This window comes from Streptomyces sp. NPDC057424, assembly GCF_042803315.1.
GTDB lineage: Bacteria > Actinomycetota > Actinomycetes > Streptomycetales > Streptomycetaceae > Streptomyces.
On sequence record NZ_JBHVCP010000021.1, the window covers coordinates 1 to 54,756 of the forward strand.

Annotated in this window: 53 protein-coding genes and 2 riboswitches; of the genes, 18 read left to right on the forward strand and 35 right to left on the reverse strand. The window is 71.9% G+C overall.

All coding sequences use genetic code 11. The annotated features are described in order from the left end of the window. Positions 1 to 216: 216 nt before the first annotated feature. The 3 genes from ACFU3E_RS18560 to ACFU3E_RS18570 all read right to left on the reverse strand — a co-directional run bounded on the left by ACFU3E_RS18560 (position 217) and on the right by ACFU3E_RS18570 (position 2,473). Positions 217 to 618: a DUF3040 domain-containing protein gene (locus ACFU3E_RS18560; RefSeq protein ID WP_384158855.1), complete on the reverse strand. Its 402-nt coding sequence runs from the start codon at positions 616 to 618 to the stop codon at positions 217 to 219. Between the two features lie 322 nt (positions 619 to 940). Continuing rightward, on the reverse strand, positions 941 to 1,705 hold the full coding sequence (locus ACFU3E_RS18565; protein ID WP_384158857.1) for a methyltransferase: 765 nt from the start codon (positions 1,703 to 1,705) through the stop codon (positions 941 to 943). Positions 1,706 to 1,909: 204 nt separating this feature from the next. Continuing rightward, a complete protein-coding gene (locus tag ACFU3E_RS18570) occupies positions 1,910 to 2,473 on the reverse strand; it encodes an SAV_6107 family HEPN domain-containing protein (RefSeq protein ID WP_384158860.1) in 564 nt (187 codons plus the stop codon). 168 nt (positions 2,474 to 2,641) lie between these two features. On the opposite strand from ACFU3E_RS18570, the gene ACFU3E_RS18575 reads away from it, so the two are divergent. The 4 genes from ACFU3E_RS18575 to ACFU3E_RS18590 all read left to right on the forward strand — a co-directional run bounded on the left by ACFU3E_RS18575 (position 2,642) and on the right by ACFU3E_RS18590 (position 8,179). Beyond that, positions 2,642 to 3,424 carry an ATP-binding cassette domain-containing protein gene (locus ACFU3E_RS18575; protein WP_384158863.1) on the forward strand — a complete coding sequence of 261 codons (783 nt, stop codon included), beginning with the start codon at positions 2,642 to 2,644 and terminating at the stop codon, positions 3,422 to 3,424. Continuing rightward, positions 3,396 to 5,480 (forward strand): YhgE/Pip family protein, encoded by a 2,085-nt coding sequence (locus ACFU3E_RS18580; RefSeq protein ID WP_384158866.1) that lies wholly within the window; start codon positions 3,396 to 3,398, stop codon positions 5,478 to 5,480. The genes ACFU3E_RS18575 and ACFU3E_RS18580 overlap by 29 nt, the downstream gene beginning before the upstream one ends. Before the next feature lie 47 nt (positions 5,481 to 5,527). After that, positions 5,528 to 6,157, forward strand: coding sequence for a TetR/AcrR family transcriptional regulator (locus tag ACFU3E_RS18585; RefSeq protein ID WP_384158869.1), 630 nt, complete (start codon positions 5,528 to 5,530; stop codon positions 6,155 to 6,157). 531 nt (positions 6,158 to 6,688) lie between these two features. Then, complete coding sequence (locus ACFU3E_RS18590) at positions 6,689 to 8,179, forward strand: phytoene desaturase family protein (RefSeq protein ID WP_384158872.1); 1,491 nt, start codon at positions 6,689 to 6,691, stop codon at positions 8,177 to 8,179. Positions 8,180 to 8,212: 33 nt separating this feature from the next. On the opposite strand, the gene ACFU3E_RS18595 is transcribed toward ACFU3E_RS18590, so the two are convergent. From ACFU3E_RS18595 to ACFU3E_RS18620, 6 genes are all read right to left on the reverse strand, one after another. Then, complete coding sequence (locus ACFU3E_RS18595) at positions 8,213 to 9,148, reverse strand: hypothetical protein (RefSeq protein WP_384158875.1); 936 nt, start codon at positions 9,146 to 9,148, stop codon at positions 8,213 to 8,215. 56 nt (positions 9,149 to 9,204) lie between these two features. Next, positions 9,205 to 10,128 carry a methylenetetrahydrofolate reductase [NAD(P)H] gene (gene metF / locus ACFU3E_RS18600; RefSeq protein ID WP_384158878.1) on the reverse strand — a complete coding sequence of 308 codons (924 nt, stop codon included), beginning with the start codon at positions 10,126 to 10,128 and terminating at the stop codon, positions 9,205 to 9,207. A 98-nt stretch (positions 10,129 to 10,226) separates the two neighbouring features. Next, positions 10,227 to 10,877: a thiamine phosphate synthase gene (gene thiE, locus ACFU3E_RS18605; protein ID WP_384158881.1), complete on the reverse strand. Its 651-nt coding sequence runs from the start codon at positions 10,875 to 10,877 to the stop codon at positions 10,227 to 10,229. A 296-nt stretch (positions 10,878 to 11,173) separates the two neighbouring features. Continuing rightward, positions 11,174 to 11,539, reverse strand: a complete 366-nt coding sequence (locus tag ACFU3E_RS18610) for an Rv2175c family DNA-binding protein (RefSeq protein ID WP_031131943.1) — start codon at positions 11,537 to 11,539, stop codon at positions 11,174 to 11,176. A gap of 122 nt (positions 11,540 to 11,661) precedes the next feature. After that, the gene (locus tag ACFU3E_RS18615; protein ID WP_384158884.1) at positions 11,662 to 12,903 is read right to left on the reverse strand and encodes an NAD(P)/FAD-dependent oxidoreductase; all 1,242 of its coding nucleotides are present in this window, start codon (positions 12,901 to 12,903) and stop codon (positions 11,662 to 11,664) included. A gap of 32 nt (positions 12,904 to 12,935) precedes the next feature. Next, positions 12,936 to 13,286: a hypothetical protein gene (locus ACFU3E_RS18620; RefSeq protein ID WP_384158887.1), complete on the reverse strand. Its 351-nt coding sequence runs from the start codon at positions 13,284 to 13,286 to the stop codon at positions 12,936 to 12,938. A 52-nt stretch (positions 13,287 to 13,338) separates the two neighbouring features. Further along, a riboswitch (TPP riboswitch) is annotated at positions 13,339 to 13,450 on the forward strand. On the opposite strand from ACFU3E_RS18620, the gene thiO reads away from it, so the two are divergent. The 5 genes from thiO (at position 13,448) to ACFU3E_RS18645 (ending at position 18,585) form a co-directional block, all read left to right on the forward strand. Further along, a complete protein-coding gene (gene thiO, locus ACFU3E_RS18625) occupies positions 13,448 to 14,620 on the forward strand; it encodes a glycine oxidase ThiO (protein ID WP_384158890.1) in 1,173 nt (390 codons plus the stop codon). Its footprint overlaps the riboswitch before it by 3 nt. Further along, positions 14,617 to 14,817 (forward strand): sulfur carrier protein ThiS, encoded by a 201-nt coding sequence (gene thiS / locus ACFU3E_RS18630; protein WP_384158893.1) that lies wholly within the window; start codon positions 14,617 to 14,619, stop codon positions 14,815 to 14,817. The genes thiO and thiS overlap by 4 nt, the downstream gene beginning before the upstream one ends. Before the next feature lie 2 nt (positions 14,818 to 14,819). Next, on the forward strand, positions 14,820 to 15,617 hold the full coding sequence (locus ACFU3E_RS18635) for a thiazole synthase (protein WP_384158896.1): 798 nt from the start codon (positions 14,820 to 14,822) through the stop codon (positions 15,615 to 15,617). Positions 15,618 to 15,710: 93 nt separating this feature from the next. Further along, the gene (gene pknB, locus ACFU3E_RS18640; RefSeq protein ID WP_384158899.1) at positions 15,711 to 17,648 is read left to right on the forward strand and encodes a Stk1 family PASTA domain-containing Ser/Thr kinase; all 1,938 of its coding nucleotides are present in this window, start codon (positions 15,711 to 15,713) and stop codon (positions 17,646 to 17,648) included. A 58-nt stretch (positions 17,649 to 17,706) separates the two neighbouring features. Then, positions 17,707 to 18,585 (forward strand): deoxyribonuclease IV, encoded by an 879-nt coding sequence (locus ACFU3E_RS18645; protein WP_384158902.1) that lies wholly within the window; start codon positions 17,707 to 17,709, stop codon positions 18,583 to 18,585. Positions 18,586 to 18,590: 5 nt separating this feature from the next. Here the strand turns inward: ACFU3E_RS18645 and ACFU3E_RS18650 are convergent, their stop codons facing one another. Next, a complete protein-coding gene (locus ACFU3E_RS18650; RefSeq protein ID WP_384158905.1) occupies positions 18,591 to 19,241 on the reverse strand; it encodes a sulfite oxidase-like oxidoreductase in 651 nt (216 codons plus the stop codon). 175 nt (positions 19,242 to 19,416) lie between these two features. On the opposite strand from ACFU3E_RS18650, the gene bfr reads away from it, so the two are divergent. Then, positions 19,417 to 19,893, forward strand: a complete 477-nt coding sequence (gene bfr, locus ACFU3E_RS18655) for a bacterioferritin (RefSeq protein ID WP_384158908.1) — start codon at positions 19,417 to 19,419, stop codon at positions 19,891 to 19,893. Positions 19,894 to 19,902: 9 nt separating this feature from the next. On the opposite strand, the gene ACFU3E_RS18660 is transcribed toward bfr, so the two are convergent. Together ACFU3E_RS18660 and ACFU3E_RS18665 are read right to left on the reverse strand one after the other, a co-directional pair. Then, a complete protein-coding gene (locus ACFU3E_RS18660) occupies positions 19,903 to 20,136 on the reverse strand; it encodes a bacterioferritin-associated ferredoxin (RefSeq protein ID WP_384158911.1) in 234 nt (77 codons plus the stop codon). 148 nt (positions 20,137 to 20,284) lie between these two features. After that, a complete protein-coding gene (locus ACFU3E_RS18665; RefSeq protein ID WP_384158914.1) occupies positions 20,285 to 21,637 on the reverse strand; it encodes a class II 3-deoxy-7-phosphoheptulonate synthase in 1,353 nt (450 codons plus the stop codon). Between the two features lie 96 nt (positions 21,638 to 21,733). Here ACFU3E_RS18665 and ACFU3E_RS18670 point away from each other — a divergent pair, with 96 nt between their 5' ends. After that, the gene (locus ACFU3E_RS18670; RefSeq protein ID WP_078625594.1) at positions 21,734 to 21,790 is read left to right on the forward strand and encodes a trp operon leader peptide; all 57 of its coding nucleotides are present in this window, start codon (positions 21,734 to 21,736) and stop codon (positions 21,788 to 21,790) included. A 96-nt stretch (positions 21,791 to 21,886) separates the two neighbouring features. Then, positions 21,887 to 23,773 carry an anthranilate synthase family protein gene (locus tag ACFU3E_RS18675; RefSeq protein ID WP_384158917.1) on the forward strand — a complete coding sequence of 629 codons (1,887 nt, stop codon included), beginning with the start codon at positions 21,887 to 21,889 and terminating at the stop codon, positions 23,771 to 23,773. A 52-nt stretch (positions 23,774 to 23,825) separates the two neighbouring features. On the opposite strand, the gene ACFU3E_RS18680 is transcribed toward ACFU3E_RS18675, so the two are convergent. Genes ACFU3E_RS18680 through ACFU3E_RS18695 form a run of 4 tightly spaced genes read right to left on the reverse strand, consistent with a single transcriptional unit; the run spans position 23,826 to position 27,627 of the window. Then, on the reverse strand, positions 23,826 to 24,854 hold the full coding sequence (locus ACFU3E_RS18680; RefSeq protein ID WP_384158920.1) for a 6-phosphofructokinase: 1,029 nt from the start codon (positions 24,852 to 24,854) through the stop codon (positions 23,826 to 23,828). A 53-nt stretch (positions 24,855 to 24,907) separates the two neighbouring features. After that, positions 24,908 to 25,597, reverse strand: a complete 690-nt coding sequence (locus ACFU3E_RS18685) for a response regulator (protein ID WP_384158923.1) — start codon at positions 25,595 to 25,597, stop codon at positions 24,908 to 24,910. Beyond that, entirely contained in the window at positions 25,594 to 26,820 is a 1,227-nt protein-coding gene (gene macS / locus ACFU3E_RS18690) for a MacS family sensor histidine kinase (protein ID WP_384158926.1), read from the reverse strand. Before macS ends, ACFU3E_RS18685 begins: the two co-directional genes overlap by 4 nt. Positions 26,821 to 26,847: 27 nt before the next feature. Continuing rightward, positions 26,848 to 27,627: a lysophospholipid acyltransferase family protein gene (locus ACFU3E_RS18695; RefSeq protein ID WP_384159136.1), complete on the reverse strand. Its 780-nt coding sequence runs from the start codon at positions 27,625 to 27,627 to the stop codon at positions 26,848 to 26,850. A 202-nt stretch (positions 27,628 to 27,829) separates the two neighbouring features. On the opposite strand from ACFU3E_RS18695, the gene ACFU3E_RS18700 reads away from it, so the two are divergent. Continuing rightward, entirely contained in the window at positions 27,830 to 28,627 is a 798-nt protein-coding gene (locus ACFU3E_RS18700; protein ID WP_384158929.1) for an alpha/beta hydrolase, read from the forward strand. Continuing rightward, entirely contained in the window at positions 28,620 to 29,249 is a 630-nt protein-coding gene (locus ACFU3E_RS18705) for a hypothetical protein (RefSeq protein WP_384158932.1), read from the forward strand. Before ACFU3E_RS18700 ends, ACFU3E_RS18705 begins: the two co-directional genes overlap by 8 nt. A 52-nt stretch (positions 29,250 to 29,301) precedes the next feature. Here the strand turns inward: ACFU3E_RS18705 and ACFU3E_RS18710 are convergent, their stop codons facing one another. The 6 genes from ACFU3E_RS18710 to ACFU3E_RS18735 all read right to left on the reverse strand — a co-directional run bounded on the left by ACFU3E_RS18710 (position 29,302) and on the right by ACFU3E_RS18735 (position 34,430). Next, positions 29,302 to 30,048 carry an endonuclease/exonuclease/phosphatase family protein gene (locus ACFU3E_RS18710; RefSeq protein WP_384158935.1) on the reverse strand — a complete coding sequence of 249 codons (747 nt, stop codon included), beginning with the start codon at positions 30,046 to 30,048 and terminating at the stop codon, positions 29,302 to 29,304. A 105-nt stretch (positions 30,049 to 30,153) separates the two neighbouring features. Continuing rightward, positions 30,154 to 31,107, reverse strand: coding sequence for an ROK family glucokinase (locus tag ACFU3E_RS18715; RefSeq protein ID WP_384158938.1), 954 nt, complete (start codon positions 31,105 to 31,107; stop codon positions 30,154 to 30,156). Positions 31,108 to 31,239: 132 nt separating this feature from the next. Next, positions 31,240 to 31,740, reverse strand: a complete 501-nt coding sequence (locus ACFU3E_RS18720) for a DUF5304 domain-containing protein (RefSeq protein ID WP_384158940.1) — start codon at positions 31,738 to 31,740, stop codon at positions 31,240 to 31,242. 100 nt (positions 31,741 to 31,840) lie between these two features. Then, positions 31,841 to 33,010 carry an ArsA family ATPase gene (locus ACFU3E_RS18725; RefSeq protein ID WP_384158943.1) on the reverse strand — a complete coding sequence of 390 codons (1,170 nt, stop codon included), beginning with the start codon at positions 33,008 to 33,010 and terminating at the stop codon, positions 31,841 to 31,843. 67 nt (positions 33,011 to 33,077) lie between these two features. Beyond that, positions 33,078 to 33,524 carry an SRPBCC family protein gene (locus tag ACFU3E_RS18730; RefSeq protein ID WP_384158946.1) on the reverse strand — a complete coding sequence of 149 codons (447 nt, stop codon included), beginning with the start codon at positions 33,522 to 33,524 and terminating at the stop codon, positions 33,078 to 33,080. Positions 33,525 to 33,632: 108 nt separating this feature from the next. Beyond that, positions 33,633 to 34,430 carry a metallophosphoesterase gene (locus ACFU3E_RS18735; protein WP_384158949.1) on the reverse strand — a complete coding sequence of 266 codons (798 nt, stop codon included), beginning with the start codon at positions 34,428 to 34,430 and terminating at the stop codon, positions 33,633 to 33,635. 296 nt (positions 34,431 to 34,726) lie between these two features. Here ACFU3E_RS18735 and ACFU3E_RS18740 point away from each other — a divergent pair, with 296 nt between their 5' ends. Next, positions 34,727 to 36,523: an AMP-dependent synthetase/ligase gene (locus ACFU3E_RS18740; protein ID WP_384158952.1), complete on the forward strand. Its 1,797-nt coding sequence runs from the start codon at positions 34,727 to 34,729 to the stop codon at positions 36,521 to 36,523. Between the two features lie 16 nt (positions 36,524 to 36,539). On the opposite strand, the gene ACFU3E_RS18745 is transcribed toward ACFU3E_RS18740, so the two are convergent. Both ACFU3E_RS18745 and ACFU3E_RS18750 read right to left on the reverse strand, forming a co-directional pair. Beyond that, complete coding sequence (locus ACFU3E_RS18745; protein WP_384158955.1) at positions 36,540 to 38,177, reverse strand: GMC oxidoreductase; 1,638 nt, start codon at positions 38,175 to 38,177, stop codon at positions 36,540 to 36,542. 125 nt (positions 38,178 to 38,302) lie between these two features. Beyond that, entirely contained in the window at positions 38,303 to 39,445 is a 1,143-nt protein-coding gene (locus ACFU3E_RS18750; protein WP_384158958.1) for a glycosyltransferase family 4 protein, read from the reverse strand. A gap of 77 nt (positions 39,446 to 39,522) precedes the next feature. Between ACFU3E_RS18750 and ACFU3E_RS18755 the strand changes: the two genes are divergently transcribed. Continuing rightward, positions 39,523 to 40,803: a glycosyltransferase 87 family protein gene (locus ACFU3E_RS18755; protein ID WP_384158961.1), complete on the forward strand. Its 1,281-nt coding sequence runs from the start codon at positions 39,523 to 39,525 to the stop codon at positions 40,801 to 40,803. 213 nt (positions 40,804 to 41,016) lie between these two features. On the opposite strand, the gene ACFU3E_RS18760 is transcribed toward ACFU3E_RS18755, so the two are convergent. From ACFU3E_RS18760 to ACFU3E_RS18780, 5 genes are all read right to left on the reverse strand, one after another. Then, complete coding sequence (locus tag ACFU3E_RS18760; RefSeq protein WP_384158964.1) at positions 41,017 to 42,198, reverse strand: hypothetical protein; 1,182 nt, start codon at positions 42,196 to 42,198, stop codon at positions 41,017 to 41,019. Between the two features lie 33 nt (positions 42,199 to 42,231). Next, positions 42,232 to 43,245, reverse strand: a complete 1,014-nt coding sequence (locus ACFU3E_RS18765; RefSeq protein WP_384158967.1) for an NlpC/P60 family protein — start codon at positions 43,243 to 43,245, stop codon at positions 42,232 to 42,234. Between the two features lie 234 nt (positions 43,246 to 43,479). Further along, positions 43,480 to 44,520, reverse strand: a complete 1,041-nt coding sequence (locus ACFU3E_RS18770; protein WP_248501186.1) for a C40 family peptidase — start codon at positions 44,518 to 44,520, stop codon at positions 43,480 to 43,482. Between the two features lie 248 nt (positions 44,521 to 44,768). Next, positions 44,769 to 46,118 (reverse strand): NYN domain-containing protein, encoded by a 1,350-nt coding sequence (locus ACFU3E_RS18775; RefSeq protein WP_384158970.1) that lies wholly within the window; start codon positions 46,116 to 46,118, stop codon positions 44,769 to 44,771. 37 nt (positions 46,119 to 46,155) lie between these two features. Then, positions 46,156 to 46,395, reverse strand: coding sequence for a hypothetical protein (locus tag ACFU3E_RS18780; protein ID WP_003989675.1), 240 nt, complete (start codon positions 46,393 to 46,395; stop codon positions 46,156 to 46,158). A gap of 159 nt (positions 46,396 to 46,554) precedes the next feature. Here ACFU3E_RS18780 and ACFU3E_RS18785 point away from each other — a divergent pair, with 159 nt between their 5' ends. Together ACFU3E_RS18785 and ACFU3E_RS18790 are read left to right on the forward strand one after the other, a co-directional pair. Continuing rightward, on the forward strand, positions 46,555 to 47,307 hold the full coding sequence (locus tag ACFU3E_RS18785) for a rhomboid family intramembrane serine protease (protein WP_384158974.1): 753 nt from the start codon (positions 46,555 to 46,557) through the stop codon (positions 47,305 to 47,307). Beyond that, on the forward strand, positions 47,304 to 47,585 hold the full coding sequence (locus ACFU3E_RS18790; RefSeq protein WP_384158977.1) for an Lrp/AsnC family transcriptional regulator: 282 nt from the start codon (positions 47,304 to 47,306) through the stop codon (positions 47,583 to 47,585). Before ACFU3E_RS18785 ends, ACFU3E_RS18790 begins: the two co-directional genes overlap by 4 nt. Positions 47,586 to 47,626: 41 nt before the next feature. Here ACFU3E_RS18790 and ACFU3E_RS18795 read toward each other — a convergent pair whose 3' ends face one another. From ACFU3E_RS18795 to ACFU3E_RS18820, 6 genes are all read right to left on the reverse strand, one after another. Further along, positions 47,627 to 48,994, reverse strand: a complete 1,368-nt coding sequence (locus ACFU3E_RS18795) for an aminotransferase class V-fold PLP-dependent enzyme (RefSeq protein WP_384158980.1) — start codon at positions 48,992 to 48,994, stop codon at positions 47,627 to 47,629. 127 nt (positions 48,995 to 49,121) lie between these two features. Next, a riboswitch (SAM riboswitch) is annotated at positions 49,122 to 49,238 on the reverse strand. A 74-nt stretch (positions 49,239 to 49,312) separates the two neighbouring features. Further along, positions 49,313 to 50,377, reverse strand: coding sequence for an anthranilate phosphoribosyltransferase (gene trpD / locus ACFU3E_RS18800; protein WP_384158983.1), 1,065 nt, complete (start codon positions 50,375 to 50,377; stop codon positions 49,313 to 49,315). A gap of 168 nt (positions 50,378 to 50,545) precedes the next feature. Beyond that, positions 50,546 to 52,168, reverse strand: coding sequence for a cytochrome bc complex cytochrome b subunit (locus ACFU3E_RS18805; protein ID WP_384158986.1), 1,623 nt, complete (start codon positions 52,166 to 52,168; stop codon positions 50,546 to 50,548). Beyond that, positions 52,165 to 53,232 (reverse strand): Rieske 2Fe-2S domain-containing protein, encoded by a 1,068-nt coding sequence (locus ACFU3E_RS18810; protein WP_384158989.1) that lies wholly within the window; start codon positions 53,230 to 53,232, stop codon positions 52,165 to 52,167. The genes ACFU3E_RS18805 and ACFU3E_RS18810 overlap by 4 nt, the downstream gene beginning before the upstream one ends. Then, the gene (locus ACFU3E_RS18815; protein WP_384158992.1) at positions 53,229 to 54,041 is read right to left on the reverse strand and encodes a c-type cytochrome; all 813 of its coding nucleotides are present in this window, start codon (positions 54,039 to 54,041) and stop codon (positions 53,229 to 53,231) included. The genes ACFU3E_RS18810 and ACFU3E_RS18815 overlap by 4 nt, the downstream gene beginning before the upstream one ends. A gap of 81 nt (positions 54,042 to 54,122) precedes the next feature. After that, entirely contained in the window at positions 54,123 to 54,743 is a 621-nt protein-coding gene (locus ACFU3E_RS18820; protein ID WP_030249479.1) for a heme-copper oxidase subunit III, read from the reverse strand. Between the last annotated feature and the right edge of the window lie 13 nt (positions 54,744 to 54,756).

The window sequence follows — 54,756 nt, forward strand, 5'->3', positions numbered from 1 at the left end:
GGCCGGCGCGGGTGCGCCGGCCGGCCTTGTCGCGTCGGGGGCGGGCCGACCGTAGCGGTCGATGCGAGGGTTCGGCCCCGGCTGCCGGTGCGTGCGGAGGCTTCCGACGGCTCGCTCCGACGACCGGCACACGCATGCGTCAGGGGGTGACCACCGAGTCGGTGGTCACCCCCTGACTTACGTGTTCACGTAGTCCTGGAGAGGCTGCGCGAAGGGCTAATGGCCGCCCTGCTCGTCGCGGCGCTTCTGCCAGCGCTGCTCGATGCGGTCCATCACGGAGCGGCGCTGCCGGCCCTGTCGGCGGGCCTGGGGCCCGGTGGCACCGGCAGCCGTCTGTTCACCCGGCTTGGGAGCCTTGCGCCAGCCGGTCACGGCGAGCACCGCACAGCCCAGCATGACGAGGAAGCCCACGACGCTGAGCCAGACCTGCTTGGCGACCATTCCAGCCATGAGGAGCGCGATACCTACGAGGAAGCCCGCGACCGCCTGGTAGACCCGTCGCCGGGTGTACGTGCGCAGCCCGCTTCCCTCGAGCGCTGTCGCGAACTTGGGATCTTCGGCGTACAGCGCTCGCTCCATCTGCTCGAGCATGCGCTGCTCGTGCTCCGAGAGCGGCACGGAGTCCTCCTCATCGTGCAGTCGCCGGGGCGACCCGGGGGGTCCCTTCAGGATAGGCAGGGAATCGCCCCCGTGAAACCCGCCCCTCTGCGCCAATTGACCAACCGGAATCCGCCATGGGCGTCCCGGCTCGCTGAGGCTTCCATTCCCCGGCGGCCGATCCGTCATGCCGGAACGGTCTCCCTCGATCATACGGCGCGCCGCCCCCGTTCGGGGGGCCTGTGGCGTACTCCATGCGCAGCCAAGGCCCTGATCAGCGGCGGTACCTCAGGAAGCGGCTCAGGCCTCGACCGCCCCACCGGCCTCGCCGGACCCACCTGCCTCACCGGCCCCCGCCGGTCTCACCGAGCACATGCAGCTGTGTGGCCACCGAGTGGAAGGCGGGGAGCTCGGCCGCGGCCTCCTCCAGCTTCAGCAGCGCTTCCAGGGCTCCGGGCTCGGTGTCCACGAGGACGCCGGGCACCAGGTCGGCGAAGACCCGCACACCGTGCACGGCACCCACGCGCAGCCCCGCGGCCTCGACCAGTCCCGTGAGCTGCTCGGCGGTGAAGCGGCGCGGCACGGGGTCACCCGTGCCCCATCGTCCGTTCGGGTCGTCGAGTGCCTGCCGGGCCTCCTTGAAGTGCCCGGCGAGGGCGCGGGCCAGCACCGCACCGCCGAGCCCGGCGGCGAGCAGGCTGAGGACGCCCTCGGCGCGCAGGGCCGCCACCGCGTTGCGGACGCCCTCGGCCGGGTCGTCCACGTACTCCAGGACGCCGTGGCACAGCACGACGTCGTAGCCGCCGCGCTCGGCCACGTCGAAGAGGCCGTGGGCGTCGCCCTGAACACCCTTGACCCGGTCGGCGACATCGGCCTCGGCGGCGCGGCGCTCCAGGGCGAACAGTGCGTTGGGGCTGGGGTCGACCACGGTGACCCGGTGGCCGAGACGGGCGACGGGCACCGCGAAGTTGCCGCTGCCCCCTCCGGTGTCGAGGACGTCCAGCGACTCCCGCCCCGTGGCCTTGACCCGGCGGTCCAGGGCGTCCTGGAGGACCTCCCAGACCACGGCGGTACGGAGTGAGGCGCGGGGGCGCATCGGGTCCGACACGGCAGTTGACTCCTCGGCGCGGCACCGCCTCTTGCACGGCGGCGCGAACGGGGCGTCTTCCCGGCCCCGGCCACGGGGAGGGAAGACTTCAGGCGTCCCCCACCCTATTGCCTCGGCCGCGGCGTCCGGATGACCCGGTCCCGGGGGCCCGGGGCAGACCTTCGGGCCCGGGCCGCCGAACGGGCCTGAACCACCACTGCCGGGTCACCCCGCGTCCGGCATGTCCCTCCCCGCGCCGGGGCCCTCCGGCTGGTCCTGGTCCGGGCGGGGCTGCGGGAGGACCGGCTGGAGGACCAGCATCCGCTCGACGAGGCGCAGGAACATCGCGACGTCCCGTATCAGGTCGTCGGCGTCCCGGCCGGTGGCCGCGCCCTCGATGCCCGCCTCGGCCCGGGCCCTGCGCCGGGCACCGGCGGCGAACAGTGCGCTCCACTCGGTCAGTTCGGGCGAGATCTCGGGGAGCACTTCCCAGGCGCTCCGGATCTTGGCCCGGGCCCGGGGCGAGGTCTCCGGCCGCCCCCGGGCGGCGAGTACCGCGGCGGCGGTGCGCAGGGCGGCGAGGTGGGCCGTCGCGTAGCGCTCGTTCGGTGTTTCCAGGGCGGTGGCCTCGTCGAGGCTCGCGCGGGCCTGGGCGAGCAGGTCGAGGGCGGCGGGCGGGGCCGTGGCCCGGCGCAGCACGGGGTGCACGTCGCTCGCCGGGCCGGTCAGTGAGGGGGCAGGGCCGGTGGCGCGGCGCCGGCGGGCGGCTGCTGCGTGGTAGCTGGCCATGACGAACCTCCTGTCGTCTGGGTGACGGCGCGTCCGGTCACGGAGTGCCGTATGTGACCCATCGTGAGGTATGGCACTGACAATCCGTTCTGACCTGCTGTTTTGCTCCGGTCGCAGGTTCGGAGTAGTTTTTGCACTGACCAGTCAGTTCAAATTCAGGGGAGACTCGTGGGGGAACAGGCGGGAGGGGTGCGGATCGTCGCCGACGGCCTCGGGATCAGGGGGCCTCGGGGATGGGCAGTCCGCGGGCTCTCCGTCGACGCCGAGCCGGGTGCGCTCATCTCGGTCGAGGGCCCGTCCGGGTCCGGCCGCACGTGCCTGCTGCTCGCACTGACGGGGCGGATGAAGGTCTCGGAGGGCACGGCCGTCGTGGGTGACGCGAGGCTGCCGAAGCAGATGGCGGCGGTGCGCGGCTTCAGCGCGCTGGCGCACGTCCCGGGGGTCACCGACCTCGACCCGGCGCTGACCGCCGGCGAGCACCTGCGGGAGCGCGCGCTGCTCCAGCAGCGCTTCGGCACGTCGCTGCGCGGCCTCCTGCGGCCCCGCAGCGAGCGGGCGGCCGCGGCCGGCCGACGGGTCGACGCCGCGCTCGAAGCCGCCGGGCTCGATCTGGAGGCCCTGCCCAAGGGGCCGCGCACGGCCGTGCGGGATCTGGAGCGCCTGGAGGCGCTGCGGCTGTCGGTGGCGCTCGCCCTCGTCGGCGGGCCGCGGCTGCTCGGCGTCGACGACACCGGCCTCAAGCTCTCGGACGGGGAACGGGAGGAGGTCCGGGCGCTGCTCAGGTCCCTGGCCGACGCCGGGACGACGGTCGTGGCGGTGTGCAGCGAGACCCCCGAGGGCGCCGTCAAGGTCTCCACCGCGGAGAGCCCCGAAAAGCCGGCGGCCGAGAACGACCAGGTCGACGAGGGAGAGGAGAAGGCCGATGCGCTCGCCGAGACTGGCCGCGCTTGAGCTGCGCCGCTTCGGGCGGGGGAAGCTGCCGCGCGCCGCGCTGGTCGCGCTGCTGGTGCTGCCGTTGCTGTACGGCGCGCTGTACCTGTGGTCGTTCTGGGACCCGTACGGCCGTCTGGACCGGATCCCCGTGGCGCTCGTGAACGACGACAAGGGAGCGACCGCCGACGGGAAGAAGATCACGGCGGGCGACGACATCACGAAGGGGCTGCGCGACAGCAAGACCTTCGACTGGCGGGAGGTGAGCGCCACCGAGGCCCGCGAGGGCGTCGAGGACGGCAGCTACTACCTGTCGCTCACCATGCCCGCCGACTTCAGCGAGCGGATCGTCTCCAGCTCCGGGGACACCCCGGAGACCGGCGCCCTCCAGGTGCGCACGAACGACGCGAACAACTACATCGTCGGGCAGATCTCCCGCACGGTCTTCGGCGAGGTGCGGCAGGCGGCGTCCACGAAGACGTCCCGGTCGTTCCTGGACAAGATCTTCGTGTCGTTCTCCGACATCCACGGCAAGACCGTGAAGGCGGCGAAGGGGGCCGACCGGCTCAAGGGCGGCATCGGCAAGGCCGAGAAGGGCTCCAAGGACCTCGCCGACGGCCTGAAGGACGCCGAGGACGGCAGCGGCAAGCTCTCCACGGGCCTGAAGAAGCTCCACACGGGCGCGGGCGACCTGGAGAACGGCTCGAAGCGGGTCGCGGAGGGCACGCAGAAGCTCGCCGACCGGGTCAACGGCACCGCCGACAAGGTCGGTCCCTTCCTCAAGGGCAACGAGAAGACCATCGGTGACACCGCCCAGCTGGTCGCCGACTCCTCCGGGGTGATCCGCAAGCACCTGGACACCCTGGTGGAGACGGCCCCGACCGCCGCCAAGGGCGCCCGTGCGGCGTCCGGCACGCTGAACGACGTGTACGCCAGGCGCTGCGACGATCCCGTCCTGCCCGACGCGGCCTGCTCCGATCTGAAGAAGGCCAAGGACGCGGCCGCGGACGTGACCACCATCGCGGACGACCTGAACACCCTGATCGCGGACCATGACGGCGACCTGGACAAGCTCGACAAGAACCTCGCCACCCTGCAGAAGCAGTCCCAGGCCCTGGCGAACCGCGCACCGCACCTCTCCGAGGACCTCGCCGACGCCGTCAAGAAGATCAACAAGCTGAACGACGGGGCGGCCGAGGTCGCCGCCGGAGCGAAGAAGCTGCACAAGGGGATCGGCACGGCCAAGACCGGCGCCGTCGACCTGGACAAGGGCGTCGGCAAACTGAAGACGGGCGCGGACGACCTCAACGGCGGCATCTTCAAGCTCGTCGACGGCTCCGGGAAGCTCGCCGGCGGCCTGCACGACGGGGCGGAGAAGATCCCCGACTACGACGAGCAGGACCGCGACCGGCGCACCGAGGTCATGGCCGACCCGGTGCGGCTCGCCTCCCAGGACCTTCACAAGGCGCCCAACTACGGCACCGGGTTCGCCCCGTACTTCATCCCGCTGTCCCTGTGGGTGGGCGCGATGGTGGCGTACATGCTGATCGCGCCCATGAACCGGCGGGCGCTCGCCGCGGGCGCCCCGGCGTGGCGGATCGCGCTGGCGGGCTGGCTTCCGGTGGTGGCGATCGGGGTGCTGCAGACGGTGGCGCTGATGTCGGTGCTGCACTGGGCGGTCGGCCTGGAGATGGCGCGAGCGGCCGGGACGGTGGGCTTCCTGTTCCTGGTGACCGCGTGCTTCGCGGCGATCGTGCAGTGGCTGAACGCCCGCTTCGGGGCGGCGGGCCGGATCCTCGTCCTCGCGCTGCTGATGCTCCAGCTGACCTCGGCGGGCGGCACGTACCCCGTGCAGACCAGCCCCGGGTTCTTCAACGCGCTGCATCCGTTCCTGCCGATGAGCTACGTCGTCGAGGCCCTCCGGCGACTCATCACCGGCGGTGGACTCGAACCGGTGTGGCACGCGTGCGTGGTGCTGACGGCGTTCACCGCGGGCGCCCTCGCGCTGACCGCCGTGGCGGCCCGCCGGCGCCAGGTGTGGACGCTGGACCGGCTGCACCCGGAGCTGAGCCTGTGAGCCCCACCGGCACGTCTCCCGGAAAGGTTCCTGTGACAATCAGGGCCATGGAAAGCAGCAGTGCCGCGTCGGGCGGCAGCACGCGCCGCGAGGCCACCCGGCAGAAGCTCTATGAGGCGGCCGTCACGCTCATCGCCGAGCAGGGGTTCTCCGCCACGACCGTGGACGAGATCGCCGAGCGTGCCGGGGTCGCGAAGGGCACGGTCTACTACAACTTCGCGAGCAAGTCCGTCCTCTTCGAGGAACTGCTGCGGCACGGAGTGGGTCTGCTGACCGCCTCCCTGCGGGAAGCGGCCGAGCGGACCGCCCGGGAGGGGGGCTCCAAGGTCGACGCCCTGGACGCGATGATCCGCGCGGGGCTGGTCTTCATCGACCGCTACCCGGCGTTCACCCAGCTGTACGTGGCCGAGCTGTGGCGCACCAACCGGGCCTGGCAGTCCACGCTGATGGTGGTCCGGCAGCAGGCCGTCGCGGTCGTGGAGGACGTCCTGCGCGACGGCGTGGCGGGTGGCGAGTTCAGCGAGGAGATCGACGTCTCGCTGACGGCGTCCGCCCTGGTCGGCATGGTCCTGGTGGCGGCCCTCGACTGGCAGTCCTTCCAGCCGGAACGCTCCCTGGACGATGTCCACGCGGCACTGTCCCGCCTGCTCCAGGGCCGGGTGAGCGGCTGCCGCTGACCGCGCACGGCGAGCGGCTGCCGCCAGGCCCGCAGTGCGGACGCGGTGAGCGACGGCCGCCGCTCCGTGCGGCCGGTGCACACGCGAAAAGCGCCGGCCCGTGCGGCCGGTGCACACGCGAAGGCGCCGGTCCGGTGTGGCCGCGTCCCCCGCGGGCCACCTCGGACCGGCGCCTTCCTTGCTCCCCCGTGCGTCCCCCCGCACGACCCCCGTTCGGTCGTCCCCCGGTTCTCCCCCGTGCCTCGCTCCCGCCGGCACCGCCGGCGGAAGGAGCGGATCGTGGGCCGGCCCCGTTCCGGCGCCCCGTGTCGCCGGTGCCGGAGCCGTGCCCCTCTCCGTGCCTCCACTCTCTCGTCCGCGCAGGTCGTCCCCCATCCGCGCGCGTACTCAACTCCCCGGCTAGGTACGGATACTCAGTGCTGCGCACGGGGCCCCACGACGCTCGGCCGCGCCCTGGTCACGAGCACCTCCGTGCCCGTATCCGCAGGCCGCGGGCCGGGACTGTCAGTGGGGGCCGATAAAGTCGCCGGCATGGCACGGATTGCGGTGATCGGCGCCGGGATGGGCGCGCTGACGGCTGCCGCCCGGCTGGCCGTCGCGGGCCACCGGGTGGCGGTGTACGAGCGGACGGACACCTACGGCGGAGCGCTGCGCCGCTTCGAGCGCGACGGGTTCTCCTTCGACACGGGGCCCGCCCTGCTGCCGCTGCCCGCCGTCTACCGCGACCTGTTCGTCAAGACCGGCAAGGAGCCGCTGGAGTCCTGCGTCGAGCTGGTCCAGGTCGATCCGTCGTCGCGGCACGTGTTCGCGGACGGCACCGAGGTGGCGCTGCCGAACGCCTCGCGCGCGGGCGTCGTCGCAGCTCTGGACGAGGGGCTCGGCGCGGGCGCCGGGAAGCGCTGGGGCGACTTCCTGGTCCGCGCCCGCGAGGCCTGGGACCGGACCCGGCGGCCGCTCCTGGAGGAGCCGCTGTGGCCGAACTGGCAGGTGCTGGCCGAGCGTGAGCCCTACCCGTCGGTGCCCCACAAGCGACTGCTGCGCACCCGCCGGGCCGGCACCCTGGCCGAGGTCGGCGCGTGGGAGCTGCGCGACCCCCGGCTCACGGCACTCCTGGAGAGCCACGCCCTCAGCCACGGCCTGGATCCCCGTCTCGCCCCGGCGAGCGCGGCCGTGCTGCCGTACGTGGAGCACGCCTTCGGCACCTGGTACGTACGCGGCGGTCTGCGCGAGCTGGCGCGGGCGGTGTACGAGCGGTGTCTGGCCCGCAGGGTCGAGTTCCACTTCGGCGCCGACGTCACCGGAGTGCTGGAGAAGGCAGGCCGGGTGTCGGGGGTGGAACTCGCCGGCGGGTCGGTCGCGGAGGCGGACTTCGTGGTCGCCGGCGTCGCGCCCGGTGTCCTGGCCCGGCTGACGGCGGGCACCGTCGTACGGGGAGACGGCGAGGTGCCGCCGCAGCCGGCGGCGGCCGGCCGGCTGACCCTCCTGCTCGCCCTGCGTGGCGCCCGTCCCCAGGGGACGGCACACCGCACGGTGGTGCACACCCCGGACCGCGAGGCGGAGTTGGACGCCCTGTTCGGCACGGCGGCCGAAAATTCCCGTCCCACGGTCACGGTGCTGCGGCCCGGCGACCCGCGCCTTGCCCCGGCGGACCACGAGGCGATCACCCTCACGACGGTGGTGCCGGCGCGGCCCGGCCGGTCTCACGGCGATCTCGCCGACCGCATGATCACCGTCGCCGAACGCGCCGTGCCCGGCCTGCGCGACCGCCTTCTCTGGCACGAGGTGCGCACCCCGGCCGACATCGCGGACGCGACGGGCGCGGAGGGCGGGGCGGTGCCGGTGCCGGCCCTGGCGGCGGCCGGAGGACGGCTGCTGCATCCGTCCAACACCACGCGCGTGCCCGGTCTGTTCGCCGTGGGCGGCTGGGCCCACCCCGGCGGCGGACTGCCGCACGCGGGCATGTCGGGCGCGCTGGTCGCGGGACTGATCGTGGAGGGGCCGGAGTTCCGCGGCTCGCAGTGAGCGCGACGGCGACCCCCCGGCAGGGCTCAGGCTTCAGAAACGGTACTGCTCGTCGAAGCCGTTCCCCTGCGGCTGCTGCCCGCCACCCTGGTACGGGTACGGCTGCTCCGGCGGCAGCTCCTGCCCGTACTCGTCGGTGTCGCGCTGCTGCGGGACCCACACCCCGCCGGGCGGGGTCTCGCCGCTGTAGGTACCGGCGTACTGGTCCTGGCCGTAGCCCTGCTGACCGTAGTACTGCTGGTCGCCGTACGTGCTGTCGTACGCGGCCTGGCCGTAGTTCGAGGAGCCGATGTACGGGTCGGAGTAGGCGGCGTACTGCTGCTGACCGGTGGCGTCGTAGCCCTGCTGCTGGCCGTAGCCGGAGTAGTCGTAGGCGTAGGACTGGTCGGCGGCCTGGGCGGCGTACTGGTCCTGGGCCTGCTCCCCCCCGGCCTGGTACCCGTTGTCGTAGACACCGTAGGAGCCGGTGTCCTCGGGCACGGGCTGCGGCTCGTAGACGGCCGTGGCCTCGGCCGCCGCCGGCTGGTGGGCGGGGCGGGCCGGGGTGAACACGTCGTCGCGGTCGTAGTCGTCGTCCTGGCCGAAGGCGTCGGGGTCGTGGCGGTAGGCGCCGGCCTCGTCGTCGTAGCCGCCCTCGGCCTCCAGGCCGGAGACCTCCAGGGTCGGCTCCTGGCGGCCGCGCTCACCGCGGCGGCGCTTGCTGCCGCCCAGCATGGGCGCGTTCATCGCCCAGCCCGCCGAGAAGCCGCTACGGAACGAGAGGGTGACGTAGGTCTGTCCGACCGCGAAGGCGGCGGCACCCAGGCCGATCACGACGACCTGCGAGATCAGGACACCGATGACGACGCCGAGGAAGCCGCCGAAGGCCAGCAGCCGCCAGCGCAGCCGGGCCTTGTACTGCAGCAGCACCTCGCCCAGCAGCCACAGCGCGACGATGCCGAACGCGATGTAGAGGACCGTCCAGCCCATGTACGCCCCTCTCCCAGTGGCCGCTACGCAGTGTGTCGTATACCGGTGCGAACGGTCTAGGCCTGCGGTGAGTGGTGCAGGCCCAGGTTCTCGTAGATTTCCAGTGTCGCGGTGGAGTTGTTGAGCGTGATGAAGTGCAGGCCGGGCACACCCTCGGCGAGCAGCCGCGCACAGAACTCCGTGGCGAATTCGATCCCAATGGAGCGTACAGCGGCCGGATCGTCTTGTGCTGTGAGGATCCGCTCTTTCAGGGCAGGCGGGAACGCGGCGTTGGTGAGGGACCCGATCCGCTCCAGCGTCTTCACGCTGGCGATCGGCATGACCTCGGGAATGATCGGGGTGTCGCAGCCGGCGGCCGAGACCCGGTCGCGCAGCCGGAGGTAGTCCTCCGGCTGGAAGAACATCTGCGTGATGGCGTAGTCCGCGCCCGCCCGGCACTTGTCGACGAAGTGGCGGACGTCGGTGTCCCAGTCGGCGGAGCGCGGGTGCATCGCCGGGAAGGCGGCGACGCCCACACAGAAGTCGCCGGACGCCTTGATCAGCTCGACGAGTTCGGCGGCGTAGGCGAGGCCACGGGGGTGCGGCACCCAGTCACCCATCGGGTCGCCGGGCGGGTCGCCGCGCAGGGCCAGCATGTTGCGGATCCCGGCGTCTGCGTACTGGCCGATGATGTTGCGCAGGTCGGCCACGGAGTGGTCGACCGCGGTGAGGTGGGCGATCGGGGTGAGGGTGGTGTCGGAGGCGATCGCCTCGGTCGCCTTGACCGTGCCGGCGCGGGTGGAACCGCCCGCGCCGTAGGTCACGGAGACGAAGTCGGGCGCCACTGCCTCGACCCGGCGCAGCGCGTTCCACAGGTTCCGCTCGCCCTTCGGGGTCTTGGGGGCGTAGAACTCGAACGAGTACGTCGTCTTGCCGGCCGCGAGCATGTCGCGGACGGTGCGAGCGTGGTCCGACCTGATGGATGCGGTGCCGAGGGCCATACCGGCAGGTTAGCCAGGGGCGGTCGGTCCCCCAACCGCGGGCCGACATTTGCCCGAATTGTCCACTTGCTGTCCATCCCTTGGACAAACCGTCGCAACTACGCTTCCCGCAGCCGCTTCGCGAACTCGGCCGCCGCGGCCCCCGGGTCGCCGGCCTCGGTGATCGCCCGTACGACGACGACGCGCCGGGCGCCCGCTTGAAGGACCTGGTCGAGGTTGCCGAGGTCGATGCCGCCGATGGCGAACCAGGGGCGGTCGGTGCCGAGGGCGGCGGTGTACCGGACGAGGTCCAGGCCGGGCGCGTGGCGGCCGGGCTTGGTGGGGGTCGGCCAGCACGGGCCGGTGCAGAAGTAGTCCACGCCCTGCTGGAGGGCGGCCGCGGCGGCCTCGGACTCGGCGTGGGTGGAGCGGCCGATCAGGATGTCGTCACCGAGGAGCGCGCGGGCCGCGTGGACCGGGAGGTCGCCCTGGCCGAGGTGCAGGACGTGGGATCCGGCGGCGTGGGCGACGTCCGCGCGGTCGTTGACCGCGAGCAGCTTGCCGTGCCGGGCACAGGCGTCGGCGAAGACGGCCAGGTGCTCCAGCTCCTCCCCGGCCTCCATGCCCTTGTCCCGCAGCTGCACGATGTCGACCCCGCCGGTCAGCACGGCGTCGAGGAACTCCCCGAGGTCCCCCTGCCGCTTGCGCGCGTCGGTGCAGAGGTAGACCCGGGCGTCGGCGAGCTGGGCCCGTGCGGTGGCGGCGGTCATGCGTGTCCCCCTGGGTGTCGGTGGCTCTCGGGTGCCGGAGCACCCGACTCACGTGGCGTACGGCGCGGGAGCGCCCCTGTCCCGCCGCTGACGCCTGGGGCACCTTACGCCTGCTCCCGGTCCCGCCACGGCCTCACCGGGCTTCGCATGCCACCACCGGGGAGGACCACGGCCTCCCCGGGCAGGCGCGAGCCGTCCCCGGGCAGTGACACCCCGGGCCACGGCCCCCGCATCGGGCGGTGTTCAGGTCCGGCCCCGCTCGCACGGCACCGGACGCTTGTCCGGTCGGGGCCGGGTCAGACCGCGAGCGCCTGGGCGCGGCGCTTCACCTCCGTGCCGCGATTCTCGCTGAGCGCCTGCGCGGGGGTGCCGGGCAGGCTGGGGTCCGGGGTGAAGAGCCACTCCAGCATCTCTTCGTCCGTGAAGCCGTCGTCCCGCAGGAGCGTCAGGGTCCCGGACAGGCCCTTGACGACCTTGTCCCCGTCGATGAAGGCGGCGGGGACGTGCAGCGCGCGGTTCTCACCGCGGCGTACGGCGATGAGCTGGCCGTCCTTGACCAGCTGCCGCACACGCGTCACCTCGACACCGAACTGTTCGGCGATGTCGGGGAGGGTGAGCCAGGCGGGGACGAGAGCATCGATCTTTGCGTCAATCTCGGTCACGGGAACAAGCCTGCCATTTGCCACTGACAGCCGGAAGTCCGCCCCGTCCACCCGGGCGGCGCGCCGAGCCCGGCAGCACCGTCCCGCGGCCCCGGCGACAGCCCCCGCGGCAGCACCGGCGCCTACGCCGTCGCCGCCTTCATGGGCCTGGCCGGATCCGCCAGCAGCACCGGATTCATCGGGGTGCCGGACTCGATCAGGCGGCGGCCCTGCGCCAGATCCCGGGGCCGGCCCACCGCCAGCAGCGCGACCAGCCGCTCACCGCGCAACCAGCACACCGTCCAGGCCGGTCCGGCGGGGTCGCCCCGCCACAGGGCCGTGTCCGCGGCCGCGTGGTGCCCGGCGTACTGGACGAACCGCCCGAACTGCTCGGACCAGAAGTAGGGCACCGGGTCGTACACCGCCGGCGTGTCCCCCGTGGTCCGGCCGACGATGTTCACGGCGACCGTGCGCGGCCCCTGGAGGGCGTTGTCCCAGTGGTGGACCAGCAGGCGCTCGCCGTAGCGCCCCGAGGGGAAGGAGGCGCAGTCGCCCACCGCGTACACGTCCGGCACGGTCGTGCGCAGATGCTCGTCGGCCACGATCTCGCCGTGGGAGCCGAGCCCGATCCCGGAGCCGGCCAGCCAGGCCGTCGCGGGGCGGGCGCCGATGCCGACGACGACGGCGTCCGCGGGCAGCCGCGAGCCGTCGTCGAGCAGGACCGCGCCGGGCTCGACGCGCTCCACGCGCGCGTGCGTCCGCAGCACCGCGCCCGCGTCGGCGTACCAGCCGGCCATCGGGGCGGCGACCTCGGCGGGCAGCGCCCCCGCCAGCGGCCGTTCGGCGGCCTCCACGACGGTGACCGCGCAGCCCGCCTCGCGCGCGGCCGTGGCGAACTCCGCGCCGATCCAGCCCGCGCCGACGACCACGATGTCGTGCCGGCGGGCCAGCACCGGCCGTAGCCGTTCGGCGTCGTCCAGGGTGCGGAGCAGATGCACGCCCGGAACGCCCTCCGCGCCGGGCAGCCGGACCGGCTCGGCGCCGGTCGCCACGACCAGGACGTCGTACGGCACGGGCCCGTCCTCGGTGTCCAGTACGTGCTCGGCGGGGTGCAGGCCCAGCACCTCGCAGCCGAGCCGCAGTTCGATGCCGAGGGCTTCGAAGTCGACGTCGAAGGCGGAGCCCTCGGACTTGCCGAGCAGGACGGCCTTGGACAACGGCGGCCGGTCGTAGGGCTGGTGCGGCTCGGCACCGATCAGGATCACGTCACCGGTGAAGCCCCGCTCGCGCAGGGCGACGGCGGTCTGCACCCCGGCCATGCCCGCACCCGCCACGACGACGCGCCGCGGCGCGGACGAACCCGGTTCCTGTGTCTGCTCGCTCACCTGATCACCATAGACACCTGACACATTGTCAGTCAGTGTTCATGCGCCGTGACCTGCTCCACAACGCTCGTACCGCTGCCCCGCTGGGACTCCCACTCCCAGGTCTCCTCCAGTCGCACCCGCCCGTCGGGCAGTTCCACGACCGCCGACACGCAGTGCCCCGAGGAAGTGGTCCCGTCCCGCTTGAGCTGGACGTACCGGAAGTCCAGCCGGTCACCTTCCCGGGTACCCACGAGGTGCCCGCGTACGACGTCGCCGCCCGTGTACTCGGCCCAGATCTCTCCCTCCCGCTCGTGGTACGCGAACCGGGTGCGGGTGCCCACCTGGCCCGGTGCCTGGTCGGCGACCGGGGCGAGGACGAGACCGTCGAGGGATCGGGCCATGGACGGAGGCTCCCTTACTGCGGCATGGGGCATCGGGCTAGGGTGGCCAACGTAAAGCACTCGCGGGAGCCCGGACGCACCGGGCTGAGAGGGAGGCTGGCGGCCTCCGACCGTAAGAACCTGATCCGGGTCATGCCGGCGAAGGGAGGGGCTGGACGCCCATGTCGCCTACGTCCACATCGTCAGACGTCCTTGTCATCGGGGGCGGGATCATCGGCCTGGTCACGGCCTGGCGGGCCGCGCAACGCGGGTTCGCCACGGCCGTCGTGGACCCCGAGCCGGGCGGCGGAGCCGCGCAGGTGGCGGCCGGCATGCTGGCCGCCGTCACGGAACTGCACTACGGCGAGCAGACCCTGCTCGGCCTGAACCTCGCCTCCGCGCGGCGCTACCCGGACTTCGCCGCCGAGCTCACCGAGCTGACCGGCCAGGACCTCGGCTACCGCCGCTGCGGCACGCTCGCGGTGGCCCTGGACGCCGACGACCGGGCCCACCTGCGCGAACTGCACGCCCTCCAGCAGCAGTCGGGCCTGGAGTCGCAGTGGCTGTCGGGGCGCGAGTGCCGGCGCCTGGAGCCGATGCTCGCGCCGGGCGTGCGCGGCGGGCTGCGGGTCGACGGCGATCACCAGATCGACCCGCGTCGGCTGGCCGGCGCCCTGGTCGCCGCGTGCGAGCGGGCGGGCGTGGTCTTCCACCGGGCGTGGGCGGAGCGGCTCACCGTCGTGCGGGACCGGGCCACGGGTGTCGTCCTGGCCGACGGGAGCGAGACTTCCGCCGGGCAGGTGGTGCTCTCCGGGGGGAGCCTCAGCGGGCGGCTCGCGGGCGTCCCGGAGGACGTGCTGCCTCCCGTGCGGCCGGTGAAGGGGCAGGTCGTACGGCTGACGATGCCGCTGCGGCACGGGCCGTTCCTGAGCCGGACCGTGCGCGCGGTGGTGCGCGGCAGCCACGTCTATCTGGTGCCGCGCGCGAGCGGCGAACTCGTCATCGGGGCCACCAGCGAGGAGCTGGGCTGGGACACCACCGTGACCGCGGGCGGCGTGTACGAGCTGCTGCGGGACGCGCACGAGCTGGTCCCGGGCATCACCGAGCTGCCGCTCACCGAGACCCGGGCCGGACTGCGGCCGGGCTCTCCCGACAACGCGCCGCTGCTCGGCCCGACGGGTCTGGAGGGGCTGCTGCTGGCCACCGGGCACTACCGCAACGGCGTCCTGCTCACGCCGGTGACCGGCGACGCCCTGGCGCACGTCCTGGCGACGGGTGAACTCCCCGAGGAGGCCCGCCCCTTCAGCCCGAAGCGCTTCAGCCCCGTCACCGCACGCACGGAGCAGCCCGCATGAACATCTCCGTCAACGGCGAGCCCCGGGACGTCCGGCCCGGCACAGCCCTCGACAGCGTCGTGAAGTCGCTCACCGCCTCGCCCTCGGGCGTCGCCGCCGCCCTCAACGAAACCGTCGTCCCGCGCACGCAGTGGCCCTCCACGCCCCTCTCCGAGGGGGACCGCGTGGAAGTCCTCACCGCCGTCCAAGGAGGCTGACCATGGCCGACGATCCGTTTGTCCTCGGTGGTACGTCCTTCACGTCCCGTCTGATCATGGGCACGGGCGGGGCGCCCAGCCTCGACGTGCTGGAGCGGTCGCTGGTGGCGTCCGGGACGGAGCTGACGACGGTCGCGATGCGCCGGGTGAACGCCTCGGTGCACGGCTCGGTGCTGTCCGTCCTCGACCGGCTCGGCATCCGGGTGCTGCCCAACACGGCGGGCTGCTTCACCGCAGGAGAGGCCGTCCTCACGGCCCGCCTCGCGCGCGAGGCCCTCGGCACCGGCCTGGTCAAACTGGAGGTCATCGCCGACGAGCGCACCCTGCTGCCCGACCCGATCGAGACGCTGGAGGCGGCCGAGACGCTGGTCGACGACGGGTTCACGGTGCTGCCGTACACCAACGACGACCCGGTGCTGGCGCGGAAGCTGGAGGACGTGGGCTGCGCGGCGATCATGCCGCTGGGTTCGCCGATCGGCTCCGGTCTCGGGATCCGCAACCCGCACAACTTCCAGCTGATCGTCGAGCACGCGCGCGTGCCGGTGATCCTGGACGCCGGCGCCGGTACGGCCTCGGACGCGGCGCTGGCGATGGAGCTGGGGTGCGCGGGTGTGATGCTCGCCTCGGCGGTGACACGGGCCCAGGAACCCGTGCTGATGGCCGACGCCATGCGGCACGCGGTGGAGGCGGGGCGGCTGGCGTACCGGGCCGGGCGGATCCCACGGCGGCATTTCGCGGAGGCGTCGTCGCCGGCGGAGGGCATGGCCGCGCTGGACCCGGAACGGCCCGCCTTCCAGTAGGGCGCGGGACACACGTCACAGGTCGGCTGCAGTCCCGCCGCGAAAACAGCCGGGGGGACAGGACTGTCGGTCGTGGCTCGTACACTCGCCTGCGTGGACACGACCCTTCAGGACCCCTTGGTCGGGCAGGTGCTCGACGGCCGGTATCGCATCGACGCGCGGATCGCGGTCGGCGGCATGGCCACGGTCTACCGGGCCGTGGACACCCGGCTCGACCGGGTTCTCGCGCTCAAGGTGATGCACCCCTCGCTCGCGGTCGACGTCTCGTTCGTCGAGCGGTTCATCCGCGAGGCGAAGTCGGTGGCCCGGCTGGCCCATCCGAACGTGGTGCAGGTCTTCGACCAGGGCGCCGACGGCTCGTACGTGTACCTGGCGATGGAGTACGTCGCGGGCTGCACCCTGCGTGACGTGCTGCGCGAGCGGGGGGCCCTGCAGCCGCGTGCCGCGCTGGACATCCTGGAGCCGGTGCTGGCCGCGCTGGGCGCCGCGCACCGCGCCGGGTTCGTGCACCGCGACATGAAGCCCGAGAACGTCCTGATAGGGGACGACGGCCGGGTCAAGGTCGCCGACTTCGGGCTCGTCCGGGCCGTGGACACCGTGACGAACACCACCGGCACCGTCCTCGGCACGGTCTCGTACCTCGCCCCGGAGCAGATAGAGGACGGCACCGCCGATCCCCGCGTCGACGTGTACGCGTGCGGCGTGATGCTGTACGAGATGCTGACCGGCGACAAGCCGCACGACGGGGACTCCCCGGCCGTGATCCTCTACAAGCACCTGCACGAGGACGTGCCCCCGCCCTCGGCCGCCGTGCCCGGCCTGGCGTACGAGCTGGACGAGATGGTGGCCTCCGCGACGGCCCGCACCCCGGCCGTCCGCCCGCACGACGCGGTGGCACTGCTCGCGCAGGTCCGCGACGGGCGTGGGCGGCTGAGCGAGGACGAGCTGGACGCGGTGCCGCCGCAGGCGCTCGCGGTGGACCACGACAACCGCGACGACCGGACGACCGTGATCCCGCGCGCCCTGACCACACCGCGTCCGATGCCGGTCAACGAGGACGACGAGGTCTCCGGGGCCGCCCTCCACCGCACCAGCCGTTTCGAGTCCCCGCCGCCGCCCCCGCGGTCCCGGCGCCGCCCGGGGTTCCGGCGCGGCCCTGCGGCCATCGTCGTCGCCGTCCTGCTCGTGCTCGGTCTGGGCGCCGGCGTCTGGTACATCAACTCCGGCCAGTTCACCAAGGTCCCGCCGTTGCTGGCGAAGACCGAGGCGCAGGCCGAGGAACGGCTGGAGAAGGCAGGGCTCGAGGTGGGCAAGGTCAGCCACGCCCACAGCGACACCGTCAAGCGCGGCACGATCATCGGCACGAACCCCGAGCCGGGCGCCCGTATCCGCCTCCACGACTCCGTGTCGTTCACCGTCTCCGACGGCCCCGAGACCGTGCCCGTGCCCGCCCTGGCGGGCCAGAAGCTGGACAAGGCCCGGGACCAGCTGAGGCAGGACGGGCTGGAGCCGGGCATGGTCACCCGGGAGTTCAGCGACGACGTGCCGCGCGGCTCGGTGATCTCCGCGCGCCCGGCCGACGGCACGAAGGTGCGCGCGGGCACTGCCGTGGCGCTGGTCGTCAGCAAGGGCAGCCCCGTCGACATCCCCGACGTCACCGGCTCGGACGAGGCCGACGCGCGGTCCGAGCTGCAGGACGCCGGCCTCAAGGTGAAGATCGCCACCGAGCGGGTCAACTCCTCCGAGTACGACAGGGGCCAGGTCGTCCGGCAGACGCCGAAGTCCGGCGGCCGGGCGGCCGAGGGCGACACGGTGACGCTGACGCTGTCCAAGGGCCCGGAGATGATCGAGGTCCCGGACGTGGTCGGCGACAGCGTCGACGACGCCAGGCAGGCGCTGGAGGCCGCCGGGTTCCAGGTCGACGAGGACCGCGGGCTGCTCGGCCTGTTCGGCGACGAGGTCAAGAGCCAGTCCGTCGAGGGCGGCCGGACCGCTCCCAAGGGCTCGACGATCACCATCAAGATCAGGTGACGGCTGCGGGCGGGGAGCCCGTGGCCGGGCAGGGCCGGGCGCATGACACCCTGAACGGGTGAACAGTCAGCTGTCCGGCCCCTCCCGCAACCCCGTGGGCGGCCACGTTCCCGTGGCCGGTGGGCTCCACTCCGTAGGCCTGTCGTACGCCCGTGACCTGAAGGCGGAGTCCGTCCAGGTCTTCGTCGCCAACCCGCGCGGCTGGGCCACGCCGACCGGTAACCCGAAGCAGGACGAGGCGTTCCGCGCGGCGTGCGCGGCCGAGTCGATCCCGGCGTACGTGCACGCCCCCTACCTGATCAACTTCGGATCGCACACCGGGGCGACCGTGGAGCGGTCGGTGGAGTCCCTGCGGCACTCGCTGCGGCGAGGGCGGGAGATCGGGGCGCTGGGCGTGGTCGTGCACACGGGCAGCGCGACCGGCGGTCGGGAGCGGTCGGTGGCGCTGCGGCAGGTACGGGAGCATCTGCTGCCGCTGCTGGACGAGCTGACCCACGACGACGACCCGTTCCTGCTGCTGGAGTCGACGGCCGGCCAGGGCTCCTCCCTGTGCTCACGGACGTGGGACTTCGGCCCGTACTTCGAGGCGCTGGACGCCCACCCGATGCTCGGCGTGTGCCTGGACACCTGCCACGTCTTCGCCGCCGGGCACGACCTGACCGGCCCCGGTGGCATGCACCAGACACTGGACCTGCTGGTGGACACGGTCGGCGAGGGCCGGCTGAAGCTGATCCACGCCAATGACTCCAAGGACGTGGTGGGTGCCCACAAGGACCGGCACGAGAACATCGGCGTCGGCCACATCGGTGAGGACCCGTTCCGGGCTCTGATGACGCACCCCGCGACGGAGGGCGTGCCGCTGATCATCGAGACGCCGGGCGGCAAGCAGGGGCACGCGGCCGACGTGGAGCGGCTGAAGAAGCTGCGCGGGGGCTGAGCGCCTCAGAGGCCGGGGCCGTCCCCGGGTTCCTCCTGGTAGGAGTAGCGCTGCTCCTGCCAGGGGTCTCCGATGTTGTGGTAGCCGCGCTCCTCCCAGAAGCCGCGCCGGTCGGCGGTCATGTACTCCACGCCGCGCACCCACTTGGGGCCCTTCCAGGCGTAAAGGTGGGGCACGATCAGGCGCAGCGGGAAGCCGTGCTCGGCGGTGAGCAGCTCGCCGTCCTTGTGGGTGGCGAACAGGACCCGCTCGTCGGCGAAGTCGGACAGCCGGAGGTTGGAGCTGAAGCCGTACTCGGCCCACACCATCACATGGGTGACGTCGTCCGCGGGCGGGGCGAGGTCGAGAAGCGTGCTCGCGGGAATGCCGCCCCACTCGGCGCCCAGCATGCTGAACTTCGTGACGCAGTGCAGATCGGCCACGACGGTGGTGTGGGGCAGGGCGGTGAACTCCTCGTGGGTCCAGCAGTGCTTGCCGCCGCCGGCGGTGGCGCCGAAGACCCGGAACTCCCAGCGCTCGGGCCGGAACTTGGGGACGGGGCCGTAGTGCGTGACCGGCCAGCCGCGTTGCAGCCGCTGTCCCGGGGGCAGCTCCGGCTGCGTCGCTCCTGCTGAATCGCGCCCTTCTCCCGGTTCGTGTTCCAGCGGCTGACCCATGACTCCATCCTGACAGACCCCGGGTGATGCCCCTGACCGGGCCCACTTCGAAACCGGGCAAACTTAACTAAGCATGCCCTTACTTACTAAGTGGAGACTTACTGGACGATCTTCTTCACCAGTGGAATCATGCGGCGCATCCAGCCAGTTTCCCCGCGTGGAAGGAGCCTCTGCGATGCAGGGCGACCCCGAGGTCCTCGAATTCCTCAACGAGCAGTTGACCGGCGAGCTGACGGCGATCAACCAGTACTGGCTGCATTACCGGATCCAGGACAACAACGGCTGGACCAAGCTCGCCAAGTACACGCGTGAAGAGTCCATCGATGAGATGAAGCACGCGGACAAGATCACTGAGCGCATCCTGATGCTGGACGGCCTGCCCAACTACCAGCGGCTCTTCCACGTGCGGGTCGGCCAGACGGTCACCGAGATGTTCCAGGCCGACCGGCAGGTCGAGGTCGAGGCGATCGACCGGCTCAAGCGCGGTATCGAGGTGATGCGCGGCAAGGGTGACATCACGTCCGCGAACCTCTTCGAGTCGATCCTGGAGGACGAGGAGCACCACATCGACTATCTGGACACACAGCTGGAGCTGATCGACAAGCTCGGCGAGGCGCTGTACATCGCGCAGCAGATCGAGCAGCCGAGCTAGGGCCTGCCGTCAGGCGGCGTCTTCCAGTTCCGCGACCAGCGGCTCGTCCCGGTCGGCCGGCTCACGGCGAGGGCAGGCCCCCCTGCCCAGAATCGCCTGGATGCGGCGCACACAGGACCCGCAGTCCGTGCCCGCCTTGCAGGCGGAGGCTATCTGGCGGGGGGTGCAGGCACCGCCGTCCGCGTGCTGCTTGACCTGCCGCTCCGTGATCCCGAAGCAACTGCAGACGTACACGCGGTTCACCTCCCGACGGGGTCGTTCTCCGGCACCCTCCCCGTTGATCGGTGAGGCTAACCTAACCTTACCCGTCGGGTTCGGAGCGCGAAAGTGGAGAGGGGCGCGGATCGTGTGATCCGCGCCCCAGTCCATGCTCCGGTAACAGGCGGACCCGTTACTGGTCCCTGTACATCTCGGCCACGAGGAATGCCAGGTCGAGCGACTGGCTGCGGTTGAGCCGCGGGTCGCAGGCCGTCTCGTAGCGCTGGTGCAGATCGTCGACGAAGATCTCGTCGCCGCCGCCCACGCACTCGGTGACGTCGTCGCCGGTGAGCTCCACGTGGATGCCGCCCGGGTGGGTGCCGAGGGCCTTGTGAACCTCGAAGAAGCCCTTGACCTCGTCGAGCACGTCGTCGAAGCGGCGGGTCTTGTGCCCGGAGGCCGCCTCGAAGGTGTTGCCGTGCATCGGGTCGGTCACCCAGGCCACGGTCGCGCCCGAGGCGGTGACCTTCTCGACCAGCTCGGGGAGCTTGTCGCGGACCTTGTCGGCGCCCATGCGGACGATGAAGGTCAGCCGGCCCGGCTCACGCTCGGGGTCGAGGCGCTCGATGTACTGCAGCGCGTCCTCGGCGGTGGTGGTCGGGCCCAGCTTGATGCCGATCGGGTTGCGGATCTTCGAGGCGAACTCGATGTGCGCGTGGTCCAGCTGCCGGGTGCGCTCACCGATCCACACCATGTGCCCGGAGACGTCGTACAGCTGCCCGGTGCGCGAGTCGACCCTGGTCAGCGCGGACTCGTAGTCGAGCAGCAGCGCCTCGTGCGAGGCGTAGAACTCGACCGTCTTGAACTCCTCCGGGTCGGCCCCGCAGGCGTGCATGAAGTTCAGCGCCTGGTCGATCTCGCGGGCGAGCTGCTCGTAGCGCTGGCCGGACGGGGACGACTTCACGAAGTCCTGGTTCCAGGCATGCACCTGGCGCAGGTCGGCGTAACCGCCGGTGGTGAAGGCGCGCACCAGGTTCAGCGTGGAGGCGGACGCGTGGTACATCCGCTTCAGGCGCTCGGGGTCCGGGATGCGGGCGGCCTCGTTGAAGTCGAAGCCGTTGACCGAGTCGCCGCGGTACGTCGGCAGGGTCACGCCGTCGCGGGTCTCGGTGCCCTTGGAGCGCGGCTTGGAGTACTGGCCGGCGATCCGGCCGACCTTCACCACGGGCACGGACGCGGCGTACGTCAGCACGGCGCCCATCTGGAGCAGCGTCTTCAGCTTGTTGCGGATGTGGTCGGCGGACACCGCGTCGAAGGCCTCGGCGCAGTCGCCGCCCTGGAGGAGGAACGCCTCTCCCTTGGCGACGGCCGCCATCCGGGCGCGCAGCTGGTCGCACTCGCCCGCGAAGACGAGCGGCGGATACGACTCGAGGTCCGCGATCACTGCGCGCAGAGCCTCGGTGTCGGGGTACTCGGGCTGCTGCGCCGCGGGCAGGTTTCGCCAGGTGTTGCCAGCACTCGCGCTGGTCTTAGCGTTCACGGTCACGACCTCAACATTACGGGGTCGTGTCGGGCGTCCCGACCGATGACCAGCAATTGAGACACGGGGTACACCCCTCGGACATGGGGTAGGGTGCGTCGCATGTTCGCGCACTCGACCCAGACCTGGTGGTGGACCGCTCATCCGGCGGCCCGCTGACTGCGCGTACTCAAGACTTCGCGAAGGCCGCCCGAGGGGCGGCCTTCGGCGTTTCCCGGGGTCCGTTCCTCTCTCACCGAGATGGAGCACGGACCCATGAACCTGCTCGGCTTGCTGGACGACCCCCGTCCGTTCGCCCTGCTGCGCCGCCGCACCCCGGGCCACGACCACGACCTGGTCGAGGTCCTGATCGGCCCGGTCGCCCCGCACGACCGCCTCGCCGGTCTCCCCGAGCGGAGCCTCGCGCTGGTGCCCTTCCGGCAGATCCGCGAGCGCGGCTTCGACGTCCGCGACGACGGCACGCCCCTGCTGGCACTCACGCCCGAGGAGTCCTACGGCGTCCCGCTGGCCGACGCCCTGGAGCACCTCCCGGCGCACGACGTGCGCGTCGAGGGGGGCGGCTTCGACGTCGCCGACGAGGAGTACGCGGAGATCGTCGGACGCGTGCTGCGGGAGGAGATCGGGCGCGGCGAGGGCGCGAACTTCGTGATCCGGCGGACGTACGAGGGCGAGATCCCCGGGTTCGGGCGGGCCGACGCGCTGGCGCTGTTCCGGCGGCTGCTGGAGGGCGAGCGGGGGGCGTACTGGACGTTCGTCGTGCACACCGGGGACCGCACGCTGGTCGGGGCCAGCCCCGAGGTGCATGTGCGGATGTCCGGCGGCACGGTCGTCATGAACCCGATCAGCGGCACCTACCGCTACCCCTCCGACGGGCCCACGCCCGAGCACCTGCTCGGCTTCCTCGCCGACGGCAAGGAGATCGAGGAGCTGTCGATGGTCGTCGACGAGGAGCTCAAGATGATGTGCACCGTCGGCGACATGGGCGGGGTCGTGATCGGGCCCCGGCTGAAGGAGATGGCGCATCTCGCGCACACCGAGTACGAGCTGCGCGGCAGGTCGTCGCTGGACGTGCGGGAGGTGCTGAGGGAGACCATGTTCGCGGCGACCGTCACCGGCTCGCCGGTGCAGAACGCCTGCCGGGTGATCGAGCGGCACGAGAGCGGCGGGCGCGGGTACTACGCGGGCGCCCTGGCCCTGATCGGCCGGGACTCGGGTGGTGGGCGGGAAGGGGCTGCCGGGGCCCAGACCCTCGACTCCCCCATCCTGATCCGCACCGCCGACATCGACGCGGCCGGGCGACTGCGGGTGCCCGTCGGCGCGACCCTGGTGCGCGGCTCGGACCCGGCGGGCGAGGTGGCCGAGACCCACGCCAAGGCGGCGGGCGTACTGGCGGCGCTGGGAGTGCGGCCGTCACGGCCGCGCGCGGAACACACCCGCGCCCGCCTCGCCGACGACCCCCGCGTGCGTGCCGCGCTGGACGGACGCCGGGCTTCGCTGGCCCCCTTCTGGCTGCGCATGCAGGAGCCCGCGGCGGAACTGGCCGGACACGCCCTGGTCGTGGACGGCGAGGACACCTTCACGGCGATGCTCGCGCACGTCCTGCGCTCCAGCGGCCTGGAGGTGAGCGTGCGGCGGTACGACGAGCCGGGGCTGCGGGAGGCGGTGCTCGCGCACGAGGGACCCGTCGTGCTCGGGCCCGGCCCGGGCGACCCGTCCGACCTCGCCGATCCCAAGATGCGCTTCCTGCGCGACCTCACGGCCGAGGTGATCCGGGGCGGACGGCAGGGCGTGCTGGGTGTCTGCCTCGGGCACGAGCTGATCGCGGCCGAGCTGGGGCTGGACATCGTACGGAAGGACGTGCCGTACCAGGGGGCGCAGACGGAGATCGAGCTGTTCGGACGGCGGGAGGTCGTGGGCTTCTACAACAGCTTCGCGGCGCGCTGCGAGGACGAGGCGTTCCGGGAACTGGCCGCGCACGGTGTCGAGGTGAGCCGCGCCGCGAACGGGGAGGTCCATGCGCTGCGCGGGCCGGGGTTCGCCGGGGTGCAGTTCCACCCCGAGTCGGTGCTGACGCTGAACGGCGCGGCGGTGGTGCGGGAGCTGGTCGGGCAGCTGCGGGCGTCGAGCGCGCCCTCGGTGTAGCGCGGGCCCGGCCGGGGCCGCGCGGCCCCGGCCGGCGCCGGGCGCCGGGCCGTCAGCCGAAGAACACCCCGACCTCCTCGTACAGCGCCGGATCCACCGTCTTCAGGCGGGCCGTGGCGTCCGCCAGGGGCACGCGCACGATGTCCGTGCCGCGCAGGGCGACCATCCGGCCGTAGTCGCGGTCGCGGACGCAGTCGACGGCGTGCAGCCCGAAGCGGGTCGCGAGCCAGCGGTCGAAGGCGCTGGGGGTGCCGCCGCGCTGGACATGGCCCAGGACCGTCGTGCGGGCCTCCTTGCCGGTGCGCTTCTCGATCTCCTTGGCGAGCCACTCGCCGACCCCGGAGAGCCGGACGTGCCCGAAGGAGTCCAGCGACTGGTCCTTGAGGACCATGTCGCCGTCCTGCGGCATCGCCCCCTCGGCGACCACCACGATCGGCGCGTACGACGCCCGGAAGCGGGAGGTCACCCAGGTGCACACCTGCTCGACGTCGAAGCGCTGCTCGGGGATGAGGATGACGTTGGCGCCGCCGGCCAGGCCCGAGTGGAGGGCGATCCAGCCGGCGTGCCGGCCCATCACCTCGACGACCAGGACGCGCATATGGGACTCGGCGGTGGTGTGCAGCCGGTCGATGGCCTCGGTGGCGATGCCGACGGCGGTGTCGAAGCCGAAGGTGTAGTCGGTGGCGGACAGGTCGTTGTCGATCGTCTTGGGCACGCCCACGCAGGGCACGCCGTGCTCGCCGGACAGCCGGGCGGCCACGCCCAGGGTGTCCTCGCCGCCGATGGTGACGAGCGCCTCCACCTCCAGCGCGGCGAGGGTGTCCTTGATCCGGCGGATGCCGTTCTCGGCCTTCAGGGGGTTGGTCCGCGAGGAGCCGAGGATGGTGCCGCCGCGGGGCAGGATGCCGCGCACGGCGGGGATGTCGAGACGGACGGTGTCGCCTTCCAGGCAGCCGCGCCAGCCGTCCCGGAAGCCGGTGAAGTCATAGCCGTACTCCTGGACGCCCTTGCGGACGATGGCCCGGATGACGGCGTTGAGGCCGGGGCAGTCGCCGCCTCCGGTCAGTACTCCGACGCGCATGGAACAGTCCCTTCGCCGCAGGTGCCTGACGAAGGGTCAGTGTGACGTGCGCCTCACTCGTCGTCGAGGCCGCGCTCTATCGCGTACCGGACGAGCTCCACACGGTTGTGCAACTGGAGCTTGCCCAGGGTGTTCTGGACGTGGTTCTGCACCGTGCGGTGGGAGATGACCAGGCGCTCGGCGATCTGCTTGTAGCTCAGGCCCTTGGCGACCAGGCGCAGTACCTCGGTCTCGCGGTCGGTGAGCCGGGGCGCCTTGGGTTCGTCGGTGTCGGGCGCGGGTGCGGGTTCGGAGGCCAGGCGGCGGTACTCGCCGAGGACCAGTCCGGCGAGGCCGGGGGTGAAGACCGGGTCGCCGGCGGCCGTGCGGCGGACCGCGTCCTGGAGTTCCCCGGTGGAGGCGGACTTCAGCAGATAGCCGGTCGCGCCGGACTTCACGGCCTCCAGGACGTCGGCGTGCTCGCCGCTGGCGGACAGCACGAGGACCCGCAGGGCGGGGTTCGCGGCGACGACCTCCTTGCAGACCTGGACGCCGGGCTTGCGGGGCAGGTTCAGGTCGAGCACGAGGACGTCGGGTACGGCTGCCCTGGCGCGGCGTACGGCCTGGTCGCCGTCGCCGGCGGTGGCGACGACGTCGAAGCCCGACTCGGACAGGTCGCGGGCGACGGCGTCGCGCCACATGGGGTGGTCGTCGACCACCATGACCTTGATCGGGCCCTGCCGGTCCTCGGTGGTCTCCGTCATCGCTGCTCCGCCTTCCCCCGTGTGTGCGTCACGTCCTTCGGTACCTTTAGCTCGACCTCCGTGCCCTGGCCCGGCACCGAGCTCAGCTCCGCGCTGCCGCCGAGGTCGCGCAGCCGGCCGCGGATCGACAGGGCGACGCCGAGCCGCCCCTCGCCCTCGGCCTGGACGAGCCGTCCCTCCGGGATGCCGGGTCCGTCGTCCCGGACGGTGACGATCACCTCGTCCGGCTCGTCCTCGACCAGGATCCACGCGCGGGCGTCCTCCCCTGCATGCCGGCGGACGTTGTCCAGCGCGGCCCCGACGGCGGCGGCCACCTCCCGGGCGGCGACCGGCGCCAACGGCACGGGCGCGCCGGGCTCGGCGAGGCTGACCCTGGCCCCGGCGTACGGCGCGAGCAGGGCGCGCAGGTCGACGGGGCCGCCCGGCTCCGGCTCCTCGTCGACGGCCCGGACCACCGCGCCCTCGGCGGCGTCCTCCGAGACCCGCGATACGGGGACGAGTCCGCCGGAGACCAGGGTGCGCAGCGCGACCTCCTGCTCGCCTGCCATCCGGCCCAGCTCGGCCGCCTCTCCCCCGATCACGGCCCCGCGGCGCTGCACCATGGCCAGCACCTGGAGCACGCTGTCGTGGATGTCCCGGGCGAGACGCTCCCGCTCTCGCGTGGCGGCCTCGATCTCCAGGGCGCGGGCGAGGGTGCGCTCGGAGGCGCGGGCGACCTCGACGACGTAGCCGATGGCGATGGAGGCGATGCAGACCAGGAGAACGTTGTGGACGGTGTCGCGGGCCGGGCTGCCGCGCTCGATCAGGTTGGCGACGGCGACGAGGCCGGAGGCGAGGGCCGCCCAGCGCCAGCCGCCCTTGATGGCGAAGGCGAGGACGGCACCGGCGGTCCATATCGACGGCAGGGTCGGGCCGCCCGCCTGGACCCGCTCGTGCGCGTCGGCGACGGGCGTGAGCAGGATGCCGGTGACGGCGACGGTGAGGTCGGCGGCGAGGAACCGCTTGGTGCAGCGGGCGGCGTTCGCGACCCGGGGCAGGGTGGCCAGGGTCCACCCGCACAGCACCGCGTAGTAGCCGACGGCGACCCAGGGGCGGACGAACTCGTCGTGGGCGGTGGCGAACAGGCCGACCGCGTACAGCATCGTGAGCACCCGGTAGCCGGTGAGCGCGCGCCACAGCGGCTGCTCGACCGACATCCTCATCACACGCTCGCGTTCGGCCATCTCCCCCGCCCCCGATCCGCGCCCCGCCTAGGGCTCGGTCCGCCGCTGCTCCGTCTGCTTTTCCTTCTCGGCCTGTTCCTTCTCCGCCCGCGCGAGAGCGGCCTTGGCGGCCTTCTCGGCTTCCTTCTCCGCCTTCGCCGCTTCCGTGAGCTGCCGCTTCATGGCCGTGGCGTACATGTCGACGTACTCCTGGCCGGACAGCTCCATGATCTCGTACATGACCTCGTCGGTCAGCGCGCGCAGCACGAAGCGGTCGTGCTCCATGCCCTGGTAGCGGCTGAAGTCCAGGGGCTTGCCGATCCGGATGCCGGGCCGCATCAGCTTCGGCATGACCTTCCCGGGCGGCTGGATCTTCTCCGTGTCGATCATGGCGACGGGGATGACGGGCGCGCCGGTCGCGAGCGCCACGCGCGCGAGGCCGCCCGGCTTGCCCCGGTAGAGCCGTCCGTCGGGCGAGCGCGTGCCCTCCGGGTAGAGCCCGAACAGCTCACCGCGCTCCAGCACGTCTATGCCGCTCTTGATGGCGGCCTCACCCGCGCCGCGCGCACCCGAGCGGTCCACGGGGAGCTGCCCGACCCCCTTGAAGAAGGCGGCCGTCAGCCGGCCCTTCACACCGGGCGTGGTGAAGTACTCGGCCTTCGCGATGAAGGTGACCTTGCGGTCGAGGACGGCGGGCAGGAAGAACGAGTCGGAGAACGACAGGTGATTGCTCGCCAGGATCGCAGCGCCCTCGGCGGGTACGTTCTCCAGGCCCTCCACCCAGGGTCTGAAGGCGAGCTTCAGCGGACCCCCGATGGTGACCTTCATCGCGCCGTACAACAACCGAGTGCCTCCTGTATGTGTCGGTCAGACCTTAACCCGGAGCGCCGTCAAAGGCGCCGACGGCCCTGGTCGGTGTCAGTGCGGTCGCGTACGGTGAAGGTCCCGCGAACGGCGTGCGACCCCTTCCATGACGTTCCGTGACATTCCGTGATCGTGTCAGTCCCTTCTCACGACCAGGAGGCCGAAGGTGCCGGTCCTTGCCGGAGCCGAGCCGTTTCACCACGAGGGCGGAGAGGTCGCCGTCCTCCTCTGCCACGGCTTCACCGGATCACCGCAGTCGCTGCGCCCCTGGGCGGAGCACCTCGCCGAGCACGGCCTGACCGTCTCCCTGCCACTGCTGCCCGGGCACGGCACGCGCTGGGAGGACCTGCGGATCACGGGCTGGCAGGACTGGTACGCGGAGGTGGACCGTGAGCTGCGCCTGCTGTGCGAGCGCCGCGAGACGGTCTTCGTGGCCGGTCTGTCCATGGGCGGCGCGCTGGCCCTGCGGCTGGCCGCGAAGCACGGTGACGCGGTGCGCGGCGTCATGGTCGTCAACCCGGCGAACAAGGTGCACGGCCTGGCCGCGCACGCCCTGCCGGTGGTGCGCCACCTCGTCCCCGCGACGAAGGGCATCGCCAGCGACATCGCCAAGCCGGACGGCAAGGAGCTCGGTTACGACCGGGTGCCGCTGCACGCGGCGCATTCGCTGCGGCAGTTCTTCCAGGCCACCGACCGCGAGCTGCCGCAGGTCACCCAGCCGGTTCTGCTGCTGCGCAGCCCGCAGGACCATGTGGTGCCGCCCGCCGACTCGGCCCGGATCCTCAGCCGTATCTCGTCGACGGACGTGAAAGAGGTCATCCTGGAACAGAGCTACCACGTCGCCACGTTGGACCATGACGCGGACCGGATCCACGAGGAGAGCCTCGCGTTCATCGGCCGCATCGCGTCCGGCCTCGGCAGGGAGCCCGGGCTCGGCAAGGAAGGGACGACCACAGGTGGCTGAGCACGACGCCGGCCGTGAGGGCCGGGAGCCGGACGAGAAGGGCGTCCCCATCGACGAGGAGGCCGCCTGGGCGGCGATCGTCGCCGGGTACGGCGACGAGCCGCCGGACCCGCCGGGCGCCAAGCCGTTCAAGTCGATCGAGGACCTGGCCCTGCCCGCGACCGGGGCCAACGACGCCGTGATCGACGGCGGCCGCGGCGACACGGCCGTGAAGTCGGGGGACGCCGTGAAGCCGGAGGAGTCCGAGGGGCCCGCGGAGCAGCCCGCGAAGCCCGTGAAGCCGCTGGGCGGCTCGGTCTCCTTCGCGCCCGGCGTCGGCCCGCGCGACTACTCCGTGCCCGAACCCGCCGAGGACGACTTCGACGAGGACGACGAGGGTCACTTCGTGCCCCCGGAGCCGCCCCCGCTGCCCACCGCCGACCCGACCGCCAAGTTCGCCTGGCTCGGCGTGCTCGGCGGCCCGGTGCTGCTCCTGCTGGCCGTGCTGCTCGGCTGGGAGATGACCTGGTGGCTGGCGACGCTGGGCATCGGCGGGTTCCTCGGCGGGTTCGCGACGCTGGTCATGCGCATGCGGACGGACGACGAGGAGGACGACGACCCCGGGCGGGGCGCGGTCGTCTAGTGCCCCGGCAGGCGACGTTTGCGCGACAGGGCGGACGTCGCCTGCCGGGGCACTAGGAAGCCGGAACTCTGAGGGCGGCCAGGACCGGGAGGTGGTCCGTGGCGGCCCTCAGGTCTGCGTCGGACACCCCGGGCCTGCCGGACGGCACACCACAGCCCAGCACCTCGATGTCCTTCGTCGCGAAGATCGCGTCGATGCGCTGGTAGGGGTCGGCGGGCGTCCAGGTGTGCTCGCCGCCCCAGGGGGCCGCGGCCCGGCAGTCGGTCAGGCGGTCGGCCAGCCGTCGGAAGGCGGGGCCGTCGGGGCGTTCGTTGAGGTCGCCGCCGGCGATCGCGTGCTCCACCCCCATGCCCGCGAGCCGGTCCAGGAGCATGCCGGACTGCTCGTAGCGCTCGTCCTTCTGGAGGGACAGGTGGCAGCTGAGCACACCGAGGCGGGTGCCGGCGAAGCGGACGACCGCGGTGGCGAAGCCGCGGCGGTGCAGACCGGGGGTGGGGGGCAGGAGGATGTCCTCCGTGCGTTCGACGCCCGCCCGGAGCGAGCTGAGGATCGCCGGTCCTGTGGTGGTGGCGCCGCCGGTGACGATCACGAGGCCGGACGCGAGGGCCAGGCGGGCGAGTTTCTTGCGCCAGCGGAAGAAGCGGGGGGCTTCCTGGACGAGGACGAGGTCGGGCTCGCACGCCCTGATGACCCGGGCCAGGGCGTCGGTGTCGTCGCGCATGGAGCGGATGTTGTAGCTGAGGACCCTGATGACCGCGGAACCGTCGGGTTCGGTACGGGAGTTGGGGAGCAGGGGCATGTGATCAATTTACGCCCAACAGCTCGGGGCGCGGGGTTTGTACGCGAATGCCGGTCGTATGTGGCTCATCGCGCAGTCCCCCGCGCCCCCAGAAGCGACAGGACGTCACATGATCGGGTCGGGCTCCCGCGCCAGGTCCGCCGCGCCCACCAGGCCGGCCTTGTTGCCCAGTTCCGCGGCGCGGACCTCGGCCACCGGGCGCCAGTTGCCGCCGACGAGCCAGCGCTTGTAGGACTTGCGGATCGGACCCAGGACCAGCTCACCCTCGTCGGACAGGCCGCCGCCGACGATGAACGCGGAGGGGTCGAAGAGGGAGGCCAGGTCGGCGAGGCCCGCGCCGACCCAGCGCGCCAGTTCGCGGTAGGAGTCGACGGCCACCCGGTCGCCCTGGCGGGCGGCCATGGAGATGTGCTTGCCCTCGATGCCCTCGGGCGTGCCGTTGCCGAGGCCGAGCAGGATCTCGGCGTTCTCCGGGGTGGCGTTGGCGCGCTGCTTGGCGTACCTCACCAGTGCCCGGCCCGACGCGTACTGCTCCCAGCAGCCCTGCGAGCCGCAGCCGCACAGCAGGCCGTCCGGGACCATGCGGATGTGGCCGAACTCGGCGGCCACGCCGAAGTGCCCGCGGCGCAGCTTGTTGCCGATGATGATGCCGCCGCCGAGGCCGGTGCCCAGCGTGATGCAGATGACGTTGCGGTGGCCCTTGCCGGCCCCGAACTTGTACTCGCCCCACGCCGCGGCGTTCGCGTCGTTCTCCACGACCACCGGGAGGCCCACGCGGGCCTCGACCTTCTCCTTGAGCGGCTCGTTGCGCCAGTCGATGTTGGGCGCGAAGTAGACCTCGGAGCGCTGCCGGTTCACGTAGCCGGCGGCGCCGATGCCCACGCCGACGATGTCGTGACCGGTGCGTGCGCCGTCCACCGCCGAGGCGATGGCGTCCACGATGCCCTCAGGCGTGCCCGGGGTCGGCACCTTGTGGGTCGAGAGGATGTTGCCTTCCTCATCGACCACGCCGGCCGCGATCTTCGTGCCGCCGATGTCGACGCCGATGGTGAGTCCCATGAATCCCTCAGTTTCGGTCGAGCCCCGCTACGGCCAACGGTACCCGAGCCCTGCCTTCGGGTCGGCTGTCGTCCGCACGGTGGGCACCCCGGGCGGCCGCTCCGGGCCCGCGGCCCGGCCGCGGCCGGGGACTCAGTCCAGGTCGATGCGCTGCCCGGGACCGGCGTCGTCGCCGCCGTCCCGGCGTTCACCCTGGTCACGGGGGTCGTCCTGGTCGTCGCGGCCGGTCCAGCGCCGCTCCTGGGCCTGGACGGCGGAGCGGTAGGCGGCGAGCAGCTCGTTCCCGGCCGCGGCCAGATGGTCGAAGACGTCCGGATTGCGCTCGATGACGGGTTCCACGGCGTCCTTGGCCTGCTGGACGACCTGCCGGACCACCTGCTCGGCGGCAGGCCCCGCGACCGCGCCGAGCAGCGGGGACTGGGCGCCGGACAGCTTCTCCGCGACGGTGTCGACGAGTTTCTTCAGCTCTTCGGCCGCGGAGCCCGGGGGCGTGCCGTACTGGGTGCGGCGGCGGGCCTTCTCCGCCTGCAGGTCCTCGGCGCAGGCGGTCGCCCAGGCGTCGGCGTCGGTCGCCCGCATCTCGTCCGCGGCCTCGTCGCGGGCGGCGTCGGACGGGGGGAGCTCTTCGCTCATGACGGACTCCTGACTACGGTTCGTCCCTACGACGTTACCCGAACGGGCGTACCGGGTTCACGGGCCGGGCCTGTCGTGTTCCCCGGCCCGCCCCGCTGTCTCACCGGGTCTGCGGCCACAGCCTGGGGTCGGGTGCGAAGCGGATCCGCAGCTCGCCCTCCCGCAGGGCGGCCCCGTCGACGGTGCAGCGGCGCAGCGCGGAGGGCAGCGGGACGATCCGGCGGAACCGTCCTGCCGTGACGGCGAGTTCGTCGCCGCGCCGGACGAGGTCCAGTTCCTCGCGTATGGCACCGGGCAGCGGGATCTGCCAGACGAGCACGCCGTCCTCGCCGAGCCGGTCGGTCACGGGCCAGTCGGCCGCGGGGGCCGCCCCCTGGGCGCCGGGCACGGCGAGGGCGGTGAGGTCGTCGGTGCCGCGCGGGTCGTGTCCGAGGTGGGCGACGGTGCGGACGTCGTACGACTGGCGCCACTCCTCCAGGGTCTTGCGCTGCTGGGCTACCGGGCCGGCGAGCCAGGTGTCCGGGGACGCCTCGGGCAGGACGCGGTTGGCGACCACGACGTCGGTGCGCAGACCGCGCAGGGCGAGGCCGAGACCGGCCGTGCGCAGCGCGTCGGCACCGGCCGGGCCGGGCTCGGCGACCAGGCGTACGACGGTGTCGCGGTCGGCGACGACCGCCTCGGCGGCGGCCAGTTCCAGGTCCCAGCGGGCTGCCGTCTCGTAGAGCCACTCGGCGGGCATGGGGACGCCGGCGAGGCGGCCGAGGACGGGGCGCAGGGCGCGGGCGGCCTGCCGCTCGGGCGGGAGCAGGCGGCGCAGGTAGCGACGGAGTTCCTCGGGCAGGGCGAGGAGGGCGAGGGCCTGCGGGGCCGGGGGGAGGTCCACGACGAGGGTGTCGTACCGCTCCGACAGCGCGGCGTCGCGCAGGGCGCGCAGCAGGGCGAGTTCCTCGGCCCCGGGCAGGGGGGTGAGTTCCTCGGGGTCGAGGCGGGAGGCGCCGAGGAGGTCCAGGGCGGTGGAGGCGCGGTCCTGGAGGGCGGTGAGGTCCCTGCGGAAGTCCTGGGCGGCGTCGGGGCGCCAGGCGGTGAGCTGCGGGGCCGCCTCGACCGGGGCCGGGCCGGTCTTCACCCCCAGGGCGGCACCGAGGGTGTCCGTGCGGTCGGTGCCGAGGACGAGGGTGCGGGTGCCCTCGGCCGCCGCGGCCAGGGCGGTCGCGGCCGCGAGGGTGGTACGACCGCTGCCGCCGGGGCCGGTGATCAGGATGGTGCGCATGGGGTGGAACGGTACCGGGCGTCGCCGGGGCTGCCGGTGTTGCCGCCGGGGCGGGGTGAGTGTGCGGTCAGGGCTGCCGGCCCGCTTCGACCCGCTTCTTCAGACCCGCCAGCGCCCTGTCGATGATGACCTTCTCCGCCTTGCGCTTGATCATGCCGAGCATGGGGATCTTGACGTCCACGGTCAGGACGTAGGTGACCTCCGTGCCGCCCGCGCCGGAGGGCTTGAGGAGGTACGAGCCGTCCAGGGAGCGGAGCATCTGGGACTTCACCAGGGTCCAGGAGACCTCGTGTTCCCCGGTCCAGGTGTACCCGAGCACCTGGTCGTCCTTGATCGCGCCGGCGTCCATGACGAGGCGGACCTGTTCGGCGCGGCCCTGGGCGTCGCTCTTCAGGACCTCCGCCTCCTTCACCTCGCCGGTCCAGTCGGGGTAGCGGGCGAAGTCGGAGATGACCGCCATGACGTCGGCCGGGGCCGCCTCGATGGTGATGCTCGAGCTGGTGTGTTCCGCCATCGCCGTGGCTCCTCCAGATGCGGGCCGGTATGAGGTCGTGCGCACGTGTGTGCAGCGTGAAGGCTACCGCGCGCGGGGCCCGCGGATCTCACCCGACCTGGGGCGTCCTCACCACTCCAGCGCCCACGGGGTCCCGGTCGCCGCGAAGTGCCCCACGTTCACGCACTCCGTTGCCCCGATCCGCATCCTTCTCACCAGCGGCTGGTGCACGTGCCCGAAGAGCGAGTACCGGGGCCGGGTGCGGCGGATGGCGTCCAGCAGGGCCCGGCTGCCGCGCTCGAAGCGGCGGGCGACGGTGTCGTAGACGAGTTCGGGCACCTCGGGCGGGATGTGCGTGCAGAGCACGTCGACCTCGCCCACGGCCTCGATCTTTGCCGCGTACTCCTCGTCGCTGATCTCGTACGGCGTCCGCATCGGTGTGCGCAGGCCGCCGCCGACGAAGCCGAAGACCCGGCCGCCGATCTCGACGCGCTCGCCGTCGAGGACGGTCGTGCCGGGGCTCGCGTACTCCCGCCACAGGGCCGGCATGTCGACGTTGCCGTAGGTGGCGTACGTAGGAGAGGGGAACGCGGCGAACAGCTCGGCGTACTGCTTGCGCACCGCCTCCTCGATCACCGTGGCGCGGTCCTCCCGGAGGCCGGCCCACAGCTCGGTCCCGAGCACCCGGGCCTCCTCGTAGCGGCGGGCGGTGCGCAGCGCGACGATGCGGTCGGCGTTCTCGACGCCGAACAGGTCGGGGAAGATGCCGCGCGCGTGGTCGGCGTAGTCGAGGAAGAGGACGAGATCACCCAGGCAGATCAGGGCGTCGGCGCCCTCGCCGGCCCTCGCCAGGTCGCGGGCGTTGCCGTGCACGTCGCTGACCACGTGTACGCGCGTCCGGTGGTTTCCGGCTGGTGTGGGTGCCATGACGATCAAGCGTAAGCGTGTGCGGCACACGTGAACAGTGGCGGCCCTACCTGCGGTTACTGGCCAGTGATTTAGTGCGTGGACTACTGTGCGCGAAGGAAAACCCAACTGTGTGACGCAGCGAACATCTCGACGGGACCCCCTGTCGTAGAAGCCATACCGGCGGGTAACGTCCGGGCAGTCCAGTCGTGCTCTGCATTTCAACAAGTGAATGCCCGAGCACCTCCCCGAGCCTTGGACCGCACCGTCGCAGCACACACCGTCGTGGCGCCGGCGCCCTATGAGGAGCAGCAGTTTTGCGCGAGTTCAGCCTTCCGGCTTTGTACGAGGTCCCTGCGGACGGAAATCTGACCGACATCGTCCGCAGAAACGCCGCGCAGCACCCGGACGTCGCCGTCATCGCCCGCAAGATCGGCGGCAGCTGGCAGGACGTCACAGCCACCGCGTTCCTCGCCGAGGTGCACACTGCGGCGAAGGGCATGATCGCCGCCGGGGTCCAGCCGGGCGACCGGGTGGGCCTGATGTCCCGCACCCGCTACGAGTGGACGCTGCTGGACTTCGCGATCTGGAGCGCGGGCGCGGTGACCGTGCCGGTGTACGAGACCAGTTCGCCGGAGCAGGTGCAGTGGATCCTCGGCGACTCGGGCGCCACCGCCTGCGTCGTGGAGTCGGACGCCCACGCGGCCGCGATCGAGTCGGTGCGCGACCGGTTGCCGGCGCTCAAGCACGTCTGGCAGATCGACGGCGGCGGCCTCGACGAACTGGGCCGGCTCGGCCAGGACGTCACGGACGAGACGGTCGAGGAGCGCGGCTCGATCGCCCGGGCCGACGACCCGGCGACCATCGTCTACACCTCCGGCACCACGGGCCGCCCCAAGGGCTGTGTCCTCACCCACCGCAACTTCTTCGCGGACTGCGGGAACGTCGTGGAGCGCCTGCGCCCCCTGTTCCGCACCGGCGAGTGCTCGGTCCTGCTCTTCCTGCCGCTGGCACACGTCTTCGGCCGGCTGGTGCAGATCGCCCCGATGATGGCGCCGATCAAGCTGGGCTGCGTCCCGGACATCAAGGACCTCACCGACGAGCTGGCCGCGTTCCGCCCGACGCTGATCCTCGGCGTGCCGCGGGTTTTCGAGAAGGTCTACAACTCGGCCCGAGCCAAGGCGCAGGCCGACGGCAAGGGGAAGATCTTCGACAAGGCGGCCGACACCGCGATCGCCTACAGCAAGGCGCTGGACACCCCGTCGGGCCCGTCCCTCGGCCTGAGGATCAAGCACAAGACGTTCGACAAGCTCGTCTACAGCAAGTTGCGCGCGGTCCTCGGCGGCCGGGGCGAGTACGCCATCTCCGGCGGCGCCCCGCTCGGCGAGCGCCTCGGGCACTTCTTCCGCGGCATCGGCTTCACGGTCCTGGAGGGCTACGGCCTGACCGAGTCCTGCGCCCCTACCGCCTTCAACCCCTGGGACCGGCAGAAGATCGGCACGGTCGGCCAGCCGCTGCCCGGCTCGGTGATCCGGATCGCCGACGACGGCGAGGTGCTGCTGCACGGCGAGCACATCTTCAAGGAGTACTGGAACAACCCCGGCGCGACCGCCGAGGCGCTGGCCGACGGCTGGTTCCACACCGGTGACATCGGCACGCTCGACGAGGACGGCTACCTCAGGATCACCGGCCGCAAGAAGGAGATCATCGTCACCGCGGGCGGCAAGAACGTCGCTCCGGCCGTGATCGAGGACCGCATCCGGGCGCACGCGCTGGTCGCGGAGTGCATGGTGGTGGGCGACGGGCGGCCGTTCGTGGGCGCGCTGGTCACCATCGACGAGGAGTTCCTGGGCCGTTGGTGCTCCGACCACGGCAAGCCGGCGGGTTCCACCGCGGCGTCGCTGAGCGAGGACCCGGACCTGCTGGCCGCGATCCAGGCGGCGATCGACGACGGCAACGCCGCGGTGTCGAAGGCGGAATCGGTGCGGAAGTTCCGCATTCTGTCCTCCCAGTTCACGGAGGATTCGGGCCACCTGACGCCGTCGCTGAAGCTGAAGCGGAACGTGGTGGCGAAGGACTACGCGCACGAGGTCGAGGCGATCTACGCGAAGTGACCCTCGATCGGGCCGGTCATGGCGCGGTGTCCTCGGCGAGGACCCGCGCCATCGTGCGTTCGGCGAGCGCGGTGATGGTCACGAAGGGGTTGACCCCGAGCGACCCGGGCACGAGCGAGCCGTCGGTGACGTACAGCCTGGGGTAGCCCTTGACCCGCCCGTAGTCGTCCGTCGCCCTGCCCAGCACGCAGCCGCCCAGCGGGTGGTAGGTGAAGTCGTCGGCGAAGACCTTGCTCCTCGCGCCGAACAGGTCGTACCGGTAGATCGTGGCGTTGGCCGCGTTGATCCGGTCGAACAGCTTCTTGGCCATGGCGACGGAGACCGCGGAGTGCGCGGCCGTCCAGCCGAGCCGCAGCCGGCCCGAGCCGGTGTCGTAGGAGAAGGACGCCCGTTCCGGGTTCCTGGTGATCGCCAGGTAGAGGCTCACCCAGTGCTCCAGGCCCGTCGGCAGCGGGGCGATCTCGGCGAACACCGGGTTGGCGGTGTTCGCCCAGTCGTCGATGCCCATGACCGGCATGGTCGACTGGTTCGCGCCGACCGTGTCCCACAGGTGGTTGGCCCGGCCGAGCATCACGTTGCCGTTGGTGCCCCACCCGGCGCCGACACCGGCGTCGAGGCGGGGCAGGGTGCCCGTCTCCCGGGCGCGCAGCAGCAGTTCGGTGGTGCCGAGGCTGCCGCCGCCGAGGAAGAGGTACGTGCAGCCGTACTCCCTGGTCTCGACGACCCGGCCGGTCTCGTCGATGCGGTCGGCGGTCAGGACGTAGCTCCCGTCCGGCGCGCGGCTGATCGCGCGCACCTTCTCCAGGGTGTGGATGGTGACGTTGCCGGTGCCGAGCGCGGCGGCGAGGTACGTCTTGTCGAGGCTGCGCTTGCCGTGGTTGTTGCCGTAGATGACCTCGCCGCCGAGCGCCGACTTCGGGGCGGTGCCGGCCGCCTCGCGCTGCATGTGGCCGAAGTCGTAGACGCTCGGCACGAACGTGGTCCGCAGGCCGGTCTTCTCGGCGTGCTTGCGGGAGACGCGGGTGAAGCGGTACCACTCCGTCGACTCGAACCAGGCCGGGTCGACGGTGGTCACGCCGAGGGCGGCGCGGGCGCGCGGGAAGTAGGTGCCGTACATCTCGTCGGCGTCGACGGCGGGGAACTGCTCGGCGAAGTACGAACGGGGCGGGGTGACCGCCATGCTGCCGTTGACCAGGGAGCCGCCGCCGACGCCGCGGCCGACGTACACGGACATGTGGTCGAAGTGCACGCGGTCCAGGACGCCCGGGTAGCGGCCGATGTCGCGGTTGACGACGTCCAGCCAGAGGAAGGTGCCGAGGGGTGCCTCGGTGCGGGTGCGGAACCACATGGAGCGGTGGTCGGGTGCGCTGGTGGTGCAGAAGACCTTGCCGTCGGGGCCCGCGGTGTTCCAGAGGCGGCCCATCTCGATGACGAGCGTGCGGATGCCGGCCTGGGCGAGGCGGAGGGCGGCGACCGCGCCGCCGTAGCCGGAGCCGACGACGATCGCCGGGGCGGTGTCGACCGCGTCGGGCTGGGCGGCTCGGGCGCTTTGAAGGCCGATGCGGGTGAAACCGAGGGTGGCAGCTGTCTGGAGGGCTGCCACGCCCAGGATCCGACGTCTTGTCAGCTGATGCTGCATCAGGTTTGCTGTCATGTCGCGCAGCATCGGCGGATTTGCGGGTTCCGCCTAGTGGGGTGGGACTTGATCGTTCGGGAGCGGGTGCGGGTCGTTCGTGGTTGATCGCGCAGTTCCCCGCGCCCCCAAGAAAGCGAACGGCGCTACAGCAAGTCCTTGAGCCGCTCGGCGAGCAGGTCCCAGCGCCACTTCTCCTCGACCCACTCCCTGCCCCGCTCGCCCATCCTGCGGCGCAGCCCGGCGTCGCCGAGGAGGACGGTGATGCGGTCGGCGGCCTCCTCCGGGAAGCCGCCCCGCACCACCCAGCCCGTCTCGCCGTCCAGGACCGCGTCCGGGGCGCCGCCCGAGTCGCCGGCCACGACCGGGAGCCCCGTCGCGGAGGCCTCCAGGTAGACGATGCCGAGGCCCTCGACGTCGAGGCCGCCCCGGCGGGTCCGGCAGGGCATCGCGAAGACGTCGCCGGCGCCGTAGTGCGCGGGCAGCTCGGACCAGGGCACCGCGCCGGTGAAGCGGACGGCGGAGGCGACGCCGGTCTCGTGCGCGAGCCGCCGCAGGTCCTTCTCGTAGGGGCCGCCGCCGACGACCAGCAGGACGGTGTCCGGCTCGGCGGCGAGGACGCGGGGCATGGCCCGGATCAGGGTGTCCTGCCCCTTGCGCCGCACCAGCCGGGAGACACACACCACCACCGGGCGGTCCGTCAGGCCCAGTCGTGCCCGGATCTCGTCGCCGCCCGAGCCGGGGTGGAAGGTCTTCTCGTCGACGCCGGGCGGCAGCTGCGCCATCCGGGCGGCCGCCTCGGGCGTCAGGGCGGAGGCGATGCGCGAGCGGGTGTACTCGCCGAGGTAGGTGACCGTGTCCGTGGCGTCGCCGATCCGGCGCAGCAGCTGCCGGGCTGCGGGCAGCTGCGCCCATCCTGCCTCGTGGCCGTGCGTGGTGGCGACCAGCCGCTCGGCGCCCGCGCCGCGCAGGGCCGGGGCCATCAGGCCGAGCGGGGCCGCCGCCCCGAACCACACCGAGGTGCAGCCGTGCTCCCGCAGCAGCCCGACGGCCCGCCGGGTGGCACCCGGCGTCGGCAGCAGCATGGTCGTGCGGTCCCGTACGACGGTGAAAGGCTGCTCGGCGTCGAAGGCGCGGGTCGCCTCGACGCCCTCCCGGGTCCGCTTCCAGGTCGAGGCGTAGACGACCAGCTGCTGCGGGTCCAGCCGCAGCGCCATGTTGTGCAGGAAGGCCTGGATGCCCCCGGGCCGGGGCGGGAAGTCGTTCGTCACGATCAGGGTCTTGCGCACGCCGCCGACCCTACCGAACCGCCCTCACCGCCCTGTGCGGCAGCACATATGGCACGCTCACAGCTGACGGGACCATCATGGCCCCTCGACACGGCACGCGAACGGGCAGGGATCACGTGAAGACGACGGGCACGAGACGGTCGTCCCCGGCATGGCTGCCGGTGGTCTGGTGTCTCACGAGGCTGTTGCTGCTGCTGTTCGTCCTGAAGGTGTACGTCTTCCCGGGCCCGGACGTCACGAGCGACGTGCACGTGATCTACCAGGGCTGGTACGACGTCCTGCGCACCGGAACGTTCCCTCTGGAGGACGTCACCTGGCAGTACCCGCCCGCCGCCGCGCTGGCGATCCTCTCCCCCGGCCTGCTGCCCTTCCTGGACTACGCGACCGCGTTCTTCGTCCTGGTCTGCGTCACCGACCTGGCCGTGCTGGCCCTGATGACGTACGCGGGCCGCCGCCCGGGCCGGTCGCTGCGCGGCGCCTGGGTGTGGGTGGTCGGCGTGCCGCTGCTCGGCCCGACGGTGTACGCCCGCTACGACGTGATGGTCACGGCGGTGGCGATGGCCGCGCTGCTCGCGGGCGCCCGGCACCCCAGGGCGATGGGGGCCCTGGCGGCCTTCGGCGCCCTGCTGAAGGTCTGGCCGGCGATGCTGCTCCTGGCCGCGCGCCGCCGCAGCGCCTGGGTGTCGGCCCTGGTGACCGGCATCGCGGTGACGGGCGTGTGCGCGCTGGCCATGCCGGGCGCGTTCGCGTTCCTCACCTTCCAGCGCGACCGGGGCACCGAGGTGGAGTCGCTGGGCGCACTGGTCTTCCACGTCGCCCGGCACTTCGGCTGGCAGGGCGAGGTGAAGCTGAACTACGGCTCGATCGAGTTCCTCGGGCCGTATGTGAGCGAGGTGAGCACCGGCGCGCTGTTCCTGACCGGGGCGGCCTTCGGCTGGCTGGTGCTGTGGCGGCTGCTGGCCCGGCGCTTCGAGGAGCACACGCTCGCCGACGCGGCGTTCGTGGCGGTGCTGATGTTCACCACCACCAGCCGGGTGATCAGCCCGCAGTACATGGTGTGGCTGGTCGGGCTGGCGGCGGTGTCCCTGTACTTCCCCGGCAGCCGGATGCGGCTGCCGGTCGTCCTGGTGCTGGTGGCGTGCTTCGTGACGGTGCTGGAGTTCCCGTTCTACTTCGCCAACGTCGTGGCCAGTGACAGCCTCGGCCTCACCCTGATGTTCCTGCGCAACGGGCTCCTGGTGGCCGCCGCGCTGATCGCGGCCCGCGCCCTGTGGCGCGCGACCGTACCGCCCGTCACGCCGCCCGCTCCCGCACCCCCTCAGCAGGCCCGCGCCGACGAGACGCCCGTCTCCTCCTGAGCCGGGGCCCGCCGGAACAGCACCCCCGCCGCCGGCCCGCACCGCACCGCCGTCGCGCGCGCCGGGCTCACCCCGGGCAGCTCCGCGCCCGGTCAGGCGGTACGCGCGCGGCGACGCAGCAGCGCCGAGGCGGGGCGAGGCGGAACGGGCCTGGCCGCGGGAGGCCGTCGAACGGCCCGACCGGCCGGACCGAGGCCGGGGGCCGGCCCCCGGTCAGCCCAGCTGATCCCGCAGAGACGCCCGCCACTCCTCCGTAAAGGCCTCAGGCGTCGTCCCCAGGACCTTCCGCATCGCGTCCTCCACCGCGCCCCGCCCCCGGTGCTCCCCGACGGCCCGGTAGAACTCGCCCAGCCGGGACTCGCCCCAGCGGTCGGCGATCAGCCGGCACGCCGTCCAGCCGCTCTCGTAGGAGCGGGCCAGGCGGCTCGCGTCGCCGGTGAAGCCGAAGTCCTCGTCGTCCGGGAGGGAGGTGGGGACCCGGCCCTCACCGACCGCCCGGGACAGCTCGGGTGCGGCCTCGGCGGGGGTGCGGCCGGCGGCGCGGTAGCCGACCCAGTCGGCGTACCCCTCGGACAGCCACAGGGGCGTGGCGGCCGTGGTGCGGGCACGGGTGGCGACGTGGGTGGTCTCGTGGGTGACGACGACCTGCTCGCCGAGGCCGCCGAGGAGCGCGAACGCATCCGGGTTGACGATGATCCGGTCCGCCGGCGCCCGGTCCCGCGCCCCCGTCTCGCCGGTGGTGACCGCCGCGATCCCGCGGTAGGAGGAGGCGGGCGAGCCGAGCAGCCCCGCCATCCCCTCCAGGGACTTCGGCACGAGCACGACGACCCGCCGGCTCCAGTCCGCGCCCCACGCGTCCGACACGGCGGGCACCGCGCGGTCGGCCAGGTCCGCGAAGTCCCGCAGCGACTGCCCGGACTGGCCGACGCCGAGCACGAGGCTGTGCCGGCCCCGGACGAGCTGCACCGTCCCCTGGTCCCAGAGCTGCTGCGCGGACTTCTTCGCGGGCCGGTCGGTGTCGACGGACCACTGCCCGTCCGCGTCCCGGCTCAGCCGCAGCGAGCGTCCGGCGGTCACCGGCGCCCGGTCGTACCCGGCGACGCGGTAGCGCAGTTCGGCGTCGGCGGTGGCGGTGTCACCGGTGCGGCGCACCGCGGTCACCCGGTACGACCAGGCGGCCACGGGCACCGCTCGCAGCTTGGCGAAATCCGTCCCCGTGCCCGTGCGTTCATAGGCCCGCGCGTCACGGTCGACGACCGCGGCGGCCCGCCGGTCCAGGAGCCGCTGCACGTCGGCCGTGACACGGTCGGCCGCGGACCGCCCGCCGCACCCGGCCAGGGCGACGAGCAGCACGACGAGCGCCACCAGCGCGGACCCCGACCTTCGACCAGCCACGTTCCCGATCGTACGGGCGCCGGGCCGCGCTGGTCAGACCCTGGTGACCGACGAGACGGGCATCATCCCGACCGGGTCGTAGCGCACGGGCGCGCCGGGGTAGGGCGCGTGGATGACCTGCCCGTTGCCCATGTACATCCCGACATGGCTGGCGTCGCCCCGGTAGATGACCAGGTCACCGGGGCGCGCCTCGGACAGCGGAACCTGCCGGCCGGCGTACCGCTGGGCCTGTGAGGTGCGCGGCAGGGAGACCCCGGCCTGCGCGTACGACCACTGCATCAGGCCCGAACAGTCGAAGCCGGTGGGCCCGTTGGCGCCCCAGACGTAGGGCTTGCCGAGCGCGCTGCGGGCGGCGGCGACGGCGGCGGACCCGCGTCCCGAGGCGGCGGTGGCGCCGCCGGGACCGGGCAGGTTCCCACGGCCGGAGCGGGAGGCGCGCCCGTAGGCGTCGCGCTCGGCGTCCGGCAGGGAGTTGAGCAGCCGACGGGCCGTGGCGAGTTTCCGCTCGACGGTCTTCTTGTGGGCGGCGACGGCCTTGCGGCTCTGGTCCAGTTCGCGGAGCTTCCCGGCGGTCTCCTCGCGGTCCTGGGCGAGTTCGCGCATGGCGGTCCGGAGTTCCCTCAGCTCACCCGCCTGGCGGGCGGTGAGGCGGTCGAGCCGGGACGCGTGGTCGAGGTAGTCGTCCGGGTCGTCGGAGAACAGCAGGGCGAGGGACGGGTCGATGCCGCCCGCGCGGTACTGGGCGCCGGCGAGCGAACCGAGGGACTCCCGCATGGAGTTGATGCGCTGCTGCTGGCGGGCGACGCGGTCGCGGGCGGTGCCGACCTCGTCACGCAGCTCGTCGGCGCGCTCGTCGGCCTTGTTGTACGCCTCGGTCGCCTTCTCGGCCTGCTCGTAGAGCCGGTCCACCGTGGCCCGGGTGTCGTCGTACGGTGCGGCGACGGCCGGTACCGCGCCCACGGCGGCGGCCGCGACGGACAGGAAGCTGACCGCGGCACCGGCGCCCCGGTCGAACCCGGACGGTGCAAGGCGGCGATGGGACCCCACGGGAAGCCGCTCTCCTTCCGCTGGCGGACTTGGAACGCGGCAGACAGTAGCCCCGCGACGGGGGGCCGCCAACGACCATCCGTGGGTATCCAGCACGGCGCCCCGCCGCTGACGCAGGTCAATGGCGGGGCGTGGGCTCACTCGGAGCTGTCGGGATTCCCCCGAACGGCGGACACGGTGTCCTGATCTTGAGGACGCCGGGAGGAATCCGGGGGATGCCGGCGAGGGTGCGGATCAGACCCGGACGCCGAACATGAACGGGCCGCCGATGGTGTCCATCGACTCGTAGCGGACGACGGTGCCGGTGCGCGGGGCGTGGATGATCTGCCCGTTGCCGGCGTAGAGGCCGACGTGGTGCAGGTCGTTGAAGAAGAAGACCAGGTCGCCGACCTTGAGCTGGCTGACCGAGTAGATCTTGGTGCCGGCTCCGGTCTGGGCCTCGGAGGTGCGCGGGATCTGCACGCCGGCCGCGGCGTAGGCCCGGGAGGTGAGGCCGGAGCAGTCGTAGGAGCTCATGCCGGTGGCGCCGTAGACGTAGGGCTTGCCGAGCTGGCTCTGGGCGAAGGAGAAGGCGGCGGCGGCACGGCCCGAGCCGGGCGGGGCGTCGGCGGTGAGGGCGTCGCGCTCGGCGGCCCGGCTGGCGCGGTTCTCCTCCTCCTTGAGCTGTGCCTTCTGGGCAGCGGTGAGGGTGTTGAGCAGCTTCTGCGCGGAGGCGAGCTTGCCCTGGACTTCCTTCTTCTTCTTGCCGAGCTCGGTGCGGGTGGAGGCGAGGTCCTTGAGCTTCTCGGAGGCCTCGGCGCGCTGCTGGGCGAGTTCGCGCTGCTTCTCCTGGACCTTCTTCAGCGCCTCGACCTGCTGGCCGCTCAACTGGTCGAGCGTGGATGCCTTGTCGAGGTAGTCGTCCGGGTCGGCGGAGAGGAAGAGCTGGACCGAGGGGTCGATGGAGCCGGTGCGGTACTGCGACGCGGCGGCGAGGCCCAGGCTGTCGCGCAGCTCGTTGAGCTCCTCCTGGCCGCGGGCGACGTTGTCCTGGATGGTGGAGATCTCCTTCTGGAGCTTCTCCTGCTTCTCCTTGGCCCCGTTGTACTTCTCGGTGGCGTGCTCGGCCTCTTCGTAGAGCTTGTCGACCTTGGCCTTGACCTCGTCCTTGCTCGGCTTCTCGCTGGGGGCCGCGTTGGCGGCCTGCGAGCTGAAGGCGACGGCAGCGGCGGCGGCGGTGGTCAGCACGGTCACACGTGCGCGGCTCGGCTGCTTCGGACGACGGTGGGACGCCACGGGTGACTAGCTCCTTCTCGGCCCCTCCGCCGTCGCTCCCAGTGAGCGATCACCCGAGCGGAGGTTCGGGGCCTGACCCTAGTGACCTTCCTGTGATCAGTTCAAATCCTCAGATGAAAAATCGCGTCACGGTAGGCCAACTTTTCCTCTGGACTCACAGCCGGTGAGACCCACTTGACGCAACGTGGCGCACAGGTCCCACCAATTCGGGCATCACGCCCGGACGTTACGCATCGCCCGTACGGTCTCTAGGCCCGCGAAAGGCGCTTCAGGAGCATCGCCGAGGCCACGGGACGGGCACCCGCCCGCGCCACACCGTCGGCCACCTCGCGGTCGGTGGACGCCACGATGACCGGACGGCCCGGGGGTTCGGCGCGCACCAGCTGGCGGATGAGCTCGTCGGCGGTGACACCCGGCTTCGAGAACAGCACGCGCACACCGCGTGGCGGGGCCAGCAGCACCGGTGCGGCCAGCTCCGCGCCGTCGAAGACGCAGGTCACCTCGGCGCCGCTCTGCGCGGCCAGTTGGGAGAGCTGCCCGAGCAGCCGCAGGCGCTGCTTCTCCAGCGGCATCTGCGGATAGCCGGTCTTGGTGACGTTGTAGCCGTCGACGACCAGATGGGCCTGCGGCAGCGCCAGCAGCTGGTCGAGGACCTGCGGGTCGTGCTCGGACAGGGCGCGGGCGGCGATGTCCTTGGGGCTCATCCGGCCCGGCTCGACGGCGTCGACGGTCTCGGCGGGCCGCACCGAGACCGGCGGCAGGGCCAGTTCGCGGCGGAGCCCCTGGGTGGCGTCCAGCAGGGTGTCCAGCAGCAGCCGTACCCGCATGTCCTCGACGCTGCGGCCCTCGCGGGCGGCCCGGCGCGCGGCCTCCAGGGCGGCCTCGGTCTCGCCCAGCCGGGACTTCAGCCGCCGGGTCTCGCTCTCGGCGGCGGACACCTGGGCGTGCCCCTCGGCACGCACGGCCTCGATCTCGCCGTGCGCCTTGCGCAGGGCGGCCTCGCCGCGCTTGACGTCACTGAGGGCGGCGCGCAGCTTGCGGTGCAGCGAATCGGTTTCCTTCTTGGCCGATTCCAGCTCCGCGCGCAGCCGCTCGGTCTCGGCCCGGGTGTGGTCACGGGCCCGGTCGAGCTCGGCGCGCAGCCGCTCCAGCTCGGCCCGGCTCTCCTCGTCGGCGCGCTCGGCGTCGGCCCGCTGGGCCTCCTCGCCGGCGGCGGTCACCAGCTTCACCCAGTCGAGTGGCCGCAGTACGTAGGCCGCGGCCGCCACGTCGAGCGGGTCCGCGGCCGGGGGCGGGGAGCCGGAGTCGAGGGCGCCGGTCAGCTCCGGCTGGGTCTCTCTGAGCTTCTCCCCGATGCGCTGCCGGAACAGCGGATCGGTCTCCAGCGCGGCCGCCATCGCGTTGCCGGCGAACTTCGCCCGGCGGTTCGGCGCGAACCGGGCGTACTGCCTGAGCTGCGCGGGCAGCTCGCTGACCGTCAGTGATCCGAAGCCGTCGGAGACGATCTGCACGACCCTGCGGCGCACGCCGTCGGGCAGCGGACGGTCGAGCACCTCGGCGGCGCCGTCGCCCGGCCCCCCGCCCGTGGTCTCCACCATCCGTCACACCCCAATGCCTGTGCGGGGCCGGCTCCCGTCAGGAGCCGGCGCCCGGCCTGTCCACGAGTTCCACCTGGTCCACCGCGTTGCACCAGCGGCAGCGCACCGACTCGATGGTCTCACTGAGCACCTCGCGCTCCTCGACCTTCGGCTCTCCGGCCAGGTCGAGGTGGACGTACTCGACGACCTTCGACGAGCGGGTCACGTCGAACCTCGTGAGGTTGCCGCAGAGGGTGCAGCGCCACCGCGTCTCAGCGGTCGGCAGGGGAACCGTCATCGTGACCTGTTCTCTTTCCTTCTTGTGTCCGTGACGCGACCGGCATCCCCGGCGCGTATGGCTCGTAACCCTACGGCCTGGCGGGTCCCCGCCGCCCGCGCGTCCACGGCGGCGAGGCGGTCCGGGCGGTTGCGTCCCGTTACGTCATGCTCTGTGTTCATGATCCGCAAGTGGAGTGCGTCGATCGTCCGGTCCGGCAGATCGGTCAGGGGGTCGTCGGCGCCGGTGACGTACGCACTGATCACCCTGTGCTGCCTGGCCTTCCTGGCCGGGCCCGCCTCGGGCCTGAACCCGGCGTACGGCACGGGCGACGAGCTGCTCGCCGTGCAGCGGGCCTACTTCCGGCGCTGGGGCGTGATTCCCGCAGAACTGTTCGACGGGTCCGCGGGACCGGCCCTCACCCCCGCGACCGCCCTCTTCGTCCACGGAAGCTGGGTGCATCTGCTCGGCAACATGCTCTTCCTCTACGTCTTCGGGGCGATGACCGAGGAACGGATGGGCCGGGTGCAGTTCACCCTGTTCTACGTCGGCTGCGGCTACCTGGCCCTGCTGGGCTACGCCGTCGCCAACGCGGACTCCGAGCAGTCCCTGGTCGGCGCCTCGGGGGCGATCTCCGCGGTCCTCGGTGCGTTCCTGTACCTGTTCCCCCGGGCCCGGGTGACCAGTCTCCTGCCGTTCCTGTTCTTCCTGCCGGTGCGCTTCCCCGCCTGGGTCGTGCTGCCCTTCTGGGCGGCGCTGCAGTGGCTGGCGGCGGGGCGCGCCCCGGACGGGCCGGGGGTCGCCTACCTCGCCCACCTGATCGGATTCGGTCTGGGCTTCGGCTATGCGTCGGTCCGCTACGGCCGCCCCACCAGCCCTACTAGAGTGAAGGCCGCCCCTGCTCCGGCCCCCGAGGGAGAGAACCAGCCGTGATCACCGCGATCGTCCTCATCAAGACCAGCGTGGACCGGATCCCCGAGATCGCCGAGTCGATCGCGGCGCTGGACAGCGTCAGCGAGGTCTTCTCCGTCACCGGCACCTACGACCTGATCGCGATGGTCCGGGTGAAGGAGCACGAGGACCTGGCGGAGGTCATCCCGGGCCGGATCAGCAAGATCCCCGGGGTGGAGGGGACCGACACGCACGTGGCGTTCCGCACGTACTCGCAGCACGACCTGGAGGCCGCGTTCTCCATCGGGCTGGACAGCTGAGGACCGCCCCGGCCTGAGTGCACCGGCCTCCCGCCACCGGCTCAGGCGGAGGTGTCCGGCACGCAGCGCCCGTCCTCCGTGCGGTAGTTCCACTTCGCCCCGTCCGTCACGAGCTCCTTCACCGCCCGCACGAACCGCTCCACGTGCTCGTCGGGCGTGCCGGCGCCGAAGCTGACCCGGATGGCGTTGAGCGACTTCTCCCCGGGCGCGGCCTCGGGCGACCCGCACTCGCCCTGCGACTGCGGGTCGCTGCCGAGCAGCGTGCGCACCAGCGGGTGGGCGCAGAACAGCCCGTCCCGGACGCCGATGCCGTACTCGGCGGACAGGGCGGCGGCGAAGTGCGAGCTGTTCCAGCCCTCGACGACGAAGGACAGCACGCCGACGCGCGGCGCGTCGTCCCCGAAGAGCGACAGGAACCGCACCTGAGGCACGTCGGCGAGACGGTCGCGCACCGCGCGGACCAGGTACTGCTCACGGGCGACGAGCGTGTCGAAACCGGCCTCGGTCAGCGCCTTGCACGCCGAGGCGACGGCGTGGGCGCCGATGACGTTGGGCGACCCGGCCTCGTGGCGCGCGGCGCCGTCGTGCCACTCCACGTCCACTCCCCCGTCCGCGCGCCGGCTGACCTTGCGGCTGGCGCCGCCGCCCGCGAGGTACGGCTCGGCGGCGCGCAGCCAGTCAGCCCGCCCGGCCAGGACGCCGGAGCCGAAGGGCGCGTACAGCTTGTGCCCGGAGAAGGCGACCCAGTCGACGTCGAGGTCCGCGACGGACACCGGGTGGTGCGGGGCAAGCTGGGCGGCGTCCAGGACGATCCGCGCGCCGTGGGCGTGCGCGGCCGCCGCGAGTTCCCGTACGGGCCACAGCTCGCCGGTGACGTTCGAGGCGCCGGTGACGCAGACGAGGGCAGGTCCATAGGGGTCGCGGCCGGCGAGGGCGCGCTCCAGCGTCTCGACGGCCTGACGCGGGCTGCGCGGGGCGTCGAGGCAGGTGACGCGGGCGTTGCGCCAGGGCAGCAGGGCGGCGTGGTGCTCGGTCTCGAAGACGAAGACCTGGCAGTCGGCGGGGAGGGCGGCGGCGAGGAGGTTGAGGGAGTCGGTGGTGGAGCGGGTGAACACGACCTGGTCGTCCTCGCGGCAGTCGAGGAACCCGGCGACGGTCCGGCGGGCGTTCTCGAACAGGTCGGTGGAGAGCTGGGAGAGGTACCCGGCGCCGCGGTGGACGCTGCCGTAGTACGGCGCGTAGGCGGCGACGTCGTCCCAGACCCGCTGGAGTGCCGGGGCGCTGGCGGCGTAGTCGAGCGCGGCGTAGGGGGCCTCGCCGCCGGTCACCAGCGGAACGGTGACATCCCGGCCCAGAACGGGCAGCGGGGCACAAACGGACGGGGCGACGGCAACGGTGGAGGCGGACATGGCGGAACTCCCGTGAGAGGCATGGGGTGAGAGAAAAGGGGTGTGCGGAAGCGGGGCTCTGCGGCCCTATCGCATTCGCTTGCTCACGGGAGGCTCCTCGACGACCAGGACCCCTGGTGTCTCGAGGGGTCCGCGCTTGCCGCGGACCTCGCTGCCCACGGCCTGGTCTTCACCCGGGGCACCCCGCCACGGACGGAGGGTTGCCGGACAGTCGGCCGGGGCCTCATGACTGTCACTCATGACCTGATCAGGAAAGTACGCGAAAAGATCGGCGTCCCGCAACCCGAGTCCGGATCACGGGACGCCGTACGGGATCCGCTACCTGTTGCTCGCGGCCACCCAACGCTCCAGCGTCCGCTTCGCCGCCCCCGAGTCGATCGACTCGGCCGCCTTCACCATCCCGGCACGGATCTGCTCCGCCAGCGGCGCGGTGGTGGGCTCCAGGGCCACCAGTGCCGCCGCCGAGTTCAGCAGAACCGCGTCCCGGACCGGGCCGGTCTCGCCCTCCAGCAGACGTCGGGCGACCTCGGCGTTGTAGGAGGCGTCCGCACCGCGCAGCGCCTCCACGGGGACCAGTTCGAGGCCCACGTCACGCGGGTCGAAGGCCTCCTCGGTCACCTCGCCGTCCCGGACGGTCCACACCCGGGACGTGGACGTGGTGGTCAGCTCGTCGAGGCCGTCGTCGCCCCGGAAGACCAGGGACGAGTTGCCGCGCTCGGCGAAGACGCCCGCGACGATCGGCGCCATGCGGGGGTCCGCCACACCCACGGCCTGGGCACGGACCCGGGCCGGGTTGGTGAGCGGGCCGAGGGCGTTGAACACCGTGCGGATGCCCAACTGGCCGCGGGCCGCGCCCGCGTGCCGCAGCGCCGGGTGGAACTTCACCGCGAAGCAGAAGGTGATCCCGGCCTCCTCGGCGACCTCCGCGACCCGGCTGATCGGCAGCTCCAGGTTGACCCCGAGCTTCTCCAGCACGTCGGAGGCCCCGGACGCCGAGGACGCGGCCCGGTTGCCGTGCTTGACGACCTTCGCGCCGGTGCCGGCGACGACGATCGAGGACATCGTGGAGATGTTGACCGTCTTGGCGCCGTCACCGCCGGTGCCGACGATGTCGACCGTCGCCCCGGGCACCTCGATCACGTTGGCGTGCTCGTACATCGTGCGGACGAGACCCCTGATCTCCTCGACGGTCTCGCCCTTGGCGCGCAGGGCCACGACGAACCCGGCGATCTGCGCCTCGGTCGCCTCGCCGCGCATGATCCGGTCCATCGCCCAGGCGGTGTCGTCCGCGCTCAGGTGCCTGCCGTCCAGCAGGCCGTTCAGCAGCAGGGGCCAGGAGCGGCCCGCCGCGGTGTCGCCTCCAGCGGGGGTCACAGCGCTCATAAGCCGCTCCAGGGTCAGGCGTCCCGCACTACGGGACGAGAGTCTCAACGGGGTCCACCCTATCCAGCCCGGGACACCACGAAGGGCCCCGTCCGGATGGGGGTACCCCCTGCTCTTTTGAGCTTGGGGGACGGACGAGGCCCCTGTGTGGCGTGGCGAAGCAGTTGATCAGTGGTGGCCGTGGCCGCTCGTGATCTCCCGGTACTCCTCGGCGGTGGGCTTCGGGATCTGGGCACCCTCGCCGTAGTAGGCGTCGCTGAGCTTGGCGCGCAGCTTCTCGGAGCCCTTCACCTTGCGCTCGACACCGTTCTCGTCGACCGTCGGGCCGATCTCGGCCGGCTGGTACTGCTCGTGCGCCGTGAGCGTGTACATCTGCTCCTGGCTGAGCGGCTCGTGCACCTCGATGAACTCACCGTGCGGCAGGCGCTTGATGATGCCCGACTCGCGGCCGTGCAGCACCTTCTCCTTGTCCCGGCGCTGCAGGCCCAGGCAGATGCGCTTGGTGACGATGAAGGCGATGACCGGTCCGAGGAAGAAGCCGATCCGGACGAACCAGGTGACCGCGTTGATCGACAGATGGAAGTGCGTGGCGACGATGTCGTTGCCACCGCCGATCAGCATGATGATGTAGCCGGTGACCCACGCGACACCGAAGGCGGTGCGCGTCGGGGCGTTGCGCGGCCGGTCCAGGATGTGGTGCTCGCGCTTGTCCCCGGTGACCCACGACTCGATGAACGGGTAGAGGGCGATGATCCCGAGGAACAGGCCGAAGAGGACCAGTGGGATGAACACGCCGAGGACGAGCGTGTGTCCCCAGAGGTTGATCTCCCAGCCGGGCATCGCCCGGACCAGACCCTCGGCGAAGCCCATGTACCAGTCCGGCTGGGCACCGGTGGACACCTGGTCGGGACGGTACGGGCCCAGGTTCCAGATCGGGTTGATCGTCGCGATGCCGGACAGGGCCGCGATGAAGCCGAAGACCAGGAAGAAGAAGCCTCCGGCCTTGGCCATGTAGACCGGCAGCAGCGGCATGCCGACGACGTTCTTGTTGGTCCGGCCGGGACCCGCGAACTGGGTGTGCTTGTGGTAGAAGACCAGGATCAGGTGGCCGACCACGAGCCCGAGCATGATGCCCGGCAGCAGCAGGATGTGGATCGAGTAGAACCGGGCGATGAAGTCGGTGCCCGGGAACTCCCCGCCGAACAGGAACATCGAGATGTACGTGCCGACGATCGGCACGGACAGGATCGCGCCCTGGGTGAAGCGGACACCGGTGCCGGAGAGCAGGTCGTCCGGGAGCGAGTAGCCGGTGAAACCGGTGAACATGCCCAGGACGAACAGAAGGAAGCCGAACAGCCAGTTGATCTCACGCGGCTTGCGGAACGCGCCGGTGAAGAACACGCGCATCATGTGCACGAACATGCCGGCGAGGAAGATGATCGCCGCCCAGTGGTGGATCTGCCGGATGAGCAGACCGCCGCGGACGTCGAAGCTGATGTCCAGCGTGGAGGCGAACGCCTCACTCATCAGCACGCCCTGCATGGGGACGTAACTGCCGTGATACTCCACCTCGTTCATCGACGGGTGGAAGAACAGCGTCAGGTACACACCCGTCAGGATGATGATGATGAAGCTGTAGAGGCAGATCTCACCCAGCATGAAGGACCAGTGGTCCGGGAAGATCTTGCGCATGTTGGCCTTGGCCAGGGAGTAGATCCCCAGGCGGCCGTCGGCCCAGTCGGCGACCCGCTCACCCGCGGGCGCCTTGCGGCGTGTCTGTGCAGTGCTCATCCGCGCTCCCAGAAAGCAGGGCCGACGGGCTCTTCGAAGTCGCCGAGCGCCTCGAGGTAGCCCTCGTCGTTCACACCGATGCGGAGCTGCGGCAGGGCGTGACCAGCGGGACCGAAGATCACTCGGGCACCGTCGGAGAGGTCGAAGGTGGACTGGTGGCAGGGGCAGAGCACGTGGTGCGTCTGCTGCTCGTACAGGGAGATCGGGCAGCCGACGTGGGTGCAGATCTTCGAGTACGCGACGATGCCCTCGTGCGACCACTCGAGCTCGCGCTTGTCCTTGATGTTCTCCGGCTGGATCCGGACGATCATCAGGGCGGCCTTGGCGATCTCGTTCTGGAACCCGTGGTCGTGCTCCTCCAGGCCCTCGGGCTTGGCGAAGGTCAGCGAACCGACCACGACGTCGGACGGACGCATCGGCTCGTTCGTGTTCATGTTGACGAGCAGCTTGCCCTTGGACCAGAGCGTGTGACGCAGCTTGTCCTCGGGCAGCGGGCCGAGGTCGCGCAGCAGCACGACACCGGAGAGCGGCACCAGCGTCAGCGCGCCGAACATGGTGTTGCGGATCAGCTTGCGACGGCCGAGCGCGGATTCCTTGGCGCCCTGGCTGAAGTCCGCGAAGACCTTCTCCCGGACCTCGGGCTCCGCCGCGATCGGGTGCCGCTCGTCGGCGATCTCCACGTCCGACATCAGGGTGCGGGCCCAGTGGACGGCGCCCGCGCCGATGCAGAACAGGGCGATGCCGAGCGTCAGGCCCAGCGCGAAGTTCAGCGCGCTGATGTGGCCCAGCGGGAAGATGTAGACCGACTTGTCGACCGGGATCGCCACGAACGCGGCGATGAAGGCGACGGTGGCCAGCATCGACACCGTGAACATCAGGGCGACCGAGCGCTCGGACCGCTTGGCGGCCCGCTCGTCGATGTCCTGGATCCGGTGCTCGTGGGGCGGCAGGCCCGGGTCGGCGAACGGGTGCTTCTCGTCCGCGACGCTCACCACGCCGTGCTCGTCATGTCCTGCGGACTGCTCGGCAGGCAGGTTCTCTTCTGGAATGTCTTGGCTACTCATGACTTCTTGGCCTTTGCGGTCCGGGCGGCGACCCACACGGCGACGGCGATCAGCCCGCCGAGACCGAAGATCCAGCCGAACAGACCCTCGCTGACCGGCCCGAGGCCGCCCAGCTCGAGACCGCCGGGGCTCTCGGACTTGCTGGTGTTGACCGCGTCCAGGTACGCGATGATGTCCTTCTTGTTCTTCTCCGACAGCGTGGTGTCGGGGAAGGACGGCATGTTCTGCGGGCCGGTCTGCATGGCCTCGTAGATGTGCTTCGGGTCGACGTCCTCGAGGCTCGGCGCGTACTTGCCGTGCGTCAGCGCACCGCCCTTGCCGGTGAAGTTGTGGCACTGCGCGCAGTTGTTGCGGAACAGCTCACCGCCCTTGGCGATGTCGGCACCCTGGGGGCCGTACTGCTCCTCGGTCGGGATGGCAGGACCGGCGCCGAGGGAGGCGATGAAGGCCGCGAGCTGGTCGATCTCGGCCTGGCTGTAGATGTTCTTCTTCTGGGGGACCTGCGGGCCCTGGGAGGTGGCGGCCGGCATACGGCCGGTGGCCACCTGGAAGTCGACGGCCGCGGCGCCCACACCCACCAGGCTCGGCCCGTCGGAGGTGCCCTGACCGCCGGTGCCGTGGCAACTGGCGCAGCCGACGGCGTAGAGCTTCTTGCCCTCCTCGATGGTGAGGGACTGGGCGGTTTCGTCGGCCTGTGCCTTGTCCGCAGGTGCGAACACGGCGTACAGCCCCCCGGTGCATGCCAGCGCGAGGAGTAGGACGACGAGCGCCGCCAGCGGATGGCGTCGTCGTGCGGAGAGCTTTTTCACGGATTACCCCGGTGTCAGGATCTTCTGCGTCGATGCTTCTGGGATGCGCGCTTCGTCGAGCACGCGCGGATGCGGGCTCCGCTACTTGATCATGTAGATCGTGGCGAAGAGTCCGATCCAGACGACATCGACGAAGTGCCAGTAGTAGGACACGACGATCGCGGCCGTCGCCTGCTCGTGGGTGAACCTCCGGGCCGCGTAGGTCCGGCCGAGGACCAGCAGGAAGGCGATGAGACCGCCCGTCACGTGCAGGCCGTGGAAGCCGGTGGTCAGGTAGAAGACCGAGCCGTACGGGTCGGAGGACAGGGACAGGCCCGCCTCCTTGACCAGCTCGGTGTACTCGAGGACCTGACCGCCGATGAAGATCGCACCCATCACGAACGTGACGATGAACCACATCCGCAGCTTCTTCACGTCACCGCGCTCGGCGGCGAAGACGCCGAGCTGGCAGGTGAGCGAGGAGAGCACCAGGATGGTGGTGTTCGCCGCCGAGAACGGGAAGTTGAGATGGCTCGCCATCTCCTTCCAGTGATCGGGACCCGTCACCGATCGCAGGGTGAAGTACATCGCGAAGAGGGCCGCGAAGAACATCAGCTCGGAACTCAGCCAGATGATGGTTCCGACGCTGGTGAGGTTCGGCCGATTGACCGACGGGTGCGCGTGCCCGGTTTCTACTGTCGTTGCTGTCGCCACGACCGACATTATGTCGGTCGCT

What these genes read in the sequence shown, in the direction of transcription:
- ACFU3E_RS18780 (WP_003989675.1), bottom strand. Translation starts at nt 46,395, where the DNA reads ATGACGGTTCCCCTGCCGACCGCTGAGACGCGGTGGCGCTGCACCCTC.
- ACFU3E_RS18715 (WP_384158938.1), bottom strand. Translation starts at nt 31,107, where the DNA reads ATGGGACTCACCATCGGCGTCGACATCGGCGGCACGAAGATCGCGGCC.
- ACFU3E_RS18795 (WP_384158980.1), bottom strand. Translation starts at nt 48,994, where the DNA reads ATGTCCGCCTCCACCGTTGCCGTCGCCCCGTCCGTTTGTGCCCCGCTG.
- ACFU3E_RS18620 (WP_384158887.1), bottom strand. Translation starts at nt 13,286, where the DNA reads ATGGCCCGATCCCTCGACGGTCTCGTCCTCGCCCCGGTCGCCGACCAG.
- thiO (WP_384158890.1), top strand. Translation starts at nt 13,448, where the DNA reads ATGTCGCCTACGTCCACATCGTCAGACGTCCTTGTCATCGGGGGCGGG.
- ACFU3E_RS18590 (WP_384158872.1), top strand. Translation starts at nt 6,689, where the DNA reads ATGGCACGGATTGCGGTGATCGGCGCCGGGATGGGCGCGCTGACGGCT.
- ACFU3E_RS18580 (WP_384158866.1), top strand. Translation starts at nt 3,396, where the DNA reads ATGCGCTCGCCGAGACTGGCCGCGCTTGAGCTGCGCCGCTTCGGGCGG.
- thiS (WP_384158893.1), top strand. Translation starts at nt 14,617, where the DNA reads ATGAACATCTCCGTCAACGGCGAGCCCCGGGACGTCCGGCCCGGCACA.
- thiE (WP_384158881.1), bottom strand. Translation starts at nt 10,877, where the DNA reads ATGACCGCCGCCACCGCACGGGCCCAGCTCGCCGACGCCCGGGTCTAC.
- macS (WP_384158926.1), bottom strand. Translation starts at nt 26,820, where the DNA reads ATGGCCGAACGCGAGCGTGTGATGAGGATGTCGGTCGAGCAGCCGCTG.
- ACFU3E_RS18685 (WP_384158923.1), bottom strand. Translation starts at nt 25,597, where the DNA reads ATGACGGAGACCACCGAGGACCGGCAGGGCCCGATCAAGGTCATGGTG.
- ACFU3E_RS18775 (WP_384158970.1), bottom strand. Translation starts at nt 46,118, where the DNA reads ATGGTGGAGACCACGGGCGGGGGGCCGGGCGACGGCGCCGCCGAGGTG.
- ACFU3E_RS18785 (WP_384158974.1), top strand. Translation starts at nt 46,555, where the DNA reads ATGATCCGCAAGTGGAGTGCGTCGATCGTCCGGTCCGGCAGATCGGTC.
- ACFU3E_RS18725 (WP_384158943.1), bottom strand. Translation starts at nt 33,010, where the DNA reads ATGCGCACCATCCTGATCACCGGCCCCGGCGGCAGCGGTCGTACCACC.
- ACFU3E_RS18820 (WP_030249479.1), bottom strand. Translation starts at nt 54,743, where the DNA reads ATGTCGGTCGTGGCGACAGCAACGACAGTAGAAACCGGGCACGCGCAC.
- ACFU3E_RS18650 (WP_384158905.1), bottom strand. Translation starts at nt 19,241, where the DNA reads ATGGGTCAGCCGCTGGAACACGAACCGGGAGAAGGGCGCGATTCAGCA.
- ACFU3E_RS18720 (WP_384158940.1), bottom strand. Translation starts at nt 31,740, where the DNA reads ATGAGCGAAGAGCTCCCCCCGTCCGACGCCGCCCGCGACGAGGCCGCG.
- ACFU3E_RS18755 (WP_384158961.1), top strand. Translation starts at nt 39,523, where the DNA reads ATGGCCCCTCGACACGGCACGCGAACGGGCAGGGATCACGTGAAGACG.
- ACFU3E_RS18595 (WP_384158875.1), bottom strand. Translation starts at nt 9,148, where the DNA reads ATGGGCTGGACGGTCCTCTACATCGCGTTCGGCATCGTCGCGCTGTGG.
- ACFU3E_RS18745 (WP_384158955.1), bottom strand. Translation starts at nt 38,177, where the DNA reads ATGACAGCAAACCTGATGCAGCATCAGCTGACAAGACGTCGGATCCTG.
- ACFU3E_RS18635 (WP_384158896.1), top strand. Translation starts at nt 14,820, where the DNA reads ATGGCCGACGATCCGTTTGTCCTCGGTGGTACGTCCTTCACGTCCCGT.
- bfr (WP_384158908.1), top strand. Translation starts at nt 19,417, where the DNA reads ATGCAGGGCGACCCCGAGGTCCTCGAATTCCTCAACGAGCAGTTGACC.
- metF (WP_384158878.1), bottom strand. Translation starts at nt 10,128, where the DNA reads ATGGCCCTCGGCACCGCATCCATCAGGTCGGACCACGCTCGCACCGTC.
- ACFU3E_RS18680 (WP_384158920.1), bottom strand. Translation starts at nt 24,854, where the DNA reads ATGCGCGTCGGAGTACTGACCGGAGGCGGCGACTGCCCCGGCCTCAAC.
- ACFU3E_RS18735 (WP_384158949.1), bottom strand. Translation starts at nt 34,430, where the DNA reads ATGGCACCCACACCAGCCGGAAACCACCGGACGCGCGTACACGTGGTC.
- ACFU3E_RS18585 (WP_384158869.1), top strand. Translation starts at nt 5,528, where the DNA reads ATGGAAAGCAGCAGTGCCGCGTCGGGCGGCAGCACGCGCCGCGAGGCC.
- ACFU3E_RS18710 (WP_384158935.1), bottom strand. Translation starts at nt 30,048, where the DNA reads ATGCCCCTGCTCCCCAACTCCCGTACCGAACCCGACGGTTCCGCGGTC.
- ACFU3E_RS18805 (WP_384158986.1), bottom strand. Translation starts at nt 52,168, where the DNA reads ATGAGCACTGCACAGACACGCCGCAAGGCGCCCGCGGGTGAGCGGGTC.
- ACFU3E_RS18810 (WP_384158989.1), bottom strand. Translation starts at nt 53,232, where the DNA reads ATGAGTAGCCAAGACATTCCAGAAGAGAACCTGCCTGCCGAGCAGTCC.
- trpD (WP_384158983.1), bottom strand. Translation starts at nt 50,377, where the DNA reads ATGAGCGCTGTGACCCCCGCTGGAGGCGACACCGCGGCGGGCCGCTCC.
- ACFU3E_RS18730 (WP_384158946.1), bottom strand. Translation starts at nt 33,524, where the DNA reads ATGGCGGAACACACCAGCTCGAGCATCACCATCGAGGCGGCCCCGGCC.
- ACFU3E_RS18675 (WP_384158917.1), top strand. Translation starts at nt 21,887, where the DNA reads ATGAACCTGCTCGGCTTGCTGGACGACCCCCGTCCGTTCGCCCTGCTG.
- ACFU3E_RS18570 (WP_384158860.1), bottom strand. Translation starts at nt 2,473, where the DNA reads ATGGCCAGCTACCACGCAGCAGCCGCCCGCCGGCGCCGCGCCACCGGC.
- ACFU3E_RS18695 (WP_384159136.1), bottom strand. Translation starts at nt 27,627, where the DNA reads ATGAAGGTCACCATCGGGGGTCCGCTGAAGCTCGCCTTCAGACCCTGG.